Genomic DNA, 54822 nt, shown 5'->3' on the forward strand with positions numbered 1-54822 from the left:
CGCCGTCGAGGAGTTCGCCGCCGAGGTCGAGGCGTCGGGCGAGTACGCCGGCGACCTGCCCGAGGACCCGTCCGAGCAGGACCCGGAGGAGCTCTCGGAGCGCCAGGTCGCGCTGCAGGAGGCCGCCGCGAACGTGAAGGACGCCTGCACGCCCGACGACGAGTAACCACGACGAGCGAGCGCGCGGCCCCGGTCGACGGGGCCGCGCGCTCCCGCTTCCGCGTCCGCGCCCTACGATGTCCTGAGGCTGACCGTTGGGGGATGCATGCACACCTGGCCCGGTTCCACCTACCCGCTCGGGGCGACGTTCGACGGCAACGGCACGAACTTCGCCCTGTTCAGCGAGGTCGCCGAGAAGGTCGAGCTGTGCCTGTTCGACAACCGGCGACGCGAGACCCGGGTGGAGCTCATCGACGTCGACGCCTACATCTGGCACGCGTACCTGCCGCAGGTGCAGCCCGGCCAGCGGTACGGCTATCGCGTGCACGGCCCGAACGACCCGAAGCGCGGGCAGCGGTGCAACCCGCGCAAGCTCCTGCTCGACCCGTACGCCAAGGCGGTCGACGGCGAGCTGAAGTGGAGCCAGTCCCTGTTCGGGTACCAGTTCGGCAAGCCGGAGTCGCGTAACGACGCCGACTCCGCCAAGAGCATGATGCTCGGCGTGGTCACCAACCCGTTCTTCGACTGGACGGGCGACCGCCACCCGCGGACCCCGTACGCGGCGACGCTCATCTACGAGGCGCACGTGAAGGGCCTCACCCAGACGCTGCCCGGCGTGCCCGACGAGATCCGCGGCACCTACGCGGGCATCGGCCATCCGGCCGTCATCGACCACTTGGTCAGGCTCGGCGTGACCGCCATCGAGCTCATGCCGGTGCACCAGTTCGTCAACGACGGCACCCTGCAGGAGAAGGGCCTGTCGAACTACTGGGGCTACAACACCATCGCCTTCTTCGCCCCGCACAACGCCTATGCCTCGACCGGGCAGCGCGGCGAGCAGGTGCAGGAGTTCAAGGCGATGGTGAAGGCCCTGCACACCGCGGGCATCGAGGTGATCCTCGACGTCGTCTACAACCACACCGCCGAGGGCAACCACCTCGGGCCGACGCTCTCGATGCGCGGCATCGACAACGCCGCCTACTATCGCCTCGTCGACGACGAACCGCAGTACTACATGGACTACACGGGCACCGGCAACTCGCTCAACGTCGGTCACCCGCACTCGCTGCAGCTCATCATGGATTCGCTGCGCTACTGGGTGCTCGAGATGCACGTCGACGGGTTCCGGTTCGACCTCGCCTCGACCCTCGCGCGCGAGTTCTACGAGGTCGACAAGCTGTCGACGTTCTTCGAGCTCGTGCAGCAGGACCCGGTGGTGTCGCAGGTCAAGCTCATCGCCGAGCCGTGGGACGTCGGCCCCGGCGGCTACCAGGTGGGCAACTTCCCGCCGCAGTGGACGGAGTGGAACGGCAAGTACCGCGACACCGTCCGCGACTTCTGGCGCGGCGAGCCCGCGACGCTCGGCGAGTTCGCGTCGCGGTTCACCGGCTCGGCCGACCTGTACGAGCACTCGGGGCGCCGCCCGGTGGCATCCATCAACTTCGTCACCGCGCACGACGGGTTCACCCTGCGCGACCTCGTCTCGTACAACCGGAAGCACAACGACGCCAACGGCGAGGACAACAACGACGGCGAATCGCACAACCGCTCCTTCAACCTCGGCGTCGAGGGACCGACCGACGACCCCGAGATCCTGACCCTCCGTGGGAGGCAGCAACGCAACTTCATCGCCACGCTGCTGCTGTCGCAGGGCGTGCCGATGCTCTCGCACGGCGACGAGCTCGGCCGCACCCAGCAGGGCAACAACAACGTGTACGCGCAGGACAACGAGCTCAGCTGGATCGACTGGGAGCATGCCGACCAACCACTCGTCGAGTTCACGGCGGCGGTGGCGAGGCTGCGTGCCGAGCACCCCACGTTCCGTCGCAGCCGGTTCTTCGACGGCCGCCCCGTGCGCCGCGGCGAGGGCGACCCGGTGCCCGACATCGTGTGGCTGCGCCCCGACGGCTCGACCATGGAACCCGAGGACTGGGACGCCGGATTCGGCAAGGCGATCGGCGTGTTCCTGAACGGCGAGGGCATCCGCGAACGCGACCGCCGGGGCGAGCGGATCGTCGACCGGCACTTCATCGTGCTGTTCAACGCGCACGACGAGCCGGTCGAGTTCACGATCCCGATCCACGAGGCGTCGCCCGAGTGGGAGGTGCTCATCGACACCGCCGGCAGGCGCGCCGACAGCGAGCCCATCCAGCCGGGCGGGATGATCCCGCTCGAGCAGCGGTCGCTCGTCGTGCTGTGCCAGCACGACCCGACCCCCGAGGAGGTCGACCACTCCGTGGCGGCATCCCTGTCGGCGATGGTGGCCGGCAACAAGGAGGAGTCGCAGGCGCCCAAGAGCGAGGCCCGCGAGTGATGCGCGAGCCGTTCGGCGCCCCGCATCGTCGGCGCGAACCGCGCTCGACGTACCGGCTGCAGGTGCGGCCGTCGTTCGACCTGCACGAGGCGGCATCCGTCGTCGACCACCTCGACCGCCTCGGCGCCGACTGGGTGTACCTGTCGCCGATCCTGCCCTCGCGCGCCGGATCCGACCACGGGTACGACGTCGTCGGGCACGACCGGGTCGACGATGCGCGCGGCGGCGAGCCGGGCCTCGAGGCGGTGGCGGATGCCGCGCACCGACGTGGCCGCGGCATCCTGGTCGACATCGTGCCGAACCACGTGGGCGTGGCGGATGCCGCGCAGAACCCGTGGTGGTGGAGCCTGCTGCAGCTCGGGCGCGAGTCGCCGCACGCCGACGCGTTCGACGTCGACTGGGCGCTCACGGGCGGCCGGCTGCGCCTGCCCGTGCTGGGCGGCACCGTCGAGGAGGCCGCGGCGGACGGCGACCTGCGTGTCGAGCACGGCGAGCTGCGGTACTTCGAGCACCGGTTCCCGCTCGCACCCGGTTCGGTCGACGACGGCGCCGACGCGCTCACCGTGCACGACCGCCAGCACTACGAGCTCGTGAACTGGCAGCGCGCCGACGCCGAGCTGAACTACCGGCGGTTCTTCGCCGTGAACGAGCTCGCCGGCGTGCGCGTCGAGCGGACCGAGGTGTTCCGGGCCACGCACGCCGAGATCGTCCGCTGGGTACGAGACGGCCTCGCCGACGGCATCCGGGTCGACCACCCCGACGGGCTCGCCGCGCCCGGCGACTACCTCGACCGCCTCGCGGAGGCCACGGGCGGCGCGTACGTGCTCGTCGAGAAGATCCTCGAGGGCGATGAGCCGCTGCCGCCGCACTGGCGCACCGACGGCACGACCGGGTACGACGCGCTCGCCGACATCGACCGGGTCCTCGTCGACCCGGCGGGCGAGGCCGCGCTCGACGCGCTCGACGCGCGCCTGCGCGCCGAGACCGGCATCGACGGCCCGACCGACTGGCACGAGCTCATCCACGGCACGAAGCGCGGCATCGCCGACGGCATCCTCCGAAGCGAGGTGCTGCGGCTCGAGCGGATGCTGCCCGAACCTCGACCCGCGGACGCCGCGGACGCGCTCGCCGAGCTCCTCGCGTGCTTCCCTGTGTACCGCTCCTACCTCCCCGGCGGACGCAAGCACCTCGACGCGGCCGCCCGGCTCGCGCGCGAGCACCGACCCGACCTCGCGGCATCCGTCGACGCCCTGCTGCCCGTGCTCGCCGACCCGGCGCATCCTGTCGCGATCCGCTTCCAGCAGACCAGCGGCATGGTCATGGCCAAGGGAGTGGAGGACACCGCGTTCTACCGGTGCACGCGGCTCGGCTCGCTCACCGAGGTCGGCGGCGACCCGTCGGAGTTCGCGATCGACGTCGACGCGTTCCACGCCCGCCAGATGCGCCGGCACTCGGCGTGGCCGCACTCGATGACGACCCTGTCGACGCACGACACCAAGCGCGGCGAGGACGTGCGCGCCCGCATCGACGTGCTCGCCGAGGTACCCGAGCGGTGGTCGATCGAGCTCGACGGCCTTCGTGCGACCGCCGGGTCGACGGGCGACGGCCCGTTCGACGTGCTGCTGTGGCAGGCGATCATCGGCGCGTGGCCGCTCGAACGCGAGCGGGCGCACGCCTACGCCGAGAAGGCTTCGCGCGAGGCATCCGTCTCGACGCACTGGACCGCACCCGACGAGGCGTTCGAGCGGCGCATGCACGAGGTGATCGACCGGGCCTACGACGTGCCGGCGGTGCGCGAGCGCCTCGACGCGTTCGTCGCGTGGCTCGCGCCCGCCGGCTGGTCGAACTCGCTGTCGGCCAAGCTGCTGCAGCTGACGATGCCGGGCGTGCCCGACGTGTACCAGGGCGGTGAGCTGTGGGAGACGAGCCTCGTCGACCCCGACAACCGGCGGCCCGTCGACTTCGACCTCCGGCGGCGCATGCTGCGCGAGGTCGACGCCGGGTTCGAGCGCGGCGATCTGCCGTCCGTCGACGAGTCCGCGGCGGCGAAGCTGCTCGTCACCTCGCGGGCGCTGCGCCTGCGCCGCGACCGGCCGGGCCTCTTCACCCGGTACACGCCGCTCGAGGTCGCCGGAGCGGCCGCGCGGCACGCGATCGCGTTCGACCGCGGCGGTGCGGTGACGGTCGCGACCCGGCTGCCGGTCGGCCTCGCCGAGCGCGCGGGCGCCGGCCCCGCGGCATCCGTCGGTCCCGACGCGTGGGGCGACACCGTGGTGCTGGTGAAGCGGATGCCCCTGCAGGACGTGCTCACCGGCCGCCGCTTCGACGGCGGCGCCATCCGCCTCGCCGAGCTGCTCGCGACCTACCCGGTGGCGCTGCTCGCACCCGACCCGGAGGAGACCCGATGACCGTGGAGCTGTGGGCGCCGATCCCGCAGCGCGTCGCGCTGCGCCGGCCCGGACACGACGACCTGCCGATGGAACGCGACGCCGCCGGGCGGTGGCGCGCCGACGTCGACCTCGCCCCCGGCGACGAGTACGGCTTCGTGCTCGACGACGACGAGCGCGCCCTGCCCGACCCGCGGTCGCGGCGGCAGCCTCGCGGCGTTCACGAACTCAGCGCGGCGTTCGACCTCGGGGCGCACGAGTGGGCGGATGCCGCGTGGCCGGGCCGTGCGCTCGCCGGCGGCGTGATCTCCGAGCTGCACGTCGGCACCTTCACGCCCGAGGGCACCCTGGACTCCGCGATCGAGCGGCTCGAGCACCTCGTCGACCTCGGCGTCGACTTCGTCGAGCTGCTGCCGGTCAACGCGTTCAACGGCACCCGCAACTGGGGCTACGACGGCGTGCTCTGGTACGCCGTGCACGAGCCGTACGGCGGGCCCGCCGCCTACCAGCGGTTCGTCGACGCATGCCACGCACGCGGACTCGCGGTGATCCAGGACGTCGTGTACAACCACCTGGGACCGTCCGGCAACTACCTGCCCCGGTTCGGGCCCTACCTGCGCACGACCGAACGGAACACGTGGGGCGACTCGGTGAACCTCGACGAGCCCGAGGTGCGCCGGTTCATCGTCGACAACGCGATGACGTGGCTGCGCGACCTCCACGTCGACGGGCTTCGGCTCGACGCCGTGCACGCGCTCCGCGACGGCTCGGAGCGCCACATCCTGCAGGAACTCGCCGAGAACGCCGACGTGCTCGCGTCCGAGCTCGGACGGCCGCTGACGCTCATCGCCGAGTCCGACCTCAACGATCCCAGGCTCATCACGCCGCGCGAGGCCGGCGGCTACGGCCTCACCGCGCAGTGGAGCGACGACCACCACCACGCGATGCACGTCGCCCTCACGGGCGAGACCGACGGGTACTACGCGGACTTCGCGTCGCTCGACGCACTCGTGAAGACGACGACGCGCGGCTTCTTCCACGACGGCACGTACTCCTCGTTCCGCGGTCGCGACCACGGGGTTCCGATCGACCCGGCCGTGCCCACGTGGCGCCTCGTGACGTTCACCCAGGATCACGACCAGGTCGGCAACCGCGCCGCGGGCGACCGCATCTCGCAGACCCTCTCCGAGCCGCGGCTCGCGGTCGCGGCGGTGCTGAACCTCACCACCCCGTTCACGCCCATGCTGTTCATGGGCGAGGAGTGGGGCGCGTCGACACCGTGGCAGTTCTTCACGTCGCATCCGGAACCCGAGCTCGGCCGCGCGACCGCCGAAGGCCGCATCACCGAGTTCGCGCGCATGGGCTGGGACGAATCGGTCGTGCCCGACCCGCAGGACCCGGAGACCTTCCGGCGGTCGAAGCTCGACTGGTCGGAGGCGACGGCGACGGATGGCGCACACGCGCGGCTGCTCGACCTGCACCGCCGACTGATCGCGTTGCGGCGCTCGCGACCCGAGCTCACCGATCCGGCGTTCGCTCACACGACGGCGTGGGCGGATGACACGACGAAGCGGTTCCGGATGGAACGCGGCGCACCCGACGCGCCCGATCGCGTCGTCGTGCTCGCGAACCTCGGACTCACGCCCTGGCAGGTGGAGCTCGACGACCCGGCAGACGTGCTGCTCACGACGGGTCCGGCGCTCGCCGACCGGATCCCGGCCGACGGCACGCTCGCCTTGCCCGCCGAGTCCGCAGCCGTCCTCCTCGTCCGCCGGTCCTCGTAGGGTCGAACCGCGTATCGGGGGCACCACTGAGGACGGGATCGCGGCCGACCCCTACGCTTCGCCCCATGGACACGCTTCACGGCGAGCGGCCGCGTCGACACGCTCGCGCCACGACCCGACGCCCGCGAACGGCGGCCTTCGCCGCCGTCCTCGCCATCGCCGCACTCGCGCTCAGCGCCTGCGCGACGCCCTCCGCCCCTCCCTCCGCGGGCACCGCACCGCCGACGACCGCGTCGAGCACGCCGACGCCCGAGCCCGCGGCCGGATCGGTCCAGCCGCCCTCGCGCTACGACCTCGACTGCGATGAGCTCGTATCGCCGAACTCGATCGTCCCGATGTTCAGCGTGCCGGTCGCGCCGACCGATCCGCTGGTGACCGCCGCCGGCGCGGGCATCGCCGTGCCGCGCATGACCTCGATCCTCAGCGTCGGCGGTCTCGCGTGCGAGTGGGCGAACGGCGAGCCGTTCAACAGCCAGTACGGCACGAATCCCGCGTACGTCGGCGTGCTCGTCACCGTCGTGCCGCCGCAGGCGGCGGGATGGTCGACGCAGGCGACGGACGCCGGCATTCCCGTCGCCGGAGGATCATGCGATCCGGAGACGTGCAGCATGACGCGCACGACCTCCGGCGCGTGGATCGCGGTCTTCGGGGCAGGGGGAAGCGGGCGGGCCATCGACCCGGTCGCGGCCGAGCAGGTCGCCGACGCCGCGGCCGCCGCCGTCGACTCGGCGAGCCCACCCGCGGCGGCTGCCACCGTCGACACCGGGCTGCCCACGGACTGCGAGGCGCTCGTGCCGACCGCTGCCGTCGAGACCGCCACCGGGGTGACGGGACTCACCGCGACATCCATCGCCGGCGGCTGGAGCGAATGGGCCGAGGCGATGGCCATCGCCGGGGACCTCGGCTGCCACTGGTTCCCGGCCGACTCGGACGAGGCCGCGGCGAGCGCCGCGTGGGTGCGAGGCGGCCGGTGGGCGTTCGACCGCATCGAGGCCGCCGGGGCGATCGTGCCGGCGTCGGCGGTCGCGCCCGTCACCGTGGCGAGCGGCGATCGCGCGATCGTCCGGTGCGACCCCGCATACTCCGTCTGCGCCGTCGACCTCGTGATCGGCCCCGACTGGATCGAGGTCAGGGCTCCCGACGAGGCGCGCGCCGTGGCCCTCGCCACCGAGATCGCCGCGGGCCTGTCGAGCTGACCGCGTCGGCTCCCGGTCGCCTCACGCGGCCGGGGGCTGTGCGCGTCCCGGGTCGAGCACCGGGAGCAGGCGCGTGTCGAACCCGCGGACGATCAGCCAGACCGCGAGCACCAGTCCCTGCACGGCGAGCGGTCCGGTGAGCGCGAGGTAGGCGACGCTCACCACGTCGACGACCCGCGCGAGCAGCAGGAGACTGCCGAGGATCGCAAGGGCGACGGCTGCGAGGCCCCACACCGACAACCAGGCCGGGACGAGACGCCGGCGCCGGAGCAGGGCGAAGAACAGCAGATCGCCGAACCCCATCGCCACGATGATCACGAAATGGTTCACCAGGTCCCGCCCCCGGCGAAGGGCCTCGGCGACCGCCTCGTGGGCCGATGGCGCGCTCGTCGAAGCGCCCTGGTCGTACGCCGCTGCGAGGTCGAGGAACAGCGGCAGCATGGCGACCGCGAGGAGGTGGAACCCGACCGCGATCAGGCGGAAGGTCACGAACCCGAGGCTCATCGTCGCGCCTGCCCGACGAAGGGTCGGATGCAGCACCAACGCGAAGGCGGCATACGCCGCGGCCATCAGGACCTGGAACAGCGCGCCCACGACGACCTCGACTTCGCGGCCCGGAAGCGATCCCAGGTAGTCGGCCTCCTCCAGCACCGGGACCACGCTCAGGAGGCCGGCGGCGAAGGTCACGAGCAGCAGCACGCCCGCGATCGTGGTCGCGCTGCTCCGGGAGCCCGTGCCCGATCGTCGGAGACGACGCATCCGATCCCGTGTCGCCGATCCGCGCAGATTCCCCATCGCCATCTCCTTTACGCCGTAAGGTGTCGATCCCACCTTACACTTGTAAAGTCACTCGTCCAGTCCCGATGGAGGCCGCCGTGCCGTCTCACCCCTCCGATCGACCGCCGCTCACTCCCGAACGCATCATCGACGCGGCCGTCGCAGTTGCGGACCACGGCGGGGTGGCCGCGGTGAGCATGCGCAAGGTCGCCGACCGGCTCGGCGTCGAGGCGATGGCGCTCTACTACCACCTGCCGAACAAGGTCGCCATCGTCGATGGGATCGTCGACGCGGTGTTCGCGGAGATCGACCTCCCGGGCGCGGACGGCGACCGCCGCGCCGAGCTCGAACGGCACTACTGGTCCATGCGGCGGGCCCTCTCGCGGCACAGCTGGGTCCTCGGGCTCATCGAGTCCGGAGACCACGTCGGGCCCCGCCGCATCCGCCGCCACGACGCGGTGCTCGGGATCCTGCTCGGCGCGGGCCTGTCGCCGGGAGATGCCGTGCTCGCCGTCTCGGTGCTCGACAGCTACGTCTCCGGCTTCGTCCTCCACGAGAAGCAGCAGCGCGTCTCCGCCCCTGCGGAGATCGGGCAGGCGGCCGCCGATCTCGCCGGCGAGCTCCGCGACGTGGACCTTCCCCACCTGCGCGCGGTCGCAGAAGCCCTGTCCGCCGGGCCGGCGCCCCCGCACGACCTCGCCTTCGCGCACGGGCTCCGCGTCATCCTCGACGGGCTGGGATTCGGGCAGGCGGATGGGGCCGACGCCGATGCGCTTCCCGGCGAGGCCGGCGTGGACCCCGCCTAGCCCCGGTTGCCGGGGCGCTCAGTCCGCGCAGGCCCCTCGAGGGTGCGTCGCCGAGGTCAGTCGCGGCCGGGCAGGTTCAGCTCGTCGGGGTCGACGTCCACGTCGCCGGAGTCGTCGGGCCCGCCCGTGCCGGGGACCGCTCGGATCTGCGACTCGTCGAGGTCGTCGGCGACGCGGTCGGGCACCGGATCGCCCTGCTTGGCCGCGGTCTCGTTCTCGCTGCTCGGACTCGTGCGCTCGTCGTCGGGGTTCGTGTTCGCGCCGGGGATGTCGTCGGCCGAGCCCGACGTGTCGGCGCGCGGCGCCGGCGGCCCGTTCTCTCCCTCGCCGGCCGCGAAGCGCGCGAGGATGTCGTCGTTGTCGCTCATGCCGCCACCGTACGTCCGGCGTCGCCGGGGGCACAGGGGTTGACGCTCGGGCCCCGGGCGCTCAGCCCGCCTTCTTGGCGGTCTTCCGCTTCGTCGCGGGCTTCTCCTCGGCCTCGCCGGATCTCGACGACGCCTTCGTGCCCGACTTCGCCGCGGCCTTCCGCGCGGCGGGCTTCTTCGCCGCGGGCTTCTTCTCGTCGGGCTCGGCCGCGGCATCCGCGCCGCCGCGCTTGGCTGCGATGGACTGGCGCAGCGCCTCCATCAGGTCGATGACCTCGCCGCCCTCCTCTTCGGGCTGCTCGCCGAACGTCGCCGCGGTGTCGAGCGCGTCGCCCTGCTCGAGCTTCGCCTGGATGAGGGTCCGCAGCTCCTGCTGGTACTCGTCGACGAACTCCTCGGGCTCGAAGTCGCTCGAGAGGCTCTCGATGAGCTGCTTCGACAGGTCGAGCTCCTTCGACGTGATCTTCGCGGGCTCGTCGAGTGCCGGGAACTTCGCCTCGCGCACCTCGTCGCTCCACCGCAGCGTCTGCACCATGAGCACGTCGCCGAACACGCGGAGCGCCGCGAGCCGCGTCTTCTGCCGCAGCGCCATCCGCACCACCGCCGTGCGCTCGGTCGACTCGAGCGCCTCGCGCAGCAGCACGTAGGCCTTGTTCGATGCCGAGTCGGGCTCGAGGAAGTAGCTCCGGTCGAACATGATCGGGTCGATCTGCTCGGTGGGCACGAACTCGACGACCTCGATCTCGCGGCTGCGCTCGGCGGGCAGCGACTTGAGATCCTCATCGGTGATGATGACCGTGCGCTCGCCGTCGTCGTACGCCTTGTCGATGTGCTGGTACGGCACGACCTCGCCGTCGATCTCGCAGATGCGCTGGTAGCGGATGCGCCCGCCGTCGGTGTCGTGCACCTGGTGCAGGGACACGTCGTGGTCCTCGGTGGCGCTGTAGAGCTTGACGGGCACATTGACCAGGCCGAATGTGACCGCCCCTTTCCAGACGGCTCGCATCCTCTCAGTAGACACCTTGGACGGCGCGAGCGGTAGCCCTTGCGTCGTGCCTACCAGCCCTGCGGGCCGCCGGATCCGGCCGGGTACTGCTCGAGGGGCACGAGGTCGTCGCGCCAGGCGGCGAGGACCGGCTCGACGATGCGCCACGACTCCTCGGCGACGTCGCCGCGGATGGACAGGGTCGGGTCGTCGTTCAGGATGCCCTTCAGCACCTCGCCGTAGGGCAGCAGAGCACCGGCGACCTGCTTCGCCACGAGCGTCGTCTGCTCGAGGACGAACGGGTCGCCGCCGCCGTTCATCGTCAGTCCCACCTCGACCTCGCCGGAGCGCAGGTCGAGCTCGATCCAGTCCGAGTGCGGACGCCCTTCGAGTCCGTCGATCGCCGCAGCCGGACGCAGCACCGCCCGGGCGACCTTCCGGCTCCGCCCGAGCGCCTTGCCCGACCGCAGGACGAAGGGCACGCCCCGCCACCGTTCGGTGTCGACTCCGACGACGACCTGCGCGAGCGTCTCGGTGTCCAGCAGCGGGTCCACACCGGGCTCGTCGACGTAGGCGGGAAGGCTCCGTCCCTCCACGTCGCCTGCTCCGTAGCGCGCGCGCCGGCTCGCGGCGCCGGGATCGTCGCGCCACACGGCGGTGCGGCGCAGCACCTCGGCCACCGCGTCGCGCAGGACGACCTCGTCGACCCGGTCGATCGGCTCCATGGCCACGAGCGCGAGCACTGCGAGCAGGTGGCTCTGCACCATGTCGATCAACGCGCCGGCGCCGTCGTAGTAGCCGGCGCGACCCTCGAGGCCGAGCGTCTCGTCGTACACGATCTCCACGCGCTCGATGGAGTGCCGGTTCCAGATGGGCTCGATGAGCCGGTTGGCGAACCGGGTGCCGAGGATGTTGAGGACCGTGGCACGGCCGAGGAAGTGGTCGATGCGGTACACCTGCCGCTCGGGGACGATGCGCGCGAGCAGCTCGTTCATGCTGCGGGCGCTGTCGCGGTCGGTGCCGAAGGGCTTCTCGAGCGCGAGCCGCATGCCGGCGGGCGTGTCGATGCGCTCGAGCGCGAGGCACACGCGGGCCGTGACGGCGGGTGGCAGCGCGAAGTAGACGACCGGCACGGCCGTGCATTCGGCGAGCAGTCCGGCGAGCGCGGCGGCGTCCGTCGCATCGGCGCGCACGTAGCGCGTCGACCCGAGCAGCCGCGAACGTCGCTGGGCCGGCACGGCCTCGAGTGCATCGGCGACCAAGCCGCGCCACTCCGCGTCGCCGACGTCTCGCAACCCGGACCCGACCACCTCGAGCTCCACGTCGTGCGCCGCGAGCAGGGTGCCGAGGCCGGGCAGCAGCAGGCGCTTCGTGAGGTCGCCGTCCGCACCCAGGATGAGCAGTGTCGCCGAAGCCGTCATGACGCCACGGTAGGCCCGATCGACCCTGTTCGCGCGCAGTCCGCGTGGGGTTGACAGCGCGGACGTGATGCGGGGCCGGGTGCAACCCCTTGACGGTGCGGCGGTCGCCCGGTTGCGTGGATCGAGTGAGGGACGAACGAGGGAAGGGGAACCACCGCATGAATGCGAGACGACTCCCGAGGACGGCGGTCCGCCGCGCGGCACCGTTCGCGTGCGCTGCGGCCGTGCTCGCCGCGATGGCCGGCTGCGCCGTCGTCGCCGGCGACGAACCGCTCCCTCCCGAGGAACTGGAGGCCATCGCGCTCGGCGCGAACGCCGAGGTCTCGGACGTCGCGGCGCGCAGCATCGTCCTCGTCGCGGCCGACCGCGGTGAACCGGGACGATTGCTCGGCACGCTGTTCAATCGAGGCGATGCTCCCGTCGAGGTCGAGCTCAGCGACGATGACGACACGGTCGTCGTGGAGGTGCCGGCCGGCGACCTGGTGGCACTCGAGGAGCAGGAGTTCCTCCTGGACACCGTGGAGCAGATCCCGGGGTCCTACGTCGAGGTCGATATCGGGGTCGGAGGGGAGGTCGTCGAGATGCAGGTCCCCGTCCGAGACGGCAGTCTCGAGGCCTACGCGCCGTACTTGCCCGAGGGGTGACCTCCAGCTGGAACCGGACGAGACGGTGTCGCGCGCGTGCCCGAGACCGCCGATGACGGTGTCGCACCCCTGCCCGACACCGCATGAGCCGGAGGCGGCAGGATAGGGGGATGGCCCAGGGCCCGTACCAGATGGTCGACGTCGACGGACGACGGCTGCGCCTGACGAGCCTCGACAAGGTCATGTACCCCGAGGCGGGGATGACCAAGGGCGAGATGATCGCCTACTACGCCGAGATCGCCCCGACGATGCTGCCGCACGTGGCCGGTCGGCCGATCACGCGCAAGCGGTGGGTGAACGGCGTCGGCACCCCGCAGCATCCGGAGCAGGCGTTCTTCGAGAAGCACCTCGAGGAGCATGCGCCGGAGTGGATCCGTCGCGGCGTGCAGCACCACTCCGAGGGCGACAAGTCGTACCCCGTGGCCGACAGCCGCGCGACGCTCGTGTGGCTCGCGCAGATGGGCGCGATCGAGTTGCACGTGCCGCAGTGGCGGTTCACGCCGGCGGGCGAGCCCGGCAATCCCGACCGCATGGTGTTCGACCTCGACCCGGGCGAGGGGATGGGCCTGCCCGAGTGCGCCGAGGTGGCCCGGATGGTGCGAGCGATCCTGCAGGGCATGGGCCTCGACGCCGTGCCGGTCACGAGCGGGAGCAAGGGCATCCACCTCTACGCCGCACTCGACGGCTCGCAGACGTCGGACCAGGCGTCGGCGGTCGCGCACGAGCTCGCCAGGGCGCTGGAGGCCGACCACCCCGACCTCATCGTGTCGAGCATGCGCAAGAGCCTGCGCGGCGGGCGCGTGCTCATCGACTGGAGCCAGAACAACGGCAAGAAGACGACGATCGCGCCCTACTCGCTGCGCGGCCGGTTCCGCCCGACCGTCGCGGCACCGCGCACGTGGGAGGAGCTCGACGACCCGGGGCTCGAGCAGCTCGAGGCCGACGAGGTCGTCGCGCTCGTCGCGGAGCGCGGCGACCCGATGCTGGCCGTCACCGCGGCATCCGCCGATGGCCCGCTGAGCACGTACCTGTCGATGCGCTCCGCCGGCGCGACGCCCGAGCCGATGCCGGAGTCGGCGTGGGGCGTCGCCAACGACGGCGAACCGGGCTTCGTGATCCAGGAGCACCATGCGCGCCGGCTCCACTTCGACCTGCGGCTCGAGCGCGACGGCGTGCTGAAGAGCTGGGCGGTCCCGAAGGGCGTGCCCGAGACCTCCGGGACGAACCACCTGGCGGTGCAGACCGAGGACCACCCCATGGAGTACCTGGTCTTCGAGGGCACCATCCCCGAGGGGCAGTACGGCGCCGGGTCGATGACGGTGTGGGACACCGGCACGTACGACACCGAGAAGTGGCGCGACGACGAGGTGATCTTCACGCTCACCGGCCGCGTGGGCGGGCCGCTCGGGCGAGTGCGGCTCGCGCTCATCCGAACCGGGGGGCAGGGGGAGAAGAGCCAGTGGCTGCTGCATCGCATGAAGGAGCAGCACGCGGCCGGCCACGGGGTCGAGGCGCCGGCTCCGTCGTCTGCTCGACCCCCGGAGCGTGTGCGCGTCGAGGAGCGCCCTCGGGACGCGTCTCGAGACCCTCGGAGAGCAGGCGAGCGGATGCCGCCCGTGCCGAAGCCGATGCTCGCGTCCGCAGGCGCGGTCGGACTCGTCACGGGCGACGAGTGGGCGATCGAATGGAAGTGGGACGGCATCCGCGTGCTCGCCCAGGTCGAGGGCGGGGTCACCCGGCTCGTCAGCCGGAACGGGCTCGACCTCACGGCGACCTACCCGGAGCTCGGCGACCTCGCGCGCGTGTTCCGCGGCGATGCGATCGTCGACGGCGAGGTCCTCGCGCTCGACGAGTCCGGCCGCCCCGACTTCGGGCTGCTGCAGCGCCGTATGAACCTGTCGAAGCCGCGCGAGGTCGAGGCCGCCGCGGCATCCGTGCCCGTGGTGCTGCACCTGTTCGACGTGCTCGAGGTCGCCGGCACGCCGACCGTCGATGAGCCGTACGCCCGCCGACGCGAGCGTCTCGAGCGACTGGTGCGGAGGCGAGACGACGTTCCCGTCGACGTGCCGCCGGCCGTCGATGTCGCGCCGGACGCGGCGCTCGAGGAGGCGCGCCGTCTCGGGCTCGAGGGCATCGTCGCGAAGCGTCGGCGGTCCGCGTACCGGCCGGGCGTCCGCAGCGACGACTGGGTCAAGGTCAAGGTGTCGCGCACGCAGGAGGTCGTGATCGGCGGATACCGGCGGGGCAGCGGGGGCCGCGCCGGACGTATCCGCTCGCTGCTGGTGGGCGTGCCGACGGGCGACGGCGGATGGCGCTACGCGGGCCGCGTCGGGTCCGGCCTGCGCGAGCGCGACGCCGAGCGGCTGCTCGAACGGCTCGACGGGATGACGCGTCCCGATGCGCCGTTCGAGGGAGTGCCGGCCGCCGACACCGTGGACGCGGTCTGGGTGCGGCCCGAACTCGTCGGCGAGATCGAGTTCGGGGAGTGGACGCGGACCGGCGTCGCGCGACACCCGCGCTGGCGGGGCCTGCGGCCCGACAAGGCCCCGGGGGACGTGCGGCTCGAGGATCCGCGGACGGCCGGCTCTCCCGACCCGACCGGCTGAAGTACTTCAGCGCGCAGCGGTTCGCTGAACGACCTGTGAATGCCCGCAGAAGCGACGCATTGTGCAACAAGAACCAGGCATCGCCCCCCGGATGGGGGTACGGTTGGGCCGTGGGCACTCTCTATTATGGCGATTCCGGTACGCCGGTCGAGATCGACGACCGAGCACTGGCGCACCTGAAGATCGCGATCACGACGAAGCTGCGGCGCGGCGAGAGCTTCATGCTCTCGTGGCGCCACGGCCCCGACCAGCCGCGCGGGCGCAGCTCGCTCTGGCTGCACCCCGCCATCCCGCTCCGCTTCGTCTTCCAGGAGTCGGAGGCGGGCGAGCTCGACCGCGAATGGATCGAGGACCTCATGAGGTCGGCGAACTCCGGCGGCGGCATCGTGCTCGACCCGGACCGGATGCCGGTCGGAGTCGCCTCGCCCGCCGGGCCGAAGCCCGTCGAGGCGGCCTGACCGCCGAACCGTCACCGACGAACCGACGAACGCCGCCCGGATGAATCCGGGCGGCGTTCGGCCGTCGTGCGGTCAGCGGCGCCGGAGCTCCCCGGCGGCCGGGCAGTCGAACGGGTCGCGCGCCGCGAGGCCGACCCGGTTCAGGTACTCGACGACGATGCCGTACGAGCGCATGAGTGTCGTCTCGGTGTACGGGATGTCGAGGGATCGGCAGTGCTCGCGGACGATGTCGCGCGCCTTTGCCAGGTGCGGCCGCGGCATGCTCGGGAACAGGTGGTGCTCGACCTGGTGGTTCAGGCCGCCCATGAACAGGGTGGTCCAGCGCCCGGTGATGTTGCGCGAGGTCAGCACCTGCTTGCTCAGGAAGTCGAGCTTCGCGCCGGCCGGCACGAGCGGCATGCCCTTGTGGTTCGGTGCGAACGACGCGCCCATGTAGATGCCGAAGACCGCGAGCTGCACGCCCAGGAAGGCGAACGCCATGCCGAGCGGGAGGAACCAGAACACCACGGCAAGGTAGAGGCCGAGGCGCGCCGCGATGAGGCCCAGCTCGAGCGCCCGGCCCGGCACGGCGCGGCGCTCGAACAGCGAGCGGATCGACGTCACGTGGAGGTTGATGCCCTCGAGCGTCAGCAGGGGGAAGAACAGCCAGCCCTGCCGCTGGGTGATCCACCGGAGCAGGCCGCGCTGCTTCGCTGCGGACTCCTCGGTGAACGAGATGGTGTCGAACGCGATGTCCGGGTCCTTGCCGACCTGGTTCGGGTTCGCGTGGTGCCGGGTGTGCTTCGTCATCCACCACTGGTAGCTGATGCCGACCACGGCCGTCGCGACCACTCGACCGACCCGGTCGTTCGCCCGGCCGCCGTCGAGGACGGCGCGGTGCGAAGCCTCGTGGGCGAAGAACGCGAACTGCGTGAAGATGATGCCGAGCGCCGCGGCGATGAGCAGCTGGAACCACGAGTCGCCGAGCAGCACGAACCCGGTGATCGCCCCGCCGAGCGCGATCGCGAGACCGCCGACGAGCAGGCTGTAGAACCACGGGGTCCGGCGCAGGAGGCCGCTCTCCTTGACCACCTGGGAGAGGGCGGCGTAGCTCTGGGTCACCGGGGGACGGTCGCCGCGGGGCTGGGTGAGGCGCACGGCGCCGAGCCTGGCGGGTGCTGAGGAGGATGCGGTTGACATGATGCCGGCCCGTCGTCGTCGACTTCCCAGCCGGTGTGTCACGGGCGAACGCCCGAAGAATAGATACCGCAAGCGTACGTCGGGCCGTGTACCGCGAGCGGAATGTCCGGCGGATGCCCAGCAGACCGTCACCCCGCACACGGGATGGGTCAGGACGATCCTTCCGCGGCGTCGTCCACGAGCAGTTGCAGGAGCGCCGTCTCGCGGAGGCCCCGCAGGTTCACCAGGCGGTCGTGCTGGTACGCCGCGATGACGCGCGGGTCCACGTAACTGGCCTTCGCGATCGCGGGCGTGTTGCCGAGCACGTCGCTGGCGTGTGCGATGGCCTCCTTCACGGATGCCGCGCGCGCCCGCTGCGTCCCGGCGGTGCCGAGCTGCGCCAGCCGGTCCGCCGCCGCGATCGTGCCGCGGAGCGTCCGGAAGTCCTTCGCGGTGAAGTCGCCCCCCGTGCGCAGGCGGATGTCCTCGTTCACGTCGACCGGACCGACCGGCCGCATGCGCCGCCCGTGGGTGAATGCGTACAGGCGCGAGGCGGGGGAGCGGCCCTCCATGGCGGCGATGAACGCCGCGAGCGACTCGTCCGTGAGGGTCAGGTCCTGCGAGATGCCGCCCTTCGCGCGGAACTTCAGCCGCACGACGTCGGCGCCCTCGAGTCGTGCGTTGCGGACGAGGAGCGTGGTGAGACCGCGGCTCCGGGCCGTCGCCAGCGACTCCTCGGACCCGATGCGGATGGCGCCCAGGTCGAGCGTGCGGAACGCAGCGGCCAGCACCCGCTCGCGCACCAGCTCCTCGAGCGCGAGGTCGCGTCGCACGCTCCGGCGGGCGCCGGGCAGGGCTTCGGCGAGCGCCGTCATGCGCAGGAACTTCTCCATGTCCTGCTTCTCGCGCCACACCGGGTGGTAGAGGTACTGGCGGCGTCCGGCCGCGTCGACGCCGACCGCGAGGATGTGCGCGTTCGGCGCCTCCGCGATCCACACGTCGTTCCACGCGGGCGGGATCGCGAGGTCCGCGATCCTGTTGCGAACCGCCCGGTCGACGAGCGAGCCGTCGGCATGACGGTACGTGAACCCGCGGCCACTGCGGAGCCTCGTGATGCCGTGCGACGCGTAGGGTTCGACGCGTCGGAGTCGCGGCATCCGCTGCCCCTCAGTGGTTGCGAAGGGCGCTGATGAGCTCGCCCTTGCGCTTGCTGCTGTACCCGGTGATGCCGAGCTCCTTGGCCCGCTTCTTCAGCTCGGGCACGGTCCAGTCCTCGTAGCTCCCCGATTCGCCGCCCTTGCGGCCGACCGAGCTGCGACCGCGCGACGCGGCCGCGTTCGAGATCCGGGCGGCCTTCTCCTTCGAGGCGCCGTCGTCGCGGAGCTCCTCGTAGAGCTCCGGGTCCTTGAGGGACGACTGCCCGCGGCGATCCTTCGGCATGGTGTGCTCCTTCCCAGTGGTGTCCCCGCTCCCCGGCTCAGAGCGGCTTGCCTCCCGTCACCGGGAGGATCGCCCCCGACGTGTAGGACGCGTCGTCGGAGGCGAGGTACACGTACGCCCCTGCGAGCTCGGCCGGCTGCCCGGCGCGCCCGAGCGGGGTGTCCTGGCCGAACTTCGGCAGCTTGTCGGGCCAGCCCGTCGACGGGATGAGCGGCGTCCAGATCGGACCCGGTGCCACGGAGTTCACGCGGATGCCGCGGGGCCCGAGCTCTTCGGCGAGCGCCTTCGTGAACGCGACGAGCGCCGCCTTCGTCATGGCGTAGTCGACGAGCCGCGACGAGGGGTCGAAGCCCTGGATGGACGAGGTCGTGATGATCGACGCGCCGGCCTGCATGCGCGGCACGGCGGCGCGGGCGAGGAACACGGTGGCGTAGAGGTTCACGCGCATGACGGCGTCGAAGTCGGCGGACGGCACCTCGTCGATGCCGCCGCGGTCGCGCTGGTGGGCGGCGTTGAGGACGAGCAGGTCGATGCCCCCGAAGGCGGCGGAGGTGCGATCGACGAGGTCGGCGCAGTGCTGCTCGTTGCGCAGGTCGCCGGGCAGCAGTTCGACCTTGCGGCCGGCATCGGCCACCCAGCGCGCCGTCTCCTCGGCGTCGGCCTGCTCGGACTCGAGGTACGAGATCGCGACGTCGGCGCCCTCGCGCGCGAATGCGATGGCGACGGCGCGACCGATACCGGAGTCGCCGCCCGTGATGAGCGCGCGGCGACCCTCCAGCCGGCCGGAGCCGCGGTAGCTGTACTCGCCATGGTCGGGCTGCGGCGACATCGCCGGCGTGAGGCCGGGGGGAAGCTGCTCCTGCCGGGGGAAGGGCTCCGCGGCGTGCTTGGTCGTCGGGTCGATCAGGTGGTCGGTCATGAGACCTCCTCAGTCGGTTCCGGTCGTCCGGACCCTGCCACGGTACGCTCGGCGACGGACCGCCGCGAAGGGTTGACAGCGCGCGCGCCGACGCTGCGGGCGTGTGCTCGCCCGCGGGTACCACCCCCCGCGAACGGGGGGCAACCCCTCGCGGCTCGCTCCGACGCTCCCGTACGGTCGACGTCACGAGGCCACCGGCTGCCTCGGAGGCCCTGCCGTCCCGGCGGGGCCGTGAACCGTCCAAGAGACGGAACCGAAGGAGAGATCATGAACATCCTCATCGCTGTCATCGCCATCGCCGCCATCGTGCTGCTGATCACGGGCGGCGCCGTGCAGTCCCTGCAGTTCCTGCTGTGGGTCGGCCTCGTGCTCGCGGTCCTGGCCGTCATCGTGTTCCTGGTGCGCTACCTCGGCGGGAAGAAGGCTGTCTGACCGTCCCACCCCGGACCTGAACGGCGGGCGGCTCCCTCGGGAGCCGCCCGCCGTCTCGTCGCGCGGAGTACCCTCGGAGGCATGGGCACGCTGTTCTACGGCGACACCGCAACGCCGATCGGGATCGAGGATCGCGCGCTCGCCCACCTCAAGGTCGCGATCGTCACCAAGCTCCGCCGCGGCGAGTCGTTCACGGTGTCGTGGCGGCATCCGGACGGCCAGCCGCGCGGTCGGACGACGATCTGGCTGCACCCCAACATTCCGATCCGGTTCGTGTTCGACGAGCCAGAACCGCCCGAGCTGAGCCGCAGGTGGGTCGAGGACCTCATGCGTTCCGCGAACTCCTCGGGCGGCATCCGCCTCGTGCCGGAAGAACTCGACACCGGGCCGATCGCGACGGTGGACCCGCTCGCGATCGAACCCGGTGTCAGGATGCGCGACTAGCGCCGTCAGGCGCGCAGGTCGGGGTCGCTGCCGGCGACGCCCCCGCTCGTCGGCGGGTTCGTCGAGCCAGGCGTGGCGCCCGTCGTGCGCGCCCCGGCGACCGTGCCCGGGGTCGCGGTGCCCGTGGCACCCGCACCCGGGGTCGTCTCGCGGCCGCCGTGCACCTCGCCGCGCCAGGCGCCGGTCGGGGTGTGGCGGTCCTCGATGAACTCCTTGAACCTGTGCAGGTCGCGCTTGACCTGCGCGTCGTCGAGCTGCAGGGCAGCGCCCGCCTTCTCGACGAAGCCCTCGGGCTCCCACTCGATGGTCAGGTCGATGCGGGTCCCGCCGTCGGAGCCGGGACGGAAGTCCACTCGGCCCCGGTGGTCGACCTCGGCGGTGGTGCTGCGCCAGGCGACGTGGTCGTCGGGCACCTGGTCGGAGACGTCGGCGTCGAATTCGCGCTTGACTCCGGCGATCGAGACCACCCAGTGGACGGTCGTGTCGTCGATCTGTCGAACGGACTCGACGCCGCTCATGAAGTGCGGGAACGACTCGAACTGCGTCCACTGGTCATAGGCCACGCGAACGGGCACGTCCACCTCGATGTCAGCGGTGACGGTCGTGCTCATGCTGATCCTCCGTTCCGGGCACGCTCGGTGCGCGCCCACCCACACGGTAGGCACGCGGGTCGGCGGCGTGCGAGGGGTTGCAGCATGCGCGGGGCGCTGGTACCACGGAGGGACGACGGCCAGGAACCGGGAGGCACGCCATGGGTGAGCACGCGACGGATGCCGAGCGCTGGTGGCCGCACCTGTCGATCGAGTCGAAGCACGCCATCCTCGACGACCCGGAGGCGGCGCTCCCCGACGGCGTCCGGCGCGAGATCGCCGAGCTGGGCGGTGACGCTCCCGAGCGCCTGGCGCCCGCGGACGTGCAGTTCATCCGGACGCAGATCGAGGCGGTCGACTGACCGCCCCGCGTCATCCGCTCGCCGACATCACTCGATCTCGAGCGGTTCGTCCTCGGCGGGCTCGGGCACGTTCTGCAGGCCGGCGGTGCTGTTCGCCGACAGCAGCATCTGCTCGATCCAGAGACGGTTGAGCTTGGGCGGCCGGTTGCCGCTGAACACGAACTGCAGCGGGATGGACTCGTGCAGCCACAGCGTGGTGCGACCGCTGCCGTGCTCGATGCCGTGCTCCCACGTCATGGCGAAGCTCTCGGAGCGGCGCAGCTTGTTGATGATCGCCACGCGCAGGTGCGCGAGGGTCCGGTCCTCGATCTCGATCTCGCGGTTCGAGGAGTTGTAGATGAGCTTGCCCATGCCCAGACTCTAATGCCCCGGTGGGGTACGCACGATCACGATGACCGGTCGCGACGGGTGTCAACCCCCTGATGACGGGAGCGCCGGCGGGCTGGGATGGCACGCATGAGAGCAGTCACCTGGCACGCCGCCCGCGACGTCCGCGTCGACGACGTCGACGACCCGCGCATCGTCGAGCCGACTGACGCGATCGTGCGGATCACGTCGACCGCGATCTGCGGCTCCGACCTGCACCTGCTCGACGTGTTCGGGCCGGTGATGCACCGCGGCGACGTCCTCGGGCACGAGGCGATGGGCATCGTCGAGGAGGTGGGCGCCGACGTGCGCCGGGTCGCCGTGGGCGATCGCGTGATCGTGCCGTTCGTCATCGCGTGCGGCGCGTGCCGGATGTGCCGTGCCGGCCTCACCACCCAGTGCGAGACCACGCGCAACGACGACCAGGGCACCGGCGCCAGGCTCTACGGCTACACCGAGCTGTACGGACGTGTCCCGGGCGGGCAGGCCGAGGCGCTGCGCGTGCTCCTGGCCGACGCCAACCTCCGTGCGGTCGGTCGCGACCTGCCCGACGAGCGGTACCTCTTCCTGACGGATGTCGCGCCGACGGCGTGGCAGGCGGTCGAGTACGCCGGCCTCGAGTCCGGCGACACGGTCGCCGTGATCGGACTCGGACCCGTCGGGCAGATGGCCGCGCGCATCGCCCGCCTCCGCGGGCATCGCGTGCTCGGCGTCGACCCCGTCCCGGAGCGCCGGCTCATGGCGGAGCGGTACGGCGTCGAGGCGTTCGACTACGGCGATCACGAGCGGGCGCTGGATGCCCTCGCGACCGCGACCGGCGGGTGGGGACCCGACGCCGTCATCGACGCGGTCGGCACCGAGGCCCATGGGAGCCCGGGCACGGCACTGCTGCAGAACGTGGTCGGCTCGCTGCCGTCGACGCTCGCGAAGCCGATGCTCGTGAAGGCGGGCGTGGATCGGCTCACCGCACTCTACCTGGGGATCGACGCCGTGCGGCGCGGAGGCACGCTCTCGGTCGTCGGCGTTTACGGCGGCAACGCGGACCCGATGCCGATGATGACGGTCTTCGACAAGCAGCTCACGGTGCGGCTCGGACAGGCGAACGTGCAGCGCTGGCTCGACGATCTCGTGCCGCTCGCCGAGGCGGAGGACGATCCGCTCGGCCTCGAGGACTTCGCCACCCACCGAGCACCCCTCGAGCAGGCGCGCGAAATGTACGACCTCTTCAAGGACAAGTCGGAGGGGTGCGTGAAGGTCGTCCTGAGACCCTGAGCCTGCGTGCCCGCGCGAAGCGCTCACCCCCCGTTCGGGGGTGAGCGCTGCTCCCGAGAAGCGCTTCTGTCAAGCCCCTTCTGACGGCATCGCCGCCGGCCCTACGGTTGCCTCGTCTCCGGGGGACGGGACGTGAACGAACGGGGTGGACATGCGTTCCGATCAACGAGCCCGCGCTGCGGGTGTCATCGCCGCCGCAGGTCTCCTGCTGTCCGGCTGCGCCGTGGGAACCGGCGGACAGGCCGGGGAGGTCGACGCGGAGTTCGACTCCGGCGCAGAGCTGTCGGGCGAACTCACGGTCATGGGCTTCTCCGGCGTCGACGAGGTCGCGACCTCGCGCATGGAGATGGCGGAGGCCGAGCTGGGCGACGTGCAGGTCGAGCTCATCGAGGGCGACCTCGACATCCAGCAGTTCCTCTCGGCGGTCGCCACGGGCGACCCGCCGTCCCTGCTGTACGCCGACCGCGACCAGATCGGATCGCTCGCCGCGCGCGGGGCCATCATCCCGCTCGACGACTGCATCGAGGGCGAGGGCATCGAGACGGGGGACTTCGTCGAGTCGGCGCTGAACCAGGTCACGCTCGACGGCACGGTGTACGGCATCCCCGAGTTCAACACCGTGCAGCTCACCATGGCCAATGCCGAGCTGCTGGATGCTGCCGGGATGACGATCGAGGACGTCAACGGGTCGGACCGGGAGGCGATGACCGAGGCCGCGGGCGCCATGGTGCAGCGCGACGGCAGCAACGTCACGGTGATCGGCGTCGACTCCAAGCTCCCGGAGTTCCTGCCGCTGTGGGTCGCCGCGGCGGGCGGGTCCGTCATGAGCGAGGACGGCCGCACTGCACAGCTCGACGACGAGACCACCGTCGAGGCGCTCGAGTGGGCCGTCGGCATCTACGAGGAGCAGGGCGGCTTCAGCGCGATCAAGGCGACCCGCGATGCCGCGGACTTCTTCGGCGGTGGCAACCAGTTCGCCACGGACACGCTCGGCGCCATGCCGATGGAGCAGTGGTACCTCAACGTGCTCAACGAGGTGTCTCCCGACGCGCCCATGGCGTTCGACACGGTCCGCACGACGGACGGTGAGCCCATCGCGTTCGCAGGCGGTTCCGCGTGGGCCATCCCAGCCGGCAGCGACAATCCCGAAGCCGCGTGCCGATGGGCGCGTGCGATGACCTCCGTCGACGCGTGGCGCGCCGCCGCCGACGCGCGGGTGGCGCTCCGCGAGGAGGAGGGCCTGCCCTTCACGGGCATCCTCACCGGCAACACCGTCGCCGACGAGGAGATCGAGGGTATGACGACCGCCGACGAGGCGCCGTGGAGCGAGGGCGTCGCCGCGATGTACGAGGCCAACCAGCACACCGAGACCCTGCCCGCGAACCCGGCCGACGCAGAGTTCGACGATGCCATGCAGGAGGCCGTGAACCGCGTGCTCAACGGCCAGGCCGAGCCGGCTGAGGCGCTCGCCGAGGCCCAGGAGACCGCGCAGGCCGCGCTCGACGAGGCGTGGGCCGAACTCGAGGGCGGTGACTGATGACCACCGTGACCCGGCCGGGCGGCGTCAGCTCCCAGCCGGATGGTCCGAAGCCCCCGGTCGGCGGCGCGGCGGTCGCGCCTCCGACCGGGGCGCCGCCGCCCCGGAACCGCCGCCGGGCCAGGCGGCGCAACCTCATGTCCGCGCTGCTGTTCCTGAGCCCTTGGATGGTCGGCTTCCTGGTCTTCACGGCGTGGCCGATGATCTACAGCGCATACCTCTCGCTCACCGACTACGACGTGATCAACGATCCGGAGTTCATCGGCATCGAGAACTACGTCGCCATGGCTTCGGACGACAAGCTGCTGCTCGCGCTCGGCAACACCGCGTTCTTCGCCCTGCTGCAGGTGCCGCTGTACGTGGTCGTGTCGCTCGCGCTCGCGCTGCTCCTCGACCGCGCCGGGCGGGCATCGGGCTTCTACCGCACCGTGTTCTTCCTGCCGAAGATGACGCCTCCGGTGGCGGTCGGCGTGCTCTTCCTGCTGCTGTTCAACGGCTCGAACGGGATCGTGAACGGCGCGCTCGGCTGGCTCGGCATCGACGGGCCGGCGTGGACCACCGACCCGAACTGGGTAAAGCCGGGCCTGGTGTTCATGTCGCTCTGGACCGTCGGCGCGTCGGTCATCATCCTCCTCGCGTCGCTGCGCAACGTGCCGAAGGAGCTGTACGAGTCGGCGCAGCTCGATGGTGCCGGGTTCTGGCGCCAGGCGACGAGCGTGACGTTGCCCATGATCAGCCCGGCGCTGTTCTTCATCATCGTCGTCAACACCATCGCGGCGCTGCAGACCTTCGACGAGGCCTACACGGCGTTCTTCGGGGCGGGCAACTCCACGTACAGCAACGACGCCGCGCTGTTCTACGTGATCTACCTGTTCCAGCAGGCGTTCGAGTTCCTGAACATGGGATACGCGTCCGCCATGGCGTGGCTGCTCTTCGTCGTGATCATGGCGATCACGGCCGTGCAGCTCATCGTCTCGCGCCGGCTCGTCTACTACGAGGGGGACCGATGAGCACCGACATCCGCGTGGCCGCCGCCGAGTCGCAGGCCGCCCGGCCCGATCACGAGACGACGGATGCCGCGGAGCGCTCCATCCCGGCCGGCCCCCGCGGCCGTGCCCGCGCCCGACGCCGGCTCGGCACGGTCGGGGCGTGGGTCGCGCTGACGCTGATCGGCATCGTCTTCGTCTACCCGTTCGTGTGGCTCGTGAGCGCCTCGTTCAAGCCGCGCAGCGACGTCTTCGACAACCGGCTCATACCCGAGACGTTCACGTGGGACAACTACGTGCAGGTGTGGCAGGAGGCGCCGCTCGCGCTGTGGCTGGTCAACACGGCGATCGTGACGGTCCTCGCGGCGGTGACGGTCACGATCTCGAGCGCGATGGTCGCGTGGGGATTCGCGTACTTCCGGTTCCGCGGCCGCGGATTCCTCTTCGGCCTCGTGCTCGCGACCATGATGCTGCCGGGCGCCGTCACGATGATCCCGACCTTCCTGATCTGGAACGCACTCGGCCAGGTCGGCACGCTCACCCCGCTGTGGGCGGGCAACCTGTTCGGCAGCGCGTTCTACATCTTCCTGCTGCGCCAGTTCTTCCTCGGGCTGCCGCGCGACCTGTTCGAGGCGGCCCGCATCGACGGCGCGAGCCAGTGGGGCGTGTTCTGGCGTATCGCGCTGCCGCTGACCGGTCCGGCGCTCGCCGTCGTGCTGGTGTTCGAGGTGCAGGCGGTCTGGACCGATCTCATGCGCGCGCTCATCTACCTGCGCGACTCGTCGACGTTCACGGTGCCGCGGGGCCTGAAGTCGCTCGTCGACGCGTACGGCTTCGGCGGCGAATGGCACTGGGAGATCATCGTCACGGCGAGCGTGATCACGACGATCCCGCTCATCATCGTGTTCTTCCTCGCACAGAAGCGCATCATCGACGGGGTCGCGTCGACGGGGCTCAAGGGCTAGGCGACCGGATGCCGCGGGGCGGGCGCCGTCCGTCCCGGTCGAAGGGAGGGTGCTCATGACGAGGTACCGGTTCAAGGGTGCGGCTCGTGAGGGCACGTTCTGGGAGCGGCACAGCCTCTCACTCGTGCTGGCCGGCATCCTGTTCGTCCAGACCGTTGCGGCGATCTTCGCCGGATACCACGTCTGGTCCGGCGAGCAGGAGGTGCACGGCCTGCCACTCGAGATGGGCGAGTTCTGGATCTGGTGGTTCTGGGAGTACAACATCTCGCTCGTCGCCGACACGTTCGGCGTCATCCTGATCGTGATGCTCTCGAAGCGGCTCGAGGAGGCGGGGAGCGCCGAGTCGAAGCACGAGCAGTCCCCGGAGGACGAGGACGACGAGGCGCAGCAGCAGGAGGAGCAGGAGGAGGAGGAGCAGCCGGTCGGGGGATGACCGGCCGGGAGGCCGTGGGATACCCGTTGACGCGCCCGGCCCGCGCGCTCGATTGGCGCGGCGGCGTCGCGTGGGATAAAGTAACGGGGTTGCCTGATGAGCGAAGATCGCGCAGGCGGCATCCCATGCGCCCGTAGCTCAATGGATAGAGCATCTGACTACGGATCAGAAGGTTGGGGGTTCGAGTCCCTCCGGGCGCGCAGCAGAAGGCGGTTCGCGAAGGCGGGCCGCCTTCGTCGTTCGGCTCATCCGGTGTTGCGCTCCATCGCCGCATCGAGGCAGAGGCCCGCGTTGCTGTTCGCTTGCACCATGAGCCGCTGGAGCCGATGCGGATCGAGTTCGCCGAGGTCGTGATCGTCGTAGGTCGCGGTGACCTCGGTGGTCGGGTTCACGAGGACGAACTCGGGCATGCCGTGCTCGTCCGTCCAGTTGAGGAGCACCGGCTCGCGGCGCCGGAGCTTCGTCACGATGACGGAGAAGACGTGGTGGAGCGCATCGTCGTCGAGTTCGATGCGTGCGATGGTGCTGATCAACAGGGCGCCCACTCCCACCGCTCCTCTTGTGGTCCGCGACGCGCGGGGTGAGGGTTCACCTCGGCCGCGGCTCCACGCACGGACCATGCTCCTCCATGCCGGACTCCGATGGAAGAGTTCGGAGTGATGTCGGCCGGGTGGCTCGCCGAGCCGGAGTCCTCGCCGCGTCAGAACCGCGGCGGCGCCTCGGCCGGCCGCACGCGCAACCACGCGACGTGGCACGGGTCGAGCACGATGCCGCGGTCGAGCCTGATCCGCCGATCGGTGATGAGCTCGTGCGCGTCCGGCGCGAACCCCGAGAGGGTGAGCGCGTCGATCGTGGCGGGGATGTCGCCCACGTTGGCGAGGCAGAGCACCGTGGTGTCGACGGATGCCGCGGCATCCGGGGTCGCGGGCGTGCCGGCGCTCGCCGCGGCATCCGTCGCACCCGGCCGCTGGTAGCCGAGCACCGTCGGGTGCTTCGCGTCGAACGGCACGAGGTGCCCTCCGGCGAGCTCCGGCGTCTCGCGCCGCACGCGGATGAGGCGGGTGAGCCCGGCGTACACCGCTCCCGCGGTCGTCGACGCGTCATGGCGTCGCGCGTACGCCTCGGCGGGGTAGCGCGGGCGGTTGACCCAACGGCTGTCGTCGGCCGTCGCCGGGTCGTCAACGTACGAGTAGTCGTTCAGCTGCGCGACCTCGTCGCCGAGGTACACGAGCGGGATGCCGCCGGTCGACAGCGCGATCGCGTGCGCGAGCAGGACCCGGTCGACGCCGTGCGCGTCACCGGCCTCGATGCCGGCGAGCGAGGCCGTCGTGCCCGCCACGCGCGCGTCGCCCGTGCGCGGATTCTCCTGGAACGGCACGCCGCGCGCGAAGCTCCCCGGGAACCGGTTCACGTAGAACGCGTTGAGGAACCGGCGGTGGTCGAAGCCGTCGATTCCGAACTCGGCGGCGTCCTCGTCGGCGAAGGTCCAGCCGATGTCGTCGTGGCCGCGCACGTAGTTCACCCACGTGCAGCCGTCGGGCAGCGCGTGCCGGCGCTCGAGGGCCTGGCGCAGCATCCGCGGGTCGCGGGTCGCGAGGGCCTCCCAGGTGAGCGCCATCTGCAGCGGGTTGTACGACAGCTGGCATTCGCCGAGCGAGATGTACTCGACGACCTCGTCGGGGTGCACGATCGCCTCGGACTTGAAGAGCAGGCTCGGCGCCGCGATGCGAAGGACCGCGTTGAACGCCTGCAGCAGCAGGTGCGCCTCGGGGAGCGACTCGCACGGCGTGCCGAGCCGCTTCCAGATGAACGCGACCGCGTCCATGCGGAGCACGTCGACGCCGAGGTTCGCGAGGAAGAGCATCTCGCCCGCCATCGCTCGGAACACCGCGGGGTTCGCGTAGTTCAGGTCCCACTGGAACGAGTGGAACGTCGCCCAGATCCACCGGCCGTCGGGCAGCTGCACGAACGAGCCCGGGTGGTCGTCGGGGAAGATCTCGCGGACCGTCTTCTCGTACGCGTCGGGCATCGTGCGGTCGGGGTAGATCAGGTAGAAGTCCTCGTACCCGGTTTCGCCCGCCACCGCGCGCTGCGCCCACTCGTGGTTCGACGCGGTGTGGTTGAAGATGAAGTCGAGCACGAGCGAGATGCCGTTCGCACGCAGCTCGGCCGCCAGGGCCTCCAGGTCGTCGATCGTGCCGAGGTGCGGCGCGACCGCCCGGTAGCTCGACACCGCGTACCCACCGTCGGAGTTGCCGTCGGGCACCGCGAACAGCGGCATCAGGTGCAGGTAGGTCAGGCCGAGCTCGACGAACTCGGGGATGCGCGCCCGCACGCCGTCGAGATCGCCCGCGTACCGGTCGACGTAGCAGACGCCGCCGAGCATGCCGTTCGAGAGGTACCAGCCGGTGTCCTGCTCCCGACGCGCATCGGCCGCCCTGAGGTCGGCCGGCCGCTCGGCCCACGAGGCGGCAGCGTCGGCGATCACTCCGGCCAGCGCGTCGAGCGCGTCGTCGCGTTCGCCGTAGAGCCGGCCGAAGAGCCCGTGCAGGGTGGGGAAGTGGGCCGCGAGGCGCGTATCGAAGACGGCGTCGGCGGTGACGGATGCCGCGGGCCACCGTTCGCGGATGCGGACGAGATCGGCTCCGGCGTCGGTTCCGAGGCGTGCCATATGACAAGACTGCACCATGGTGCAGGTTTGTCCCCCGGTTTGGGGGACAATGGCCTCGAGTCGCCGCACTCCCCGGATCGACGCGGAATTCCGGGGCTGACCGGGCATCGAGCGGCGACATGCGTTCCCAGTCGCGGCTCCCTCCCGGTTACGCTCGATACCGGCTTGTCTTCCGCGATCGGGGCGACTATGAGGGGTACCGGCACCACGATCGGCCAGGCGCCGATCGTCCGTCACATCACGCACATCACGCTGCTCGCGGCGATGCTCGTCATCGCGTCCGCGGTGGCGATCGCCGTCGTGCACCAGCTCATGCGGGTGTCCGGGCGGCACGTCGCATCGGTGGACGGTGCGGCGGCGGCGGCCTGTCTCATCGTGGGGGTGCTCGTCGCGGCGGTGCTGCTCGCCGCGCTCGTCATGGCCGTGGCGCGGCACCGTCGGCCGGAGGACGCGTCGGGTCGCGCTCCGCGGCTCACGAGCCGGCACCGTGCCGCGGCGAACGCGACGGTCTGGGCGGTGATCGCGACGCTCGCCGTCGGTGCCGCCGCGGACGCGTTCACGGCGCTCCCGGGTGGCGCCGTCGCCGCGGGCGCACTGATCGCCGGGCTGCTCGGCGGTGTGACGGGCGCCGTGCACCGCAGGGCGCACGGGCAGGCGGCGTACCGGTCGTTCAACATGGTCGCGCTGCTGCTGGCGGCGGGGTGTCTCGCCAGCATGAGCATGACGACGACGGGCGCATGGTGGGCCCTGAACTTCAGCACGCTCGGGACGTCGGACGACCTCGCGGCCGTCTTCTTCAACCTCGGGCTGATCCTGTCCGGCCTGGCGATGGCCGCCATGTCGGGGCGGCTCGCGAGCGGCATCGAGCGGCCCGAGCACGCGGCCCGGCGCGGTGCCGTCCCGACGGTGCGGGCGCTGATCGCCGTGATCGGGATCTCGCTCGCCGGCGTGGGGTTCGTGCCGATCGACACCGATGAGGTGCTGCACAACACCTTCGCGTGCGCGGCGGGCGCGGCGTTCGCCCTCCTCGCTTCGCTCACGCCGGTGCTGGTGCGCCGCATGCCCCGCAGCTTCGCGATCATGTCGCGGGCGTCGCTCGTGCTCGAGGTGTCGGCGTTCGTGGTCTACGACCGGCTGGGACTGGTCTCGCTCACGGTCTTCGAGATCGTGGCGTTCGCGCTCGTGTTCGTGTGGTTGATCACGCTGGTCGTGACCACGCATCCGGTCGTGATCCACGAACTCTCGGAGCTGGGTCCGGCGGGCGTCGAGGAGTCCGACGCCGACGGTCCGGTCGCACCGGTACTCGTAGGGCGCCACCGGCGCGCCGGGAGCATCGCCGAGGTGCACGTGCCGGTCCGCCGCCTCCCGGCGTCCGTCATGCCGGCTCGCGGAATGCAACCGGCCTATGCGGGGTTATCCTGACCAGAACTTGAGTCGACTGGACTCAATTCGTATCATCGAGGCATGGCTTGAGTCGATGCGACTCAACTTCGCCGCGAAGGAAAGGAGATCTGATCATGGCCAACACCGACCCGTTCCGCGACCTCGACCGACTCGCATCGGCGATCTTCGACACGACCCGCCGTGGTCCCCGCCGCATGCCGATGGACCTGTATCGCGACGGCGACCACTACGTGCTCACCGCAGACCTCCCGGGCATCGACCCGGGCTCGGTCGACATCGACGTCGACGGTCAGCTGCTCACGATCCGCGCCGAGCGCACCCTGCCTTCGGGCGAGGGCGTCAAGTGGATCACGCGAGAGCGCGAGGCCGCCTCGTTCCTGCGCCAGCTGAGCCTCGGCCAGGGCGTCGACACCGAGCGCATCTCGGCGAGCTATGCCAACGGCGTGCTGAGCGTCACGATCCCCGTGAGCGAGAAGGCGAAGCCGCGCAAGGTCGTCGTCGAGTCGGCCGACTCGGCACGCGAGGTCTCGTCGGGCTCCGACTCGATCCAGCCGGTCGAGTCGTGAGCGACCCCGACGTGCGGTTCAGCCGCGAGGACGGCGCCCGCCGGTACGAGATGCACGTCGACGGCGAGTTCGCGGGCTTCGCGGAGTTCCGCACGCGGCCGGGGACGATCGTGTTCACGCACACGGTCGTCTTCCCCGGCCGGGAGGGGCAGGGCCTCGGCAGCATGCTCGCCCGCCACGTGCTCGACGATGCAGTCGCCCGCGGTGAACGCATCGTTCCCCGCTGTCCGTTCATCGCGGCGTACCTGCGTCGCCACGACGGCTACGAGGAGTGGGTGGACTGGCCCGAGCAGGCCGTGCGCGAGTCCTGACGGGCGGCGATCGCCGCCCCCCGAGTGCGTGGCCCCCGGTCTGGGGCGGTGTGCCGACCCCTGCCGGAGCGATACGATTCCTCAAAACCCGAGCCCGGGTCCCCGAACCCGGCAGACGTCGAAAGACGACACTTGCGACCGGATGTCCCAGCAGAGGTCGCTCGGGATTCAGCTCGCCGAGCTCAGTTCGGGTCGCTCGGCGGGGAGGGCCTCCTCAGAGGCCGCGGTGGGGCGGGAGGTAGGGTTCCCGCCCCACCGTCATTTTCCGCTCACTGCACCGTCGGCGTGTTGGAGCGCGGCTGTGCCAGCCGTTCCTCCTGCGCCTCGCGCAGCTTGTCGCACAGCTCGGTGAGGCGGTGGAGCTCGCCGTCGTCGAGCGAATCGCCCATCCGGTCGGTGATCGACTGCATGTGCAGGATGGCGGCTCGCCGGAACTGCTCGAACCCCTGCGGCGTGAGGCGGACGAGCGTGCCGCGTCCGTCCTTCGGATCGTCGGTCTTCTCCACCAGGCCGCGTGCGGCGAGCCGGTCGATGAGGCGGCTCACGCTCGGCTGCGAGATGAGCACGTGGCGATTGAGCTCCTTCAGGCGCAGCGACCGCCCGGGAGCGCGCGAGATGTACAGCAGGACGTCGTACTCGTTGAACGACATGAGCTCGGTGGGGAACTCCGCGGCGAGTCCGCGCATCACCTGCACCTGCGCGCGGAACAGCGCCTCCCATGCCGCAACCGCCGCCGCGCGATCCGTCACGCCCGCTCCCTCCGTGGGTCATGGCGCCCGAGTCGTCCTCGATGCGGCGCCGCCGATCCTCCCACAATAGGGAGACGCCGGACGGCGGCGGGGCGGCCATGCCCTCACGTCACCCGGACTGGGGACGCCCGGACGCGGTTGAGGGCCGGTCGTAGAGGCTGACGACCGGCCCTCGCCCTTGCACCAAGAGTGTCCTGCAATCACATTCCGCACCGGCCGCCACAGCAAACAACCGGTGCACTTCGAAGATATAACAGATCGGTAACGGGCGCTAGGCCCGTGTGCCTCGAATGTGGCACGGATGTCGGATCGGCTCGCGCGTGCGACGACCCCCGGCTCACATCCGGGGGTCGCGGCGGCGCGGGGTCTCCGCGGTCAGAAGACGTCCGGGCTGGGCGTCGACGCCTGGCGGATCGAGACGTCGGCGTGGCGGTCGAACCGATAGCCGACGCCGCGGACGGTGCGGACGATGTCCTGGTAGTGGCCGAGCTTCGCGCGCAGGCGGCGCACGTGCACATCGATCGTGCGCTCGTTCGGGACCTCGTCCTCGTCGGACCAGAGGCCGTCGATGAGCTCGTGGCGGTCGATCGTGCGACCCTCGCGCAGCACGAGGTACTGCAGCAGCTCGAATTCCTTGTAGGTCAGGCCGGCGGGCTCGCCGTCGAGCAGCACCCGCTTCCGCGAGATGTCGATGATGACGCCGTCGGGGTGGCGGTCGGCGTCGCCGCGCAGGCCCTCGCCCTGCTCCTCGCGCTGCTTCGCGAGCGCGGCCGGGTCCTGCAGCGCGAGGCGGACGACGTCGACGTCGCGTCCGCCCGCGCCCTCTGGCGCCAGCGCGACGGCGGCGTAGGTCTCGGCGGACGGCGCGATCTCGGCGGTCAGGGTCCTGATCGCCTCGACGATGCGGTGCAGGTTCGTACCGTCGGCGGCGGCCTTCGCCTCGTCGATGCCGACGTAGAGCACGAAGCCGCGGGCCTCGGTTCCCTCGGGCACGGCGCGGACGCGGGGTGCGGGACGGTCTGCTGCGGCGGCCTCGGGCCGGGCGGGCGAGGACGGCGCCGGTGCCGCCGGCGCGGCGACGGGCCGGGCGGCCGGCTGCGGCGCGAAGGCGGCGGGGTGCGCGGTGCGCACGGCGGGGTGGGTCGGGCGGGCGGTGCGAGCGAGTGCGAGGGACATGAGCGGATCCTTGTGCTGAAGATGCGTCGTCGACCCCGGTCGAGGGGTCGGGGAGCGATGGCCGCGTGACGGGCCGGGGGAACCCGGAAGCGCATCGGGTTCGACGGAGCAGCGCCGATCGGGATGGGATCAGTCGCGTGACTCGGCGGGGGGTTCGCTGGTCAGCGGCACATTCGACAACACATGGCTGCACGCGTCGGCATCATCGTGCCGGGGGTCCTCTGAGCCTCGAGGGCGATCAGGGGGCGTGCGGTGTCGGTCATGTGGGGCAGTCAAGCGGCACATCGAGGATGTGTCAAATAGTGACGGCGGATGACACGTCGCGACGTCGCACGCGGTGCGCGACGCAGCGCCGCGTTCGGCGAGGTCACGCACCGATGCAGGACCGCCTGCAAGATCCTTCGACGGAACGCGAATCTGTCGAATGTCGCCGGATCAATTCCCCTTCGGCGTGTCTCACGACGAAGATCCTGCGACGAGAGGTGCCGGTAACACAGGATGTCGCGTCGCCGCGCGTGCGACGCGGCCTCGACTCAGACCGTGCCGTAGAGGCGGTCGCCGGCGTCGCCGAGCCCCGGCACGATGTAGCCGTGCTCGTTCAGCTTCTCGTCGACCGCGCCGAGCACGATCGACACCCCGCGCCCGTACAGCGCCTTCTCGACCGCGGCGAGGCCCTCGGGCGCGGCGAGGATGCAGATCGCCGTGACATCCGTCGCCCCGCGCTTCAGCAGGAACTCGATCGCCGCGATCAGCGACCCGCCCGTGGCGAGCATCGGGTCGAGCACGAAGCACTGCCGGCCCGACAGGTCGTCGGGCAGGCGCTCGGCGTACGTCGTCGGCTCGAGCGTCTCCTCGTTGCGCGCCATGCCGAGGAAGCCGACCTCGGCCGACGGCAGCAGCTTGACCATGCCCTCGAGCATGCCGAGGCCCGCACGCAGGATCGGCACGATGAGCGGCTTGGGGTCGGCGATGCGTACGCCCGTCGTCGGCGCGACCGGCGTGACGATGTCGATCGGCTCGACCTTCACCTCGCGCGTGCCCTCGTACGCGAGGAGCGTCATGAGCTCCTCGACCAGCGACCGGAAGACCGGCGAGGTGGTGTTCACGTCGCGGAGCACCGTCAGCTTGTGCGTGATGAGGGGGTGGTCGGCAACGTGGACTCGCATAGGCTCGAGTCTAGTTGCGGGGCCTCCCCGCCAGCGAGGACGGCGGGGCCTCCCCCGGCGAGAAGGGGCGAGAGAACGGATGCCGCTGCACCGGCCCGAACACGTCGAGTGGATGCGGCTCGCCCTCGCCGAGGCATCCGCGGCGCTGGCCACCGGCGACGTGCCCGTCGGCGCGGTGGTCGTGCGCAACGGCGAGGTCATCGCCACCGGACGCAACGAGCGCGAGCTCCACGAGGACCCGACCGCGCACGCCGAGCTGCTCGCCATCCGCGAGGCCGCCAGGGTCACCGGCGACCGGCACCTCACCGACTGCACGCTCGTCGTGACGCTCGAGCCGTGCGTCATGTGCGCCGGGGCGATCGTCGCCGCGCGCATCCCCACCGTGGTGTTCGGCGCGTGGGACGAGAAGGCCGGCGCGGCCGGATCGCTCTACGACGTGCTCCGCGACCGCCGGCTGAACCACCGCGTCGAGGTCTACGCGGGGGTCGAGGCGGATGCCGCGTCGAAGCTGCTGCTCGACTTCTTCGCCGACCCGGCGCGCCGGCCCTGAGCCAGCCCGTCGAGGAACTCGCCGAGGATCGCGCGCGAGGCTGCTGCCGCCGCCGGTCCGTGCTCGGCCTGGAGTTCGCGCATCCGCTCGACGGTGAGGCCGTACTCGGGCAGTTCGTCGCCCCACGCCGCGAGCCAGTCCTCGTGGATCGCCGGCGTCACCTCGGGATGGAACTGCACCGCGAGCAGCCAGTCGCCGACGCGGAAGGCCTGCTCGGCGTACTGCGGTGACGACGCGAGCCGCTCGACGCCCTCCGGCAGGTCGAAGGTGTCGCCGTGCCACTGCACGAAGCGGATGCCGCGCGCATGGCGCACCGGCGACGACGCTCCCGCCTCGGTGAGGTCGACGCCGAGCCACCCGACCTCCTTGCGCGGACCGCGGTGCGCGCTGCCGCCCATCGCGGCCGCGAGCATCTGCGCGCCGAGGCACACGCCGAACACGGGCGCCTCGGCGGCGACACGCCGTCGCAGCAGCTCGATCTCGTGCCCGATGTACGGATACCGGTCGGTCTCGTAGGCCGCCTCGTCGCCGCCGAGCACCACGAGGACGTCGGCGTCGAGCGGGTCGATCCCGGCGACGTCCTCGTGCGGGGCGTCGACGGTCACGACCTCGTAGCCGTGCTCCTCGAGCACCGGACCGAGGTTGCCGAGCCCGATCGCGGAATCATGACGGAGCACGAGCGCGACCGGCGTCCGTGCGGGTGGAGGTGCGGCGGAGCCGCGTCCGGCGACCGGCTCGCCCGCGGCATCCGTCATTCGAGGCCCTTGATGACGATCGCGTCGGTGGGCGGCGCATGCAGGTTGGGGTCGACGTAGATGTCGGGCTCGAGGTAGATGACCCGCGCGGCGGGCACGGCGTCGCGAACGCGCCGCTCGATGACGTTCACGGCCGTCGCGACCTGCTGCAGCCGCTGGTCGGCGTGGAAGCCGATCTTCGCGGCGACGAGGAGCTCGTCGGGCCCCAGGTAGAGGGTCTTCATGTGGATGATGCGCTCGGCCTCGGGGCCGGAGAGGATCGCCTCCTCGATGCGGCCGAGGTCGGCCTCGTTGGCGCCCTCGCCGACCAGCAGGCTCTTCGTCTCGATACCGAGGATGATCGCCACGACGATGAGCAGGGCGCCGATCATGAGCGTGCCGATCGCGTCGAACGTCGTGTTGCCCGTGAGCACCGTGAGGCCGACGCCGAACAGCGCGAACACCAGGCCGAGCAGCGCCGCGATGTCCTCGAGCAGCACTACCGGCAGCTCGGGTGCCTTCGCCCGGCGCACGAACTGCACCCAGGTCTGCGCGCCGCGGATCTTGTTCGACTCCTTCACCGCGGTGCGCAGCGAGAACGACTCGAGCACGATCGCGATGGCCAGCACCGTGAGCGGCACCCACGCGTTCGTGAGCTCGTGCGGGTTCCGCAGCTTGTCGACGCCCTCGTAGATCGAGAACAGGCCGCCGAGCGAGAACAGGATGATCGCGACGACGAAGGCGTAGACGTATCGCTCGCGCCCGTACCCGAACGGGTGCTCGCGATCGGCCTCGCGCTTCGCCTGCCGGCCGCCGAAGAAGAGGAGCAGCTGGTTGCCGGCGTCGGCGACGGAGTGCACGGCCTCGGCGAGCATCGACGCCGACCCCGAGACGAGCCACGCGATGAACTTGGTCACCGCGATGCCGGTGTTCGCGAGGAACGCCGCGAGGATGGCCTTGTGTCCGCCTGATGCGCTCATGCGCCAATCCTAGGATGGCTTCCATGACCTCCCGCCAGCCCATCGACCTGCCCGCGATCGCCTTCCTCGGGGCCGGCTCGATGGCCCGCGCGATCCTCGCGGGACTGCTGCAGCCGCACGTCACGGTGGACGGCGGCATCCGCGCCACCAACCGCTCCGAGGAGCGCGCGGTCGAGTTCGCCGACGAGCCGCGGGTGACGGCGTACGCGACCGAGACGGATGCCGCGGCGAACCGCCGCGCGGTCGCCGGCGCGAAGCTCGTGGTCGTCGCCGTGAAGCCCGCGATGGTGCCCGACCTGCTCGACGAGATCGCCGACGCGCTCGATCCGGGCGCGGTGGTGGTGAGCGTGGCGGCGGGCGTCACGGTCGCGACGTTCGAGGCGCACCTGCCCGCGCACGTGTCGGTCGTGCGGACCATGCCGAACACGCCGGCCGTCGTCGGCCGGGCGGTCACGGGCGTGTCCGCGGGCACGCGCTCGACCGAGGCCGACCTCGCGCTCGTCGTCTCGCTCTTCGAGACCGTCGGCGAGGTGCTCGTCGTGCCGGAGTCGCAGCTCGACGCGCTCTCGACGATCTCGGGGTCCGGACCGGCGTACGTGTTCCTCCTCATCGAGGAGCTGACGAAGACCGCGGTGGCGAAGGGCTTCACGCCCGAGCAGGCGGCGATCATGGTGCAGGGCACGTTCCGGGGCGCGAGCGAGCTGCTCGCGGCATCCGCCGACGACCCGGCCGAGCTGCGTCGACGCGTCACGAGCCCCAAAGGCACCACCGAGCGCGCGATCGCCGTGCTGCAGGAGGCCGACCTCGCTGCCCTGTTCGACCACGCGACCGACGCCGCCCTCGCGCGCGCCCGCGAGCTCGCCGCCGGCGCGTGACTTCCGCCGCCACCCCATCCAGAATTCTGGATGGGGTGGCGGCGGGTCAGCTGCGGGCGAGGAGCACCATGACCTCGAAGTGCGTCGTCTGCGGGAACATGTCGAAGACGCGCGCCTTCACCGGGCGCAGCGACGGCATCGACGCGAGGTCGCGAGCGAGCGACGCGACGTTGCAGCTCGAGTAGAGCACGTGCGCGGCATCCGACCGCTCGAGCCAGCCGGCGAGCTCCGCGCCGATCCCGCGGCGCGGCGGGTTCACGACCACGAGATCGGGGGCGGATGCCGCGGCCAGGGCGTACGCGGTGGCGTCGCCCGCGGCGAAGCGCACGCGCGAGAGCGCGGCATCCGTTCGGCTCAGTTCGGCGCTCGCGACCGCTTCGACGCTCGTCTCGATGCCCGTGATCCGGGTGCGGCCGACCGGGTCGGCGAGGTGCAGCGCGAAGCCGCCGACGCCGGAGTAGAGGTCCCACGCGTCCTCGGGGGCGAGGTCGCGGATCCAGTCGCGCGCCTCGGCGTAGAGCGCCTCGGCGATGGCCGTGTTGGTCTGGAAGAAGCTCTGCGGTCGCAGGTGCATCGTCACGTCGTTGAGGCGCATCGGCAGGGTGTCGGCCTCGGTGAGCACGACCTCGTCCGCGCCCTCGAGCACGGCCCGATGCTCGGGCAGCAGGTTCGCGGTGACCACGCGCGCGTTCGGCAGCTCGGCGAGCAGCGTCGGCAGGTGCTTGCGCATGCGCGCGAGCGGCTCGGTCGAGCGCAGCACGAAGCGCACCATGAGCTCGCGGTCGGGCGACTCGGTGACGATGACGTGCTTCAGCTCGCCGCGCCTGGCGGCGACGTCGTACGGCGTGATGCGCGCGAGCGTGATGAACCGCGCGAGCACGGGGAACGCGGCGCGGTGCCCCGGCGAGCAGATGCCGCACGCCTGCAGGTCGACGCCGTGCCCGTCGGCGTCGAGGATGCCGATCGTGGGCGCTTCGATCGTGCCGCCGACGACCATCTTCGCCTTGTTGCGGTAGTCGCGCTCGCCGGACGCGACGGGCGGCAGCCACGCCGGCACGTCGAACGGTTCGAGCAGCTGCTCGGCATGCCGTTGCTTCTCGGCGAGCTGCTCCGGGTACGGCCGGCCCATGAGCGAGCACGACCGGCATCGCCCCGCGTCGAAGTACGGGCACTGCACGCGTCAAGGGTACGCGGGACCGCCGGGCATCAGCCCTCGGTGACGAGCTCCCGTCGCCGCATCGCGACGACCGATGCCGCGACGCCGGCCGCGGCGATCGCGAGCATCCAGAATCCGCTCGTCCAGTCGACCTCACCGTCGACCGGGACGGGCACGTGCGAGAACGGCGACAGCTCGTGCATCCAGTCGGGGATGCCGAGCAGCTCGCCGAAGACGCCGAAGAACGCGCCGAGGGCGAGCAGCGACCATGCGCCTGGGATCGCCAGACGTGGGACGAGCGAGACGAGCAGGAGTCCGATGGCGAGGTAGACGAGCACCGCCGGGACCTGCGCGACGGCCGCCTGCAGCGCCTCGCCGGCGACGGCGCCGGGGTCGTCGGCGGTCTGCGCGCCACCGATCGCCGCGAGCGCGGACACCCCGAGCACGACGACCGCGGCGACCCCCGCGACCACGGCGTACCCGCCGAGCCACCATTCGCGCGGCACGGGCGTCGCGAGCACCGGCTCCGCGGTGCCGTGCGCCTCCTCGAGCCTCGCCCGGATGATCACCTGCAGCGCCGCCGCGGCGGCGAGGATGCCGACCATGGTGAAGAACGTCGTGACGAACGCCTCCTCGAGGGTCGCGTCGTCGCCGATGAACTGTCGCATGGTCTCCACGATGACCGGAGCGTCCGCCCCGATCTCGTCGACGAGAGGCGTGAGCGTGGTCGCGAGCGCGCCGAAGACGGCTGCGTCCACGGCCCAGGCGAGGATCGCGCCGGAGTTCAGCGTCCACGCGAGGCCCGTCGAGCCGGAGAGGAGCGGTCCGGCGTGATCGCGCCCCGAGAACTCGGGCAGGATGCTCGCCCCGCTGTCGCGGGCCGACTGGAACCAGAACACCAGGCCGACGAGCACCACGGCGACGCCGATCGAGAGCAGCGCGGGCGTGAGGTCGTTCGCGGCGAACGGTTCGGTGCGCTGCGTCCAGCCGATCGGCGAGAGCCAGCTGGGCCACGCAGGAGTGCGGAACAGCCCGTCCTCCGAGGACTGGCCGAGTGCGTCGCCGATGCCGCGCACGAGGTACGCGGCGAGCACCACGGCCACCGAGAACCCGTTCGCGCCGCGTGACGTGCGGAACAACTGGGCGGCCACGAGCCCCACCGCGAGGAATGCGATCCCGGTCGCGGCGACCGCCGCGCCCGCCACCGCCGAGCCGTCCAGGGCGAGCCCGCTGAGCGCGAACGCCAAGGTGATCGCGACGCCGAGGGCGACGTTCGCGAGCACCCCGTGCAGGACTGTCGCGATCGTCGGCAGGGTCCGCCCCGCGGGCGTCGACTCGACCAGCTCCGCACGGCCCTGCTCCTCATCGCCGCGCGTGTGCCGCACGGCCAGGAAGGTGCTCATGAGGCCGGCGAGGAGCGCCAGGAACGCGAAGATCAGGAAGATCGAGAACTCGCCCTCGCCGCCGCCGTTCGGCGTGCCGCGGAACACCAGGATCGCGGGCGCGATGATCGTCAGCCGCAGGATGGACTCGCGTTCCGCGCGGTCGCCGAACGTGTCGGCGACGGCGGTGGTCGCCATGAGCGCGAGGCCGGCCGTGCCGAGGATCCACAGCGCGAGCTGGAGCCGGTCGCGGCGGATGCGGTGCGCGAGCAGCGTCCCGAGCAGGTTCACGGGCGCGCCCCCTCGGCGGCGAGCGCCGCGTCATCGCCGTAGTGCCGGAGGAAGAGCTCCTCGAGCGAGGGCGGCGCGACCGTCAGCCCCTGCACGCCGAGCCGCCCGAGCTCGGGCAGCACCTCGGCGATCCGGTCGCTGTCGACCGTGAACTGCACGCGCCCGTCGTCGACCGCGAGGTCGTGGACGCCGTCGAGCGCGGCGAGCGCGCGCTCGTCGCCGTCGCGACGCGCGAAGGCGACCGACGAACGGGTGAGGTGCCGCAGCTCGGCCAGGGTCCCGGACTCGACGAGGCGGCCGGCCCGGATGATCGAGACGCGGTCGCACAGGACCTCGACCTCCGACAGGATGTGGCTCGACAGCAGCACCGTCGCCCCGTCGGTGGCGGCCCGGGTGATCTCCCGGTTGAAGACCTGCTCCATGAGCGGGTCGAGTCCGCTCGTCGGCTCGTCGAGGATGTACAGCTCCGCGGGCGTCGCGAGCGCCGCGATGAGTGCGACCTTCTGCCGGTTGCCCTTCGAGTACGCGCGGCCCTTCTTGCGCGGGTCGAGCTGGAACGCGTCCACGAGCCGCGCCTTCCGCTCCTCGTACGCCCGGCGGTCGGCGGTGCCGCCACGCAGCCGGGCGAGCAGGTCGATCGCCGCTCCGCCCGTGAGATTCGGCCACAGGCTGACGTCGCCCGGCACGTAGGCCACGCGCCGGTGGAGCGCGGCGGCGTTGCGCCACGGTTCCTCGCCGAAGAGTCGCGCCTCTCCGCCGGTGGCGCGGGCGAGCCCGAGCAGGATGCGGATCGTCGTCGACTTGCCCGCCCCGTTCGGTCCGAGGAAGCCGTGGATCTCGCCCTCCTGCACCTCGAGGTCGAGGCCGTCGAGCGCGACCGTGCTGCCGAACCGCTTCTCGAGGGCGCGCGTGCTGATCACGGTGGTCATGCGGCGGATGCTACGCCCGCTCCGCCTGCGCCGGGGGGACCAACGGCACCTCCCCGCGCCCTGTCATCCCGGTGCCCGCGCCGCAGGTACGCTCAGCCCATGGGTGTGCTCGTCGTGATCGCGCTCGTCAGCGAGGTGGTCGCCTGGATCACGCTCGTCGGCGGGGCGCTGTGCCTGCTCGCGTTCGCGTTCGCGCGCGTCGTCGATGGCACGTGGGAGCCCACGGAGGCGGTCGTCGCCGATGGGCCGGCCGGGCGGTCCGTGCGCTGGTTCGCCGGAGGCGAGTTCCACGAGCGCCCGCTCGATGACGAGGAGCGCGAGCTCGTGGGGCCGGGGGAGTCGCAGCCGGCGTTCTACCGCCGCCGCACGCCCGACCGCCTCCGATTCGAGCCGGACTCGCCGCTCCCGCGCATGCTCGGCGGCCTCGCCGCGATCCTGCTGTCGATCGGGCTGGTCGCCACGGTCGCGTCGACCGTCGCGGGCATCGTCGACTGACGCCGCGCCCCGGCATCCGTCACTCGAGCGCGGCGAACCGCTCGATGTCGCCCTCGGTGCCCGACACGATGATCAGGTCGTGGTTCGACACCACGGTCTTCTCCGTCGCGTACGTGAACGGCTTGCCCGGGCTCTTCACGCCGACCACCGTGACCTTGTGACGGGCTCGGACGCCGGACTCGGTGAGGGTCTTGCCCCGGATCGGCTTCGGCGGGTACATTTTCACGAGCGCGAAGTCGTCGTCGAACTCGATGAAGTCGAGCATGCGGCCGGACACGAGGTGCGCCGTTCGCTCGCCCGCCTCGCGCTCGGGGTAGATGACGTGGTTCGCGCCGATGCGCTCGAGGATCTTGCCGTGCGAGGTCGAGATCGCCTTCGCCCAGATCTGCGGGATCTTCAGGTCGACGAGGTTCGCGGTGATGAGCACCGACGCCTCGATCGACGAGCCGACCGCGCAGACCGCGATCGAGAACTCCTGCGCGCCGATCTGCTTCAGGGCGTCGACCGACCTCGCGTCGGCGACGACCGCGTGCGTGACGCGCTCCGCCCACTTCTGGACCAGGCCCTCGTCTTCGTCGACCGCGAGCACCTCGCGGCCGAGCCGGTCGAGCTGGCCGGCCGTGGCCGCCCCGAACCGGCCGAGTCCGATGACGAGCACGGGGGCGTCGTGCTTGATTCGATCAACCAACGATGGGCCTCTCTTCCGGTCGCTTGAACAATTGGTGCGTCTGCTGCGCCGCGAGGGCCGCGGCGAGCGTGACCGTGCCGACGCGTCCCATGAACATGGTCGCAGCCATCACGTACTTGCCCTCCGGCGGAAGGGACTCGGTGAGCCCGGTCGACAGCCCGCACGTCGCGAAGGCCGAGATGACGTCGAACAGCACGAAGTCGAGCGGCGCCTTGGTGATCTGCACGATGATCACCGTCGACACCGCCACGATGGTCGCACCCCACAGCACGACGCTCACCGCGAGACGCAGCATGTCGCGTGGGATGCGGCGGCCGAACGCCTCCATGGCGGGCCGCCCCTTCGCCTCGGCATACGCGGCCAGGAAGAGCACCGCCAGCGTCGTCACCTTGATGCCGCCCGCGGTCGACGCGGAGCCGCCGCCGACGAACATGAGCATGTCGGTGACGAGCAGGCTCGACCCGTAGAGGTCGGCCATGTCGATCGTGGCGAAGCCGCCCGAGCGCGTCATGGTCGACATGAAGAACGCCTCGTACAGGGTCTTGCCGAAGCCGAACGAACCGTACGTGCGCGGGTTGTCGTACTCGAGCACGAGGAAGGTGAGCGCGCCGGCGACCCAGAGGGCCACGGTCGTGGTGAGCGTGAGCTTCACGTGCACGCTCCAGCGGCGGGGGATCCGCCACGTGCGCAGCAGCGCGAAGATCACCGGGAAGCCGAGGCTGCCGAGGAACACGGCGAGCATCATCAGCGACTGGAACCAGTAGTCGTCGAAGAACTCGACCGGTCCGAGGGGGTTCGGGTTGAAGCCCGTGTTCGTGAAGGCGCTCACCGCGTAGTACGCCGAATACCAGACGCTCGTGCCGAAGTCGTAGCCCTGCGCCAGCACGCTCGGGATCATGCCCACGAAGATCACGAACTCGATCGCCAGGGTGCTCAGGGCGACCGTCGCCAGCAGGCCTCCGACCTCGCCCAGCCGGATCGCCTGCTGCTCGGAGACCGGTCCGGCGTGGGCGCGGGCGGCGTTCGTGTCGCTCGCGGCCATGAGCCGGGCGCGCAGTCCGAGCCGTCGCGACACGACGAGACCGAGGATCGAGGCCATCGTGAGCACGCCCATGCCGCCGATGTTCATGCCGATGAAGATCACCGCATTGCCGAACGGCGACCAGTACGTCGCCATGTCGACGGTGGTGAGGCCAGTGACGCAGATGGTCGAGGTCGCGGTGAAGAGCGCGTCGGCGAGCGGCGTGGCGCTGATCTCGCCGGCTCGCGCGATCGGCAGCGACAGCAGCAGCGTGGTGATGAGGACCAGCGACGCGAAGATGAGGATCGCGAACCGGGCCGGCGAGGTGCGCACCAGGCCGTCGAGGGCGTCGCGCACTCCGCCGAGCCAGGAGCGCCCGGTGCGGCGCCGGAACGGGCGCCGAGTGCCTCCACGGCGTCCCACCGGCTGCGCGGCCATCCACCCTCCTCCGCTCGACGCGTGTGTCATGGTACTCCCCGTCGCGAGTGACTACCCTTGACCCATGGCGGACATCTTCGACGTGGTGGCGGATCCGACCCGGCGCGACATCCTCGGGGTGCTCCTCGACCGCGAGACCACGGTTCCCGAGTCCGGCGGCGAGATCAGCGTCGGCGAGATCGTCACCGCCCTGGGCGTCAGCCAGCCGACGGTGTCCAAGCACCTCAAGGTGCTCCGCGAGGCCGGTCTCGTGTTCGTGCGCGAAGAGGGGCAGCACCGCTACTACCGGCTCGACCGCGGCCCGCTCGAGCGGTTGGAGGACTGGCTGATCCCGTTCGTGTCGACGGATGCCGCGGCCGACGCCGCCGCGCTCGCCGGCGTCGACGCGGCCGGTGACGAGGGGCTGAACGACGACCAGCGCGCGTTCGCGTCGGCGCTCGGCAAGGCGTTCGCCGACACCGCGCACCAGGTCACGGCCGTCGTCGTGTCGAAGAAGCGCCGCTAGTCACCGCAGTCGCGCCTCACCGCACCCGCTTCACCATCTCGAGCTCGAGCCCGCCCGGCTCGAGCTCGTACGGCCGGCTGTGGCCCGTGAGCTCGAACCCGAGCTTCTCGTAGAACCGTCGCGCGCGCGGGTTGTCCTCGTGCACCTCGAGCCGCAGCGTGTCGGCGCGCTCCGCGGCCCAGCGCTCGATCTCGGCGAGCAGCGCGCGCGTCACGCCCGCATCGTCGCCGCGCCGGTCGGGCGCGACGTAGACGCCCACGAGCATCGGGCCGGTCGCCTGGTCGGGCACGTAGCACGACATGGTCCCGACCCAGCGATCGCCCTCGATCGCGACGACCGCCGTCTGCCCGTTCGACTCGCCCCGACGGGCACGCCTGCGCCACTCGGCCTCGTCGTAGCCGAGCGATCGCTCGAGGGTGTCGGCGTAGGCGAGCGGGGTGTCGCGCAGCATCTCGAGCCGGAGGGCGCGCACCGCCTGCCAGTCGTCTTCGCGCGTCGTACGGATCACGAGTTCGGGTCGTGGCATCCCTCGACGGTACCGGATGGCGCAGCGCGGGCAGCCGCGGCGTTTCCGCACCCGATCGGCGAATGGGCTAGACTACCGCGAGGCCTTCCGGCCCTCGGCTGCGGCACGCGCGGCCGACTCGGATCTTTGTGAGGTTTTCGTGGGTTCCGTCATCAAGAAGCGTCGCAAGCGCATGGCGAAGAAGAAGCACCGCAAGCTGCTTCGCAAGACGCGCCACCAGCGTCGCAACAAGAAGTAGTCGATTCCGACTGGCAGAGCGTCAGGCCACCGGCCTGGCGCTTTTCGCTGCCCGGCGGGACGTATCCTGAGCGCATGAACGCGCCCGGCGACATCCGCCTCACCCTCATCGGCAAGCCCGGATGCCACCTGTGCGACGACGCACGCGAGGTGGTGGCCTGCGTGCGCGAGGAGCTCGCGGCGACGCCAGGTGCGCCCCGCACGACGCTCGCCGAACTCAGCATCCTCGACGACGAGGCGCTTCGGGCCCGCTACGCGGAGGAGATCCCCGTCCTGCTCGTCGACGACGAGGTGCACGGGTACTGGCGGATCGACCCCGTGCGGCTCAAGACGGCGCTGCTCGCCCGCGGCTAGCCTGCGGCATCCGTTCGCTCAAGGGGGTGACGACGGATGCCGCGTGGCGTTGACTTGGGCGCATGACGACCACCGATGCGCCCGGCGCCGACCTCCCCGGCGTGCCCGACCATGCCGACGTCATCGTCGTCGGCGCCGGCATCACCGGCCTCTCGACCGCGATCATGCTGCGCGACGCGGGCCGTCGCGTCACCGTGCTCGAACAGGAGGTCCCGGGCGCGCTCGCGAGCGGCCGCAACACCGGCAAGGCGAGCCTGCTGCAGGGCGACCAGCTGTCGCGCATCCGCCGCCATCACCCGGCGAGCCTCGTCCGGGCGTACGCGCACGCCAACCGTGCCGGCCAGGAGTGGCTCCGGCGCGCGTGCGAACGTGCGGGCGTCGCGGTGCGCGAGGCGACCGCGTACAGCTACGCGCAGTCCGTCGACGGGCTCGACGCGGTCGACGCGGAGGTGCGCGCCGCCCGCGAGGCCGGCCTGCCGGTGCGGCGCGTGCGCGACGTCGCCGACGACGTGCCGTTCCCGCTCGCGGGCGCGGCGGCGCTCGACGGGCAGCTCGCCCTCGACCCGGCGGAGCTCATGCGCGGGCTCGCCGACCTGTTCGTCGCGTCGGGCGGCGACCTCGTCACGGGCGTGCGCGTGCTCGGGGTGCGCGCGACCGACCCGGTGCGGGTGCGCACGTCGGCGGGCGTGTTCACGGGCGGCGCCGTGGTGATCGCGACGGGCGCGCCGATCCTCGACCGCGGGCTGTACTGGGCCAAGACGAGCGGGTTCCGGTCGATGCTGGTGTCGTTCGCGCCGCCGCCGGCCGGCGAGGGCATGCCCGAGGGGCTGTACCTCTCGGTGGACGACCCCTCGCGCAGCATCCGCTCGGCCGACTGGGGCGGGCGCACCCGCCTGATCGTCGGCGGGGGCGACCACCGCACCGGACGCGCCGACACCGCCGAGTTGCTCGACGAGATCCTCGACTGGACGCGCGCGTGGTGGCCCGACGCCGCCGAACCCGAGCACTGGGCGGCGCAGGACTACCGGCCGCACAACATGGTGCCCTTCATCGGGCGGATGCCGCGCGGCCGCGGCCGCGTCTGGTTCGCGACCGGCTACGCCAAGTGGGGGCTCACGAACGGCGTCGCCGCCGGCATCCGGATCTCGCACGAGGTGCTCGGCGCGCGGCGGCCGGACTGGGGCCGCACGATCGGCACCCGCCTGACCATGCCGGCCGACTTCGCGCGCGGCGCGGTCGAGGGTGCGAAGGTCGGCGCCGCCGCGGTGCGCGGTTGGGTCGGCGCGCTGCGTGCCCCCGAAGCGGATGCCGCGCCCACGCCGCCCGAGGGCGTCGGCGGCATCGCCCGGCGCGGACTCCGCCCGGTGGGCGTCTCCACGGTCGGCGGCGCCACGTGCGAGGTGTCGGCGGTGTGCCCGCACCTCGGCGGGGTGCTGCACTGGAACGCCGCGGAGTCGACGTGGGACTGCCCGCTGCACGCATCCAGGTTCGACCACCGCGGCCGCCGCATCGAGGGCCCCGCGATCGCCGACCTCGCACGCGCCGAGGCGGCGCCGCTCGAGGTGGTGCTTCGTGCCGCGCGCTCGAGCGCGACGGCCGAGCGCGACGCGGACGCGGACGCGGCCGAGGCGTCCGAGCGTGCCGCGGTCGGCGGGGAGCCGGCGACCGGCGGATGACGCGTCAGGCGTCGCGCGCGCAGCGGAAGCCGATGTGCGTGGTCGACGAGTCCTCCGCCTGGGCCGACCGCGCCGCCGGGCGGTAGCGCAGGCAGTACTGCGGCGAGCAGAGGTGCGAGCCGCCCTTCAGCACCCGGCGGGGGATGCGCGAGCCGGGCTCGGCGCTCGCCGTGGCGGCATCCGTCAACAGGTCTCGCCGCACGCCGCGGTCGACGCCCAGGCCGGGCTCCGCACCGGGCACGATGTGGCGCGAGGAGTAGTAGTCGGTCGTCCACTCCCACACGTTGCCGGTCACGTCGAGCAGGCCGTAGCCGTTCGCCGGGAACGTGCCGACCGGGGAGGTGCCGCGCCATCCGCTCGCCCCGGTGTTGCGGTAGGGGAAGTCGCCCTGGAACCGGTTCACCATGAGCCGGCCGTCCGGGAACTCCTCGTCGCCCCACGCGAAGCGCGCGCCGTCGAGTCCGCCGCGCGCCGCGAACTCGAACTCGGCCTCCGTCGGCAGCCGCTTGCCGGCCCATGCGGCGTACGCCGCGGCATCCTCGAACGCGACGTGCACCACCGGGTGGTCGAGGCGGTCGTCGATCGACGAGTCCGGTCCGAACGGATGCCGCCAGCTCGCGCCCGGCACCCACCGCCACCACTGCCGCCAGTCGCCGAGGTCGACCGGCCCCTCCGTGGGCGTGAAGACCAGTGAGCCCGGGACGAGCTCGGCCGGTTCGACCCCGGGGAAGTCGGCGGGGTCGAGCTCGCGCTCGGCGACCGTGACGTACCCGGTGGCGTCGACGAACTCGGCGAACTGCGCGTTCGTCACGGGATGCACGTCGAGTTCGAACGGCGCGACCTCGCGCACGTGGACCGGGGTCTCGTCGGGCGAGAACTCCTCGGAGCCCATGCGGAACGCGCCGCCCGGGATCCGGGCCATCCGCGTCGTCGTCGTGGTCACGCCATCGACCCTACGCCGGGCCGGCCACCGCCCGCCGCTCGCCGTCCGCACGGGCCCAGGTGGCCGGCCATGGAGCGCAGGAGATTCCGGGTCACACCCGCCCCACGGCGCCTCTGTGCCGGATTCTCCTGCGGTTTCGGCGGCCGCGAACGTGCGCGGCGCGCGCGAGCCTGCACGGCGCGGCCGAACGAACCTAGGGGAGCAGGCGCGTCGGGCCGCGGAACAGGTACGTGGTCTCGCGGATCGAGTGCTCGTGCAGCATGAGCATCAGCAGGCGCGCGAGGCCCATGCCGAAGCCGCCGTGCGGGGGCACTCCGTAGCGGAAGAAGTCGAGGTAGAAGCCGAGCTCCTCGGGGTCGAGGCCCTTCTCCTTCGCCTGCTCGACGAGCACGTCGATGCGGTGCTCGCGCTGCGCGCCCGTCGAGATCTCGACGCCGTTGTAGATGAGGTCGTAGGAGTTCGTGAGCGACGGGTCGCCCTCGTGGCGCATGTGGTAGAACGGCCGGATGCTCGAGGCGTAGTCGGTGAGGAAGACGAACTCGTGGCCGAGCTCCTCCTTGACGTACTGCGAGATCTGCCGCTCGCCCTCGGGGTCCATGTCGGCGTCGGCGCGGGGCACGACGTAGCCGCGCTCGGCGACGATGCGCTTGGCCTCGGCGAGCGGGATGCGCGGGAACGGCGTGCTCGGCACCGTGACCTCGACGCCGAAGAGCTCCTCGATCTCGGCGCCGTGCTTCTCCTTCACGGCGCTGAAGGCCGCGACGAGGAGCTCCTCGTGCATCTGCATCACGTCCTCGTGGGAGTCGACCCAGCTCATCTCGGCGTCGATCGAGGTGAATTCGGTCGCGTGCCGCGACGTGAACGACGGGTCGGCGCGGAACGCCGGACCCACCTCGAACACGCGGCCGAGGCCGGCCGGCTGCGCCATCTGCTTGAAGAACTGCGGGCTCTGCGCGAGGTACGCCTTGCCCTCGAAGTAGCCGAGCTCGAACAGCTCGGCGCGCGACTCGGACGCCGACGCCATGAGCTTCGGCGTCTGGATCTCGATCCAGTCGCGCTCGACCCAGTACGTGCGGAGCGCGTGCAGGAACGTGGTCTGCACGCGGAAGATGAGGTGCTGCTTCGGGTGGCGCAGGTCGAGGAAGCGCCAGTCCATGCGCTTGTCGAGGCTCGAGTCGGCCGCGATCGGCGTCTCCTCGGCCTCGGTCACGACGTCGAGCGACTCGATCTTCACCTCGAGCCCGCCGAGCTTCACGCGCTCGTCGTGCTTGAGCTGCCCGGAGACGATGATGAACGTGCCGTGGCCGAGCGCAGAGATCTGCTCGGTGAGCGCGAAGGCCTCGGCCGCGCCGACGCTGACGCCCTCGGGGTCGAGCTCGCGCACGGCCGGGTTCACGAGCTGCACGGCTCCGGACTCGTCGCGCAGGATGATGAACTGCACCTTCTTCTGATCGCGGACGGTCTCGACCCATCCGGCGACGGTGACGGGGCCGTCGGGCAGTGCGGCGAGGTCCTTGACGAGGGTGCGCGTATTCACGAGCGCCCATCCTACCGGCCCCGCTTTCCCCGCCCGACCGGCCCGACTTTCGCTGCTCCACGCGACGAGCGTCCAGAGGACGCGACCTCGCATCCCGACATCCGCCATGCTCTGGACACTCGCCGCCGACCTGCCCGTTCCGGCGCTCGGCGATTTCGAAGGGAACCGCTTCGTAGACTGGAGGGCGTGCCGGCCGAGCAGATCCATCTCGTGCGCCATGGCGAGGTCTTCAACCCCCAGGGCGTGCTCTACGGTCGCCTCCCCGGTTTCGGCCTGAGCGACCTCGGGCACGCGATGGCCGAGGCGGCCGCCGTCGACCTGGTGATGCGCAAGCGCCGGGTCGCCGCCCTCGTCTCCTCGCCGCTGCAGCGCACCCAGCAGTCCGCCGAGCCGATCGCCAAGGCGTTCGAGCTCGAGCCGACGCTCGACGAGCGCATCATCGAGCCCGCCAACCGATTCGAGGGCAAGCGGATGTCGGGTCGCGACTCGGCCCTGCGCGACGTGCGCAACTGGTCGTACCTCGTGAACCCGTGGGAGCCGAGCTGGGGCGAGCCGTTCCGCTCGATCGCCGACCGCATGCTGACCGCGATGACGGATGCCGCTGAGGCCGTCGATTCCGGCGATGTCGTCATGGTCAGCCACCAACTTCCGATCTGGATGGTGCACCGCCGCGTCGCCGGCAGGTCGCTCGCGCACGACCCGCGCCGGCGTCGGTGCGCGCTGTCGAGCATCACCACGTTCGAGCGCCGGACCGGCGGATTCGTCGAGGTCGGCTACCGCGATCCCGCCGCCGGGCTCCAGGAGCAGGCGACCGACGTGGGGGCGGTGTGATGGGCGTGCGCAGGTTTTCCGTCGTCGCCGCGCTCGCCGCGGCATCCGTCCTCGCGCTCGCCGGATGCTCGAGCGACCCGCTCGCCGAGCAGTACCGCGCGGGCGACAACAAGGGCTACATCGCCGGCGACGGCACCATCTCGGAGTTCCCCGCCGAGCAGCGCGGCGAGCCCGTCGAGTTCGCCGGCGAGACGATCGACGGCGACACCATCGACTCGGACGACCTCGCGGGCCAGGTCGTGGTCGTCAACTTCTGGTACGCCGGCTGCGCCCCCTGCCGCGCCGAGGCGCCGCTGCTGCAGGAGGTCTCCGAGGAGTTCGACGGCGAGGGCGCCTCGTTCGTCGGCGTGAACGTGCGCGACCAGGCCGCGACCGCGGCATCCTTCGAGGAGAACTACGGCGTCACCTACCCGTCGATCGTCGACGTGAACGACGGTGCCGTGCAGTACGCGTTCGCCGGCGACGTGCCCCCGGCGGCCGTGCCGACGACGCTCGTGCTCGACGGCGAGGGGCGGGTCGCGGCGCGCATCCTCGGGCAGCTGAAGGACGCGTCGATCCTGTCGACCATCGTCGGCGACCTCGTCGACGAGGCCGCGGCGGCGTAGCGGCGCATGGACCTCGGCGAGATCGTCTTCAACGGCCAGCTGCTCGTGGCCGTGCCGATCGCCGTCGCCGCGGGGCTCGTGTCGTTCCTGTCGCCGTGCGTGCTGCCGCTCGTGCCGGGCTACCTCGGCTACCTCGGCGGGTTCGCCGAGGCGAGCGCCGAGGTCGACGAGCAGCGCCGCGCGCGCCGCCGCCTGCTGCTCGGCGTGCTGCTGTTCATCGCGGGGTTCACGCTCGTGTTCCTCGTCTTCACGACCGCGTTCGGCGTGCTCGGCGCGTGGCTCGCGCGGTACTCCGACCTCATCATCCGGATCCTCGGCGTGGTGCTCATCGTGATGGGCCTCGTGTTCATCGGGCAGTTCACCTTCCTCCAGCGCACGATCAAGCCGTCGTGGCGGCCGGCGACCGGGCTGGCAGGCGCGCCGTTGCTCGGCGTCGTGTTCGGCCTCGGCTGGACGCCGTGCATCGGCCCGACCCTCGCGGTCGTGCTCGCGCTCAGCGCCGACTCGGCGTCGGCGGGCCGCGGCGCGCTGCTCGGCCTCGCGTACTGCATCGGGCTCGGCATCCCGTTCGTGCTCGTCGCGCTCGGCTTCGGCTGGGCGGCGAACGCGCTCTCGTTCGTGCGGCGCCACATCCGCGCCGTCAACATCATCGGCGGCGCCCTGCTGATCGTGATCGGCCTGCTCATGGTGTCGGGCCTGTGGACCATCTGGATGTACGAGTTGCAGGCGGTGATCAGTGGTTTCGTCCCGGCGATCTGAGGCTGAGCGAGCGGATGCCGCAGCCGCACGCGGCGACGGCGTCGACCCGCTGCGCCCGTCGGACTACGACGACGGCACGGCGGGCGCGGACGGGGCCGGCCCCGCCGCATCCGTCACCGCCCCCGAGCTCGGACCCGTCGAGTGGCTGCGCTTCGCCTGGCGGCAGCTCACGAGCATGCGCACGGCGCTGCTGCTGTTGCTGCTGCTCGCGATCGCGGCGATCCCCGGCTCGCTCGTGCCGCAGCGGTCGAGCGACCCGAACGGCGTCGTGCAGTACTTCGCCGACAACCCCGACCTCGCACCGGTGCTCGACTCGTTCCAGATGTTCGACGTGTACACGTCGGTCTGGTTCTCGGCGATCTACCTGCTGCTGTTCGTCTCGCTGATCGGCTGCATCGTGCCTCGCACGAAGCACCACTTCCAGGCGCTGCGGGCGCGCCCGCCGAAGACGCCCGCGCGGCTGTCGCGGCTGCCCGCGTACACCGAGCGGCCGCTGTCGCCTGCGGGTCGAGGAGCGGCGGAGCCGGGTCTCGAGACCTCGTCCGCCGAGGCGGTCTCGACGAGCTCGACCCGCACGGCCGAGGGGGTCTCGACGAGCTCGACCCGCACAGCGGCGGAAGCCGCGATCGAGCGCGCCGCGGCCGACCTGAAGAAGGCCGGCTACCGGGTCGAGCGCTACGACCTGCGCGGGGCGCCGTCCGTCTCCGCCGAGCGCGGCTACCTGCGCGAGACCGGCAACCTCGTGTTCCACACCGCGCTCGTCGGCGTGCTCGTCGCCGTCGGCATCGGCGGCGGGTTCGGCTTCCAGGGCCAGCGCGTGATCGTCGAGGGGCAGTCGTTCGTCAACACGCTCGCCGCGTACGACTCGTTCAACCCGGGCCGGTTCTTCGACGACACGTCGCTCACGCCCTACCGGTTGACCCTCGATGAGCTCGAGGCGGTCTACGAGACCGAGAACCGCGATGCGCTCGGGCAGCCGATCGACTTCACGGCCCGGGTGACGATCGCGGGCGAGGGCGGCTCGGCCGAGCGCGACCTGAAGGTGAACGAGCCGCTCTACGAGTACGGCACCGACGTGTACCTGCTCGGCAACGGCTACGCGCCGACCATCACCGTGCGGAACGCCGACGGCGACGTCGTGTTCACCGACTCGGTGCCGTTCCTGCCGCAGGACGCGAACCTCACCTCGATCGGCGTCGTCAAGGTGCCCGACGGCCTCGATGAGCAGGTCGGCATGGTGGGCTTCTTCTACCCGACGCAGACCACGCTCTCGTCGGGCGCGTTCACGTCGTCGTACCCCGACCTGGTGTTCCCGGTGCTGACGCTCAACGTCTTCCAGGGCGACCTCGGGATCAACGAGGGCACGCCGCGCTCGGTGTACCAGCTCGACACGAGCGGCATGGAGCAGCTCACGGGCGGCCAGACGGGCGTCGACTCGATCGAGTTGATGCCGGGCGACTCGGCCGAGCTGCCGAACGGCCTCGGCACGGTCGAGTTCGAGAACGCGACGCCGGATGCCGCGGACGGCGACTTCTCGCAGAGCGTGCCCCGCTTCGCCTCGTTCGACGTGCACCACGACCCGTCGCAGGGGTGGGTGCTCGTGTTCGCGATCCTCATCATCGGCGGGCTGCTGCTGTCGCTGTTCATCCCGCGCCGGCGCATGTGGGTGAAGGCGGCGACCCGACCGGACGGCACGACCGTGCTCGAGTACGCGGGCCTCGCGCGCGGCGACGACCCCGGGCTCGACCGCGCGGTCGAGGAGTTCGCGGACGCGCACGGCGGGCCGCCGACCGAGCCGGCGGACGACACTGCACCCGGAGCCGACCCTCGGCCCGCTCCCCGGAACCCCGAGAATTCTTCGACGTAAGGTAGAACAGTGACGCTCGACGAGATCTCCATCCTCTCCGTGTACTCGGCCATGGCCGTCTACGCGCTCGCGTTCATCGCGTACTCGATCGACCTCGCGAAGCGGTCCGCGGCGTCGGCGAAGGTGGCCGACGAGCTCGCCGCCGGGGCGACGACGACGGATGCCGCGGTGTCGGCCGCCGCCGGCGGGTCGGTGCAGACGGCGCTGAAGGCGAAGGCTCCCGCGAAGGCGGCATCCGCTCGACAGGCTCGCGACGGCGCCGTCGACTACGGTCGCTCGCCGTCGTTGCGCGTCGCGGTCGCGATGACGGTGATCGCCTGGCTGCTGCACCTCGCGGCGACCGTGCTGCGCGGCATCGCCGCCGAGCGCGTGCCGTGGGCCAACATGTACGAGTTCGCGCTCACCGGCACCCTCGTCATCACGACCGTGTACCTCGTGGTGATCACGCTGTCGCGGAAGACCGACCTTCGGTTCCTCGGTACGTTCATCACGGGGCTCGTGCTCGTCTCGCTCGGCGTCGCCACGGTGAACTTCTACGTCAGCGTCGTACCGCTGCCGCCCGCGCTGCAGTCCTACTGGCTCGTGATCCAC

General features: G+C 71.5%; 57 protein-coding genes and 1 tRNA gene (2 of these 58 running past the window's edge). 33 read left to right on the forward strand and 25 right to left on the reverse strand.

Annotated elements, in window-relative coordinates; genetic code table 11:
* The 5 genes from ACULK4_RS01360 to ACULK4_RS01380 form a co-directional block, all read left to right on the forward strand.
* A protein-coding gene (locus ACULK4_RS01360; RefSeq protein WP_445964130.1) for a prolipoprotein diacylglyceryl transferase crosses the window boundary here: on the forward strand, positions 1–166 show its 3' portion. 272 nt of this gene lie to the left of the window's left edge; 166 of the gene's 438 nt are visible here — the last part of the coding sequence; its start codon lies off the left edge, out of view; it ends in the stop codon at positions 164–166.
* A 99-nt stretch (positions 167–265) separates the two neighbouring features.
* Positions 266–2473, forward strand: a complete 2208-nt coding sequence (glgX, locus tag ACULK4_RS01365; protein ID WP_445966833.1) for a glycogen debranching protein GlgX — start codon at positions 266–268, stop codon at positions 2471–2473.
* Positions 2473–4881, forward strand: a complete 2409-nt coding sequence (gene treY, locus ACULK4_RS01370; protein WP_445966834.1) for a malto-oligosyltrehalose synthase — start codon at positions 2473–2475, stop codon at positions 4879–4881. The genes glgX and treY overlap by 1 nt, the downstream gene beginning before the upstream one ends.
* Positions 4878–6644, forward strand: a complete 1767-nt coding sequence (gene treZ / locus ACULK4_RS01375; RefSeq protein ID WP_445966835.1) for a malto-oligosyltrehalose trehalohydrolase — start codon at positions 4878–4880, stop codon at positions 6642–6644. The genes treY and treZ overlap by 4 nt, the downstream gene beginning before the upstream one ends.
* Positions 6645–6709: 65 nt before the next feature.
* A complete protein-coding gene (locus tag ACULK4_RS01380) occupies positions 6710–7840 on the forward strand; it encodes a hypothetical protein (protein WP_445966836.1) in 1131 nt (376 codons plus the stop codon).
* A gap of 21 nt (positions 7841–7861) precedes the next feature.
* Here the strand turns inward: ACULK4_RS01380 and ACULK4_RS01385 are convergent, their stop codons facing one another.
* Positions 7862–8635 carry a DUF4386 domain-containing protein gene (locus ACULK4_RS01385; protein WP_445966837.1) on the reverse strand — a complete coding sequence of 258 codons (774 nt, stop codon included), beginning with the start codon at positions 8633–8635 and terminating at the stop codon, positions 7862–7864.
* Positions 8636–8715: 80 nt separating this feature from the next.
* Between ACULK4_RS01385 and ACULK4_RS01390 the strand changes: the two genes are divergently transcribed.
* Positions 8716–9423, forward strand: coding sequence for a TetR/AcrR family transcriptional regulator (locus tag ACULK4_RS01390; RefSeq protein WP_445966838.1), 708 nt, complete (start codon positions 8716–8718; stop codon positions 9421–9423).
* A 56-nt stretch (positions 9424–9479) separates the two neighbouring features.
* Here the strand turns inward: ACULK4_RS01390 and ACULK4_RS01395 are convergent, their stop codons facing one another.
* The 3 genes from ACULK4_RS01395 to ACULK4_RS01405 form a co-directional block, all read right to left on the reverse strand.
* Positions 9480–9791 carry a hypothetical protein gene (locus ACULK4_RS01395; protein WP_445966839.1) on the reverse strand — a complete coding sequence of 104 codons (312 nt, stop codon included), beginning with the start codon at positions 9789–9791 and terminating at the stop codon, positions 9480–9482.
* 61 nt (positions 9792–9852) lie between these two features.
* Positions 9853–10797 carry a non-homologous end joining protein Ku gene (ku, locus tag ACULK4_RS01400; protein WP_445966840.1) on the reverse strand — a complete coding sequence of 315 codons (945 nt, stop codon included), beginning with the start codon at positions 10795–10797 and terminating at the stop codon, positions 9853–9855.
* Positions 10798–10847: 50 nt separating this feature from the next.
* On the reverse strand, positions 10848–12197 hold the full coding sequence (locus tag ACULK4_RS01405) for a glucose-6-phosphate dehydrogenase (RefSeq protein ID WP_445966841.1): 1350 nt from the start codon (positions 12195–12197) through the stop codon (positions 10848–10850).
* 158 nt (positions 12198–12355) lie between these two features.
* On the opposite strand from ACULK4_RS01405, the gene ACULK4_RS01410 reads away from it, so the two are divergent.
* From ACULK4_RS01410 to ACULK4_RS01420, 3 genes are all read left to right on the forward strand, one after another.
* Positions 12356–12841 (forward strand): hypothetical protein, encoded by a 486-nt coding sequence (locus tag ACULK4_RS01410; protein ID WP_445966842.1) that lies wholly within the window; start codon positions 12356–12358, stop codon positions 12839–12841.
* Between the two features lie 110 nt (positions 12842–12951).
* Entirely contained in the window at positions 12952–15447 is a 2496-nt protein-coding gene (locus tag ACULK4_RS01415) for an ATP-dependent DNA ligase (RefSeq protein WP_445966843.1), read from the forward strand.
* A gap of 110 nt (positions 15448–15557) precedes the next feature.
* A complete protein-coding gene (locus ACULK4_RS01420; protein WP_445966844.1) occupies positions 15558–15905 on the forward strand; it encodes a DUF7882 family protein in 348 nt (115 codons plus the stop codon).
* 72 nt (positions 15906–15977) lie between these two features.
* Here ACULK4_RS01420 and ACULK4_RS01425 read toward each other — a convergent pair whose 3' ends face one another.
* From ACULK4_RS01425 to ACULK4_RS01440, 4 genes are all read right to left on the reverse strand, one after another.
* The gene (locus ACULK4_RS01425) at positions 15978–17084 is read right to left on the reverse strand and encodes a fatty acid desaturase family protein (RefSeq protein ID WP_445966845.1); all 1107 of its coding nucleotides are present in this window, start codon (positions 17082–17084) and stop codon (positions 15978–15980) included.
* A gap of 149 nt (positions 17085–17233) precedes the next feature.
* A complete protein-coding gene (locus ACULK4_RS01430) occupies positions 17234–18220 on the reverse strand; it encodes a DNA topoisomerase IB (RefSeq protein WP_445966846.1) in 987 nt (328 codons plus the stop codon).
* A gap of 10 nt (positions 18221–18230) precedes the next feature.
* A complete protein-coding gene (locus ACULK4_RS01435) occupies positions 18231–18503 on the reverse strand; it encodes a DUF7218 family protein (protein ID WP_445966847.1) in 273 nt (90 codons plus the stop codon).
* Positions 18504–18540: 37 nt separating this feature from the next.
* Positions 18541–19422 carry an SDR family oxidoreductase gene (locus tag ACULK4_RS01440; RefSeq protein ID WP_445966848.1) on the reverse strand — a complete coding sequence of 294 codons (882 nt, stop codon included), beginning with the start codon at positions 19420–19422 and terminating at the stop codon, positions 18541–18543.
* A gap of 267 nt (positions 19423–19689) precedes the next feature.
* Between ACULK4_RS01440 and ACULK4_RS01445 the strand changes: the two genes are divergently transcribed.
* Together ACULK4_RS01445 and ACULK4_RS01450 are read left to right on the forward strand one after the other, a co-directional pair.
* The gene (locus ACULK4_RS01445) at positions 19690–19854 is read left to right on the forward strand and encodes a hypothetical protein (RefSeq protein WP_445966849.1); all 165 of its coding nucleotides are present in this window, start codon (positions 19690–19692) and stop codon (positions 19852–19854) included.
* Positions 19855–19935: 81 nt separating this feature from the next.
* Entirely contained in the window at positions 19936–20298 is a 363-nt protein-coding gene (locus tag ACULK4_RS01450) for a DUF7882 family protein (RefSeq protein ID WP_445966850.1), read from the forward strand.
* A gap of 5 nt (positions 20299–20303) precedes the next feature.
* Here ACULK4_RS01450 and ACULK4_RS01455 read toward each other — a convergent pair whose 3' ends face one another.
* Positions 20304–20909 carry an SRPBCC family protein gene (locus ACULK4_RS01455; RefSeq protein WP_445966851.1) on the reverse strand — a complete coding sequence of 202 codons (606 nt, stop codon included), beginning with the start codon at positions 20907–20909 and terminating at the stop codon, positions 20304–20306.
* 140 nt (positions 20910–21049) lie between these two features.
* On the opposite strand from ACULK4_RS01455, the gene ACULK4_RS01460 reads away from it, so the two are divergent.
* Positions 21050–21250, forward strand: a complete 201-nt coding sequence (locus tag ACULK4_RS01460; protein ID WP_445966852.1) for a hypothetical protein — start codon at positions 21050–21052, stop codon at positions 21248–21250.
* 27 nt (positions 21251–21277) lie between these two features.
* On the opposite strand, the gene ACULK4_RS01465 is transcribed toward ACULK4_RS01460, so the two are convergent.
* Positions 21278–21601 (reverse strand): DUF7882 family protein, encoded by a 324-nt coding sequence (locus ACULK4_RS01465; RefSeq protein WP_445966853.1) that lies wholly within the window; start codon positions 21599–21601, stop codon positions 21278–21280.
* Positions 21602–21706: 105 nt separating this feature from the next.
* On the opposite strand from ACULK4_RS01465, the gene ACULK4_RS01470 reads away from it, so the two are divergent.
* From ACULK4_RS01470 to ACULK4_RS01495, 6 genes are all read left to right on the forward strand, one after another.
* Complete coding sequence (locus ACULK4_RS01470) at positions 21707–22888, forward strand: alcohol dehydrogenase catalytic domain-containing protein (RefSeq protein ID WP_445966854.1); 1182 nt, start codon at positions 21707–21709, stop codon at positions 22886–22888.
* Positions 22889–23039: 151 nt separating this feature from the next.
* Positions 23040–24425: an ABC transporter substrate-binding protein gene (locus ACULK4_RS01475; RefSeq protein WP_445966855.1), complete on the forward strand. Its 1386-nt coding sequence runs from the start codon at positions 23040–23042 to the stop codon at positions 24423–24425.
* A 137-nt stretch (positions 24426–24562) separates the two neighbouring features.
* Positions 24563–25435 carry a carbohydrate ABC transporter permease gene (locus ACULK4_RS01480; protein ID WP_445966891.1) on the forward strand — a complete coding sequence of 291 codons (873 nt, stop codon included), beginning with the start codon at positions 24563–24565 and terminating at the stop codon, positions 25433–25435.
* Positions 25432–26376 (forward strand): carbohydrate ABC transporter permease, encoded by a 945-nt coding sequence (locus ACULK4_RS01485; protein WP_445966856.1) that lies wholly within the window; start codon positions 25432–25434, stop codon positions 26374–26376. The genes ACULK4_RS01480 and ACULK4_RS01485 overlap by 4 nt, the downstream gene beginning before the upstream one ends.
* 55 nt (positions 26377–26431) lie before the next feature.
* Positions 26432–26809: a DUF6766 family protein gene (locus ACULK4_RS01490; protein WP_445966857.1), complete on the forward strand. Its 378-nt coding sequence runs from the start codon at positions 26432–26434 to the stop codon at positions 26807–26809.
* Between the two features lie 127 nt (positions 26810–26936).
* Positions 26937–27009 (forward strand) — tRNA-Arg (locus ACULK4_RS01495).
* 45 nt (positions 27010–27054) lie between these two features.
* Here ACULK4_RS01495 and ACULK4_RS01500 read toward each other — a convergent pair.
* Positions 27055–27354 (reverse strand): DUF7882 family protein, encoded by a 300-nt coding sequence (locus tag ACULK4_RS01500; RefSeq protein ID WP_445966858.1) that lies wholly within the window; start codon positions 27352–27354, stop codon positions 27055–27057.
* A 155-nt stretch (positions 27355–27509) separates the two neighbouring features.
* On the reverse strand, positions 27510–29480 hold the full coding sequence (locus ACULK4_RS01505; protein WP_445966859.1) for an alpha-amylase family protein: 1971 nt from the start codon (positions 29478–29480) through the stop codon (positions 27510–27512).
* 165 nt (positions 29481–29645) lie between these two features.
* On the opposite strand from ACULK4_RS01505, the gene ACULK4_RS01510 reads away from it, so the two are divergent.
* From ACULK4_RS01510 to ACULK4_RS01520, 3 genes are all read left to right on the forward strand, one after another.
* Positions 29646–30902: a DUF998 domain-containing protein gene (locus tag ACULK4_RS01510; RefSeq protein ID WP_501043349.1), complete on the forward strand. Its 1257-nt coding sequence runs from the start codon at positions 29646–29648 to the stop codon at positions 30900–30902.
* A gap of 95 nt (positions 30903–30997) precedes the next feature.
* Positions 30998–31450, forward strand: coding sequence for an Hsp20/alpha crystallin family protein (locus ACULK4_RS01515; protein ID WP_445966861.1), 453 nt, complete (start codon positions 30998–31000; stop codon positions 31448–31450).
* The gene (locus tag ACULK4_RS01520) at positions 31447–31761 is read left to right on the forward strand and encodes a GNAT family N-acetyltransferase (RefSeq protein WP_445966862.1); all 315 of its coding nucleotides are present in this window, start codon (positions 31447–31449) and stop codon (positions 31759–31761) included. Before ACULK4_RS01515 ends, ACULK4_RS01520 begins: the two co-directional genes overlap by 4 nt.
* Before the next feature lie 269 nt (positions 31762–32030).
* Here the strand turns inward: ACULK4_RS01520 and ACULK4_RS01525 are convergent, their stop codons facing one another.
* The 3 genes from ACULK4_RS01525 to upp form a co-directional block, all read right to left on the reverse strand.
* On the reverse strand, positions 32031–32510 hold the full coding sequence (locus tag ACULK4_RS01525; RefSeq protein WP_445966863.1) for a MarR family winged helix-turn-helix transcriptional regulator: 480 nt from the start codon (positions 32508–32510) through the stop codon (positions 32031–32033).
* 375 nt (positions 32511–32885) lie between these two features.
* Positions 32886–33686 (reverse strand): winged helix-turn-helix domain-containing protein, encoded by an 801-nt coding sequence (locus ACULK4_RS01530; protein ID WP_445966864.1) that lies wholly within the window; start codon positions 33684–33686, stop codon positions 32886–32888.
* Between the two features lie 533 nt (positions 33687–34219).
* The gene (upp, locus tag ACULK4_RS01535) at positions 34220–34852 is read right to left on the reverse strand and encodes a uracil phosphoribosyltransferase (protein ID WP_445966865.1); all 633 of its coding nucleotides are present in this window, start codon (positions 34850–34852) and stop codon (positions 34220–34222) included.
* Between the two features lie 79 nt (positions 34853–34931).
* On the opposite strand from upp, the gene tadA reads away from it, so the two are divergent.
* The gene (gene tadA / locus ACULK4_RS01540; RefSeq protein ID WP_445966866.1) at positions 34932–35402 is read left to right on the forward strand and encodes a tRNA adenosine(34) deaminase TadA; all 471 of its coding nucleotides are present in this window, start codon (positions 34932–34934) and stop codon (positions 35400–35402) included.
* On the opposite strand, the gene ACULK4_RS01545 is transcribed toward tadA, so the two are convergent.
* Positions 35327–36157: a glutamine amidotransferase-related protein gene (locus ACULK4_RS01545; RefSeq protein WP_445966867.1), complete on the reverse strand. Its 831-nt coding sequence runs from the start codon at positions 36155–36157 to the stop codon at positions 35327–35329. The genes tadA and ACULK4_RS01545 overlap by 76 nt on opposite strands.
* Entirely contained in the window at positions 36154–37116 is a 963-nt protein-coding gene (locus ACULK4_RS01550) for a cation diffusion facilitator family transporter (protein WP_445966868.1), read from the reverse strand. Before ACULK4_RS01550 ends, ACULK4_RS01545 begins: the two co-directional genes overlap by 4 nt.
* A 23-nt stretch (positions 37117–37139) precedes the next feature.
* On the opposite strand from ACULK4_RS01550, the gene proC reads away from it, so the two are divergent.
* Complete coding sequence (gene proC / locus ACULK4_RS01555; RefSeq protein ID WP_445966869.1) at positions 37140–37991, forward strand: pyrroline-5-carboxylate reductase; 852 nt, start codon at positions 37140–37142, stop codon at positions 37989–37991.
* 46 nt (positions 37992–38037) lie between these two features.
* On the opposite strand, the gene rlmC is transcribed toward proC, so the two are convergent.
* From rlmC to ACULK4_RS01570, 3 genes are read right to left on the reverse strand one after another with little or no spacing between them, the layout of a single operon-like run.
* Positions 38038–39168 carry a 23S rRNA (uracil(747)-C(5))-methyltransferase RlmC gene (gene rlmC / locus ACULK4_RS01560; RefSeq protein WP_445966870.1) on the reverse strand — a complete coding sequence of 377 codons (1131 nt, stop codon included), beginning with the start codon at positions 39166–39168 and terminating at the stop codon, positions 38038–38040.
* Between the two features lie 29 nt (positions 39169–39197).
* Positions 39198–40820 (reverse strand): ABC transporter permease, encoded by a 1623-nt coding sequence (locus ACULK4_RS01565; RefSeq protein ID WP_445966871.1) that lies wholly within the window; start codon positions 40818–40820, stop codon positions 39198–39200.
* Positions 40817–41749 (reverse strand): ABC transporter ATP-binding protein, encoded by a 933-nt coding sequence (locus ACULK4_RS01570; protein ID WP_445966872.1) that lies wholly within the window; start codon positions 41747–41749, stop codon positions 40817–40819. Before ACULK4_RS01570 ends, ACULK4_RS01565 begins: the two co-directional genes overlap by 4 nt.
* A 99-nt stretch (positions 41750–41848) precedes the next feature.
* Here ACULK4_RS01570 and ACULK4_RS01575 point away from each other — a divergent pair, with 99 nt between their 5' ends.
* The gene (locus ACULK4_RS01575) at positions 41849–42244 is read left to right on the forward strand and encodes a hypothetical protein (protein ID WP_445966873.1); all 396 of its coding nucleotides are present in this window, start codon (positions 41849–41851) and stop codon (positions 42242–42244) included.
* 19 nt (positions 42245–42263) lie between these two features.
* On the opposite strand, the gene ACULK4_RS01580 is transcribed toward ACULK4_RS01575, so the two are convergent.
* Together ACULK4_RS01580 and ACULK4_RS01585 are read right to left on the reverse strand one after the other, a co-directional pair.
* Positions 42264–42932, reverse strand: a complete 669-nt coding sequence (locus ACULK4_RS01580) for a potassium channel family protein (protein ID WP_445966874.1) — start codon at positions 42930–42932, stop codon at positions 42264–42266.
* Positions 42925–44391 (reverse strand): TrkH family potassium uptake protein, encoded by a 1467-nt coding sequence (locus ACULK4_RS01585; RefSeq protein WP_445966875.1) that lies wholly within the window; start codon positions 44389–44391, stop codon positions 42925–42927. Before ACULK4_RS01585 ends, ACULK4_RS01580 begins: the two co-directional genes overlap by 8 nt.
* A gap of 64 nt (positions 44392–44455) precedes the next feature.
* Here ACULK4_RS01585 and ACULK4_RS01590 point away from each other — a divergent pair, with 64 nt between their 5' ends.
* Positions 44456–44896 (forward strand): ArsR/SmtB family transcription factor, encoded by a 441-nt coding sequence (locus ACULK4_RS01590; RefSeq protein WP_445966876.1) that lies wholly within the window; start codon positions 44456–44458, stop codon positions 44894–44896.
* A 16-nt stretch (positions 44897–44912) separates the two neighbouring features.
* Here ACULK4_RS01590 and ACULK4_RS01595 read toward each other — a convergent pair whose 3' ends face one another.
* Positions 44913–45422 (reverse strand): GNAT family N-acetyltransferase, encoded by a 510-nt coding sequence (locus ACULK4_RS01595; protein WP_445966877.1) that lies wholly within the window; start codon positions 45420–45422, stop codon positions 44913–44915.
* A gap of 139 nt (positions 45423–45561) precedes the next feature.
* Between ACULK4_RS01595 and ACULK4_RS01600 the strand changes: the two genes are divergently transcribed.
* The 3 genes from ACULK4_RS01600 to ACULK4_RS01610 all read left to right on the forward strand — a co-directional run bounded on the left by ACULK4_RS01600 (position 45562) and on the right by ACULK4_RS01610 (position 47689).
* Positions 45562–45660 (forward strand): 30S ribosomal protein bS22, encoded by a 99-nt coding sequence (locus ACULK4_RS01600; RefSeq protein ID WP_003792170.1) that lies wholly within the window; start codon positions 45562–45564, stop codon positions 45658–45660.
* Between the two features lie 74 nt (positions 45661–45734).
* Positions 45735–46013 (forward strand): glutaredoxin family protein, encoded by a 279-nt coding sequence (locus ACULK4_RS01605; RefSeq protein ID WP_445966878.1) that lies wholly within the window; start codon positions 45735–45737, stop codon positions 46011–46013.
* A gap of 62 nt (positions 46014–46075) precedes the next feature.
* The gene (locus ACULK4_RS01610; RefSeq protein ID WP_445966879.1) at positions 46076–47689 is read left to right on the forward strand and encodes an FAD-dependent oxidoreductase; all 1614 of its coding nucleotides are present in this window, start codon (positions 46076–46078) and stop codon (positions 47687–47689) included.
* Positions 47690–47693: 4 nt separating this feature from the next.
* On the opposite strand, the gene ACULK4_RS01615 is transcribed toward ACULK4_RS01610, so the two are convergent.
* Both ACULK4_RS01615 and aspS read right to left on the reverse strand, forming a co-directional pair.
* Positions 47694–48611, reverse strand: a complete 918-nt coding sequence (locus tag ACULK4_RS01615) for a formylglycine-generating enzyme family protein (RefSeq protein WP_445966892.1) — start codon at positions 48609–48611, stop codon at positions 47694–47696.
* Positions 48612–48825: 214 nt separating this feature from the next.
* Complete coding sequence (gene aspS, locus ACULK4_RS01620; RefSeq protein WP_445966880.1) at positions 48826–50169, reverse strand: aspartate--tRNA(Asn) ligase; 1344 nt, start codon at positions 50167–50169, stop codon at positions 48826–48828.
* A 186-nt stretch (positions 50170–50355) separates the two neighbouring features.
* Between aspS and ACULK4_RS01625 the strand changes: the two genes are divergently transcribed.
* The 5 genes in view from ACULK4_RS01625 to ccsB are tightly spaced (at most 49 nt apart) and all read left to right on the forward strand, a layout consistent with a single transcriptional unit that may run on beyond the window.
* Positions 50356–51000, forward strand: coding sequence for a histidine phosphatase family protein (locus ACULK4_RS01625; RefSeq protein ID WP_445966881.1), 645 nt, complete (start codon positions 50356–50358; stop codon positions 50998–51000).
* The gene (locus ACULK4_RS01630) at positions 51000–51605 is read left to right on the forward strand and encodes a TlpA family protein disulfide reductase (RefSeq protein WP_445966882.1); all 606 of its coding nucleotides are present in this window, start codon (positions 51000–51002) and stop codon (positions 51603–51605) included. The genes ACULK4_RS01625 and ACULK4_RS01630 overlap by 1 nt, the downstream gene beginning before the upstream one ends.
* 6 nt (positions 51606–51611) lie before the next feature.
* A complete protein-coding gene (locus ACULK4_RS01635) occupies positions 51612–52364 on the forward strand; it encodes a cytochrome c biogenesis CcdA family protein (RefSeq protein WP_445966883.1) in 753 nt (250 codons plus the stop codon).
* Positions 52365–52413: 49 nt separating this feature from the next.
* Positions 52414–54231 (forward strand): cytochrome c biogenesis protein ResB, encoded by a 1818-nt coding sequence (resB, locus tag ACULK4_RS01640; RefSeq protein WP_445966893.1) that lies wholly within the window; start codon positions 52414–52416, stop codon positions 54229–54231.
* Between the two features lie 9 nt (positions 54232–54240).
* Positions 54241–54822, forward strand: the 5' portion of a protein-coding gene (gene ccsB / locus ACULK4_RS01645) for a c-type cytochrome biogenesis protein CcsB (protein ID WP_445966884.1). The gene runs 450 nt beyond the window's last position; 582 of the gene's 1032 nt are visible here — the first part of the coding sequence; its start codon is at positions 54241–54243; its stop codon lies beyond the right edge, outside the window.

The organism is Agromyces selenitireducens, assembly GCF_052748465.2.

Bases quoted from the DNA above. Each gene is read 5' to 3' on its own strand.
- glgX (WP_445966833.1), top strand. From the start codon at position 266: ATGCACACCTGGCCCGGTTCCACCTACCCGCTCGGGGCGACGTTCGAC.
- treY (WP_445966834.1), top strand. From the start codon at position 2,473: ATGCGCGAGCCGTTCGGCGCCCCGCATCGTCGGCGCGAACCGCGCTCG.
- treZ (WP_445966835.1), top strand. From the start codon at position 4,878: ATGACCGTGGAGCTGTGGGCGCCGATCCCGCAGCGCGTCGCGCTGCGC.
- ACULK4_RS01380 (WP_445966836.1), top strand. From the start codon at position 6,710: ATGGACACGCTTCACGGCGAGCGGCCGCGTCGACACGCTCGCGCCACG.
- ACULK4_RS01385 (WP_445966837.1), bottom strand. From the start codon at position 8,635: ATGGGGAATCTGCGCGGATCGGCGACACGGGATCGGATGCGTCGTCTC.
- ACULK4_RS01395 (WP_445966839.1), bottom strand. From the start codon at position 9,791: ATGAGCGACAACGACGACATCCTCGCGCGCTTCGCGGCCGGCGAGGGA.
- ku (WP_445966840.1), bottom strand. From the start codon at position 10,797: ATGCGAGCCGTCTGGAAAGGGGCGGTCACATTCGGCCTGGTCAATGTG.
- ACULK4_RS01405 (WP_445966841.1), bottom strand. From the start codon at position 12,197: ATGACGGCTTCGGCGACACTGCTCATCCTGGGTGCGGACGGCGACCTC.
- ACULK4_RS01410 (WP_445966842.1), top strand. From the start codon at position 12,356: ATGAATGCGAGACGACTCCCGAGGACGGCGGTCCGCCGCGCGGCACCG.
- ACULK4_RS01415 (WP_445966843.1), top strand. From the start codon at position 12,952: ATGGCCCAGGGCCCGTACCAGATGGTCGACGTCGACGGACGACGGCTG.
- ACULK4_RS01425 (WP_445966845.1), bottom strand. From the start codon at position 17,084: ATGTCAACCGCATCCTCCTCAGCACCCGCCAGGCTCGGCGCCGTGCGC.
- ACULK4_RS01430 (WP_445966846.1), bottom strand. From the start codon at position 18,220: ATGCCGCGACTCCGACGCGTCGAACCCTACGCGTCGCACGGCATCACG.
- ACULK4_RS01435 (WP_445966847.1), bottom strand. From the start codon at position 18,503: ATGCCGAAGGATCGCCGCGGGCAGTCGTCCCTCAAGGACCCGGAGCTC.
- ACULK4_RS01440 (WP_445966848.1), bottom strand. From the start codon at position 19,422: ATGACCGACCACCTGATCGACCCGACGACCAAGCACGCCGCGGAGCCC.
- ACULK4_RS01445 (WP_445966849.1), top strand. From the start codon at position 19,690: ATGAACATCCTCATCGCTGTCATCGCCATCGCCGCCATCGTGCTGCTG.
- ACULK4_RS01450 (WP_445966850.1), top strand. From the start codon at position 19,936: ATGGGCACGCTGTTCTACGGCGACACCGCAACGCCGATCGGGATCGAG.
- ACULK4_RS01455 (WP_445966851.1), bottom strand. From the start codon at position 20,909: ATGAGCACGACCGTCACCGCTGACATCGAGGTGGACGTGCCCGTTCGC.
- ACULK4_RS01460 (WP_445966852.1), top strand. From the start codon at position 21,050: ATGGGTGAGCACGCGACGGATGCCGAGCGCTGGTGGCCGCACCTGTCG.
- ACULK4_RS01465 (WP_445966853.1), bottom strand. From the start codon at position 21,601: ATGGGCAAGCTCATCTACAACTCCTCGAACCGCGAGATCGAGATCGAG.
- ACULK4_RS01470 (WP_445966854.1), top strand. From the start codon at position 21,707: ATGAGAGCAGTCACCTGGCACGCCGCCCGCGACGTCCGCGTCGACGAC.
- ACULK4_RS01475 (WP_445966855.1), top strand. From the start codon at position 23,040: ATGCGTTCCGATCAACGAGCCCGCGCTGCGGGTGTCATCGCCGCCGCA.
- ACULK4_RS01480 (WP_445966891.1), top strand. From the start codon at position 24,563: ATGTCCGCGCTGCTGTTCCTGAGCCCTTGGATGGTCGGCTTCCTGGTC.
- ACULK4_RS01485 (WP_445966856.1), top strand. From the start codon at position 25,432: ATGAGCACCGACATCCGCGTGGCCGCCGCCGAGTCGCAGGCCGCCCGG.
- ACULK4_RS01490 (WP_445966857.1), top strand. From the start codon at position 26,432: ATGACGAGGTACCGGTTCAAGGGTGCGGCTCGTGAGGGCACGTTCTGG.
- ACULK4_RS01505 (WP_445966859.1), bottom strand. From the start codon at position 29,480: ATGGCACGCCTCGGAACCGACGCCGGAGCCGATCTCGTCCGCATCCGC.
- ACULK4_RS01515 (WP_445966861.1), top strand. From the start codon at position 30,998: ATGGCCAACACCGACCCGTTCCGCGACCTCGACCGACTCGCATCGGCG.
- ACULK4_RS01530 (WP_445966864.1), bottom strand. From the start codon at position 33,686: ATGTCCCTCGCACTCGCTCGCACCGCCCGCCCGACCCACCCCGCCGTG.
- upp (WP_445966865.1), bottom strand. From the start codon at position 34,852: ATGCGAGTCCACGTTGCCGACCACCCCCTCATCACGCACAAGCTGACG.
- tadA (WP_445966866.1), top strand. From the start codon at position 34,932: ATGCCGCTGCACCGGCCCGAACACGTCGAGTGGATGCGGCTCGCCCTC.
- ACULK4_RS01545 (WP_445966867.1), bottom strand. From the start codon at position 36,157: ATGACGGATGCCGCGGGCGAGCCGGTCGCCGGACGCGGCTCCGCCGCA.
- ACULK4_RS01550 (WP_445966868.1), bottom strand. From the start codon at position 37,116: ATGAGCGCATCAGGCGGACACAAGGCCATCCTCGCGGCGTTCCTCGCG.
- proC (WP_445966869.1), top strand. From the start codon at position 37,140: ATGACCTCCCGCCAGCCCATCGACCTGCCCGCGATCGCCTTCCTCGGG.
- ACULK4_RS01570 (WP_445966872.1), bottom strand. From the start codon at position 41,749: ATGACCACCGTGATCAGCACGCGCGCCCTCGAGAAGCGGTTCGGCAGC.
- ACULK4_RS01575 (WP_445966873.1), top strand. From the start codon at position 41,849: ATGGGTGTGCTCGTCGTGATCGCGCTCGTCAGCGAGGTGGTCGCCTGG.
- ACULK4_RS01585 (WP_445966875.1), bottom strand. From the start codon at position 44,391: ATGGCCGCGCAGCCGGTGGGACGCCGTGGAGGCACTCGGCGCCCGTTC.
- ACULK4_RS01590 (WP_445966876.1), top strand. From the start codon at position 44,456: ATGGCGGACATCTTCGACGTGGTGGCGGATCCGACCCGGCGCGACATC.
- ACULK4_RS01595 (WP_445966877.1), bottom strand. From the start codon at position 45,422: ATGCCACGACCCGAACTCGTGATCCGTACGACGCGCGAAGACGACTGG.
- ACULK4_RS01605 (WP_445966878.1), top strand. From the start codon at position 45,735: ATGAACGCGCCCGGCGACATCCGCCTCACCCTCATCGGCAAGCCCGGA.
- ACULK4_RS01610 (WP_445966879.1), top strand. From the start codon at position 46,076: ATGACGACCACCGATGCGCCCGGCGCCGACCTCCCCGGCGTGCCCGAC.
- ACULK4_RS01615 (WP_445966892.1), bottom strand. From the start codon at position 48,611: ATGGCCCGGATCCCGGGCGGCGCGTTCCGCATGGGCTCCGAGGAGTTC.
- ACULK4_RS01630 (WP_445966882.1), top strand. From the start codon at position 51,000: ATGGGCGTGCGCAGGTTTTCCGTCGTCGCCGCGCTCGCCGCGGCATCC.
- ACULK4_RS01635 (WP_445966883.1), top strand. From the start codon at position 51,612: ATGGACCTCGGCGAGATCGTCTTCAACGGCCAGCTGCTCGTGGCCGTG.